This window comes from Streptomyces sp. NPDC005955 (assembly GCF_042871255.1).
Classification (GTDB): Bacteria; Actinomycetota; Actinomycetes; order Streptomycetales; family Streptomycetaceae; genus Streptomyces.
The window spans coordinates 106201-163382 of sequence record NZ_JBIAIF010000016.1 but is presented as its reverse complement, the minus strand read 5'-3'; the positions used below and the strand labels follow the sequence as shown (position 1 = coordinate 163382).

Sequence of the window (57182 nt, the reverse complement as noted above, 5' to 3'; positions counted from 1 at the left end):
GCGGGCAGGTCAGTGGCCTGACGGCTTTGGCGACGCTTTGGCCTCGTGCCCGACGGTGACGGGATGTCACTCCTGGTCCGGCGCTGTCTGGCACGCATCTGGGCGGCGTTGATCGCCTACGGTCACCTCTGGGTCCACATCCCGGAGACCCCACTCGTCCCGGGGCACGCTCCCGCCCCGGGCCACCCGGAACGGCTGTGTCCCTGGCTCCCCGCCACGGAGCAGGAACAGGCCATGTGGGACGACCTCACCCCGCCGTCCCGCTGATCCGGCCGGTGCGACCCGCCGGATGCGGAACGGGCGAGGTCGTCGGTCGTTCAGCCGGCCAGCGGCCGCGCGCCGTCGAGCAGGTGGGACGGCAGGTAGGGGGAGCTCACCCGGACGGCCCAGCCGCGCCTACGGGCGTGGCAGGCCAGGCCCAGCACGTCGAGGTCGAGCGCGGAATCGACGTGCTGGGCACGGTCCGCGACCCGGTAGTGGTCCCGGTGCTGCTCCAGGGCGTCGGCGAGGGCCAGGTTGAAGCTCTCCTCGTCACCGTCGACCAGCTGCGACAACAGCACCGCCGGAGGCATCCGGAACCCCCAGTCCCGGGAGCGTTCCTGGGTCTGCAACGCCTCGTCCGCCGCGGGGCGGGGGTCCTCGGCGTGCAGGTAGTCCAACAGGGCCTTGCGGTAGGCGGCGAAGGCGGAGCCGTCCTGGGCCAGGGCTTCGGCGCCGCCGACCACCAGGGGGGCCAGTTCCTCGCGCCGTCCGCCGATCAGGGCGAGGGCCACCGCGCTCTGCCAGTCCCCGGCTCCCGCCCGGCCCCGTGCCGTGCGCTGCCGGACGTCGTCCAGCAGGTACTCCGCGTGGGACGCGGCTTCACCCGTGGGGTCGGGCCGGTCCACCACCAGGGAGCGCACGGCGAGTTCCGCGACGGCGTCCGGGCGGCGGTCCGCACCGTAGGCGCCGACCCGGGGCCCGGCGCCCTCGAACCCGGTGATCAGGGTGCGGGGCAGGTAGTCCGTGGACAGCGGCGGCCACCACCCCTCCCGCCGGTAGGCGAGCGCCGCCAGCGCCAACGGCTCCAGGGGCAGCAGGGTGTGGGGACCGGCGTAGAGCCCGGACCGGGCGCTCTGCGCCACCAGCAGCGACGTCAGACACGCGTCGAAGCCCGCCCGGTCACCGGCGGCCAGGGCGCGCAGCGCGGCGAGCGCAGTGGTGTGCGGATGCTCCGCCGCCCCCGCCGGAGCCTGGGCGCGGATCCGGGCCAGGGCGTCGTCCAGGGCGGCGAGCTTGTGCTCCGCACCCGGGGGGTAGGGGGCGTCCTCGTCGCCCAGGTCGCCCAGGACGTACACCATCAGACCGTGCATCAACTCGACCGAGGGTTCCCCCTCCCGGCCCTGCTGCGGAACCTCCCGCGCGAAGTGGAACGCCTCGCCGTGGCGCTCGGCCTTGTCGACCAGGACCGCCAGGCAGAAGGCGTCCAGCCACTGTCCGACGCTCACGCTCTCCGACGGGCCCTCGTCCGGGTCGTAGCTCATCCCGAAGTTCACGTAGTCCAGGAAGACGCTGAAGGAGACGTGCGGCCAGTAGGCAGCGAACTGGACGGCACCCGCGGCCGATTCGGCGGCGGCCTCCAGCACGGCCCGCGCTTCCGGCGAGCTCAGCTCCGGGTCCGCCGCGGACAGGGCGCCCAGGTAGTCGAGGAACTCCTCGGCGATGAACGACCACACCCCGGTCGTCATGCGGTCGGCCTTCGAACTGGAAATCACCAGGCGGGTGATGCGGTCGGTCGCGTCCTCCAGCGTCCCCGAGATCCGGCTCTCGCCCACCTGGTGTCGTTCTATCCGCACTGCTCAACACTCCCCGTGTACAGGTCCGATACCTGGCCGTCACCCTATTCCCCGGCACCGACAGTGCTTTGGGGGCTCCCGCGGGGAGGTCGCCCCTGCCGCCACCGGCCGAAGGGCAGCGGTCGGGCCGCCACTCGGGTGACCTTCGACGGCCACACCGGTCGTGTCGCACCGGAGGCACCTCGGCCCTGGTTCTAATGACGATCGTCTTGTCGTATGAACATCGGAGGGCTGTGGCGGTATGTACGGGAACCAACTGGCGCAGACGGGCGCGGCGATCGTCACGATCGGGGGACTGGCGCTGGGAGGCTGGCACCTGCTGGCCCTGGCGGTGCTCCTGGTGTGCACCGGGGCGTTCCTCCTGCGCTTCACCTTCCGCCGGGGACGCCAGGTGTCCGATTCGTGATCCGAGCCGCCCAGCGCGCCCCGCTCTCGGTCCTCGCCGCCTCCGGGGCGGTCCTGGTCTGCGCCGTGGCCGTCACCGCCTACGCCCTGCGGGCCACCGGCCGACTGACCGGCACCGGCGTCGACCCCCTCGCCTGGCTCTGGCTCCCGGTCGCCCTGCTGTTCGTCGGTCAGACGGCCCTCTTCCTCGGAGCCCGACCGCACCGCGCCGAAGGCGCCGCCCGCGAAGCCCTCCGACGGCTCGACGTCGCCGTCCTCGTGCCCGTCTACCAGGAGGACCCCGGCTATCTGAGCGTCGGCCTGGAGACCTTCCTCGCCCAGACCCGCCCGCCGGACTCCGTCCACGTCGTCGACGACGGTTCGACCGTGGACTACACCGCCGTACGGGCCTGGTGGCTGGCCGCCGCCGCGGAGCACGGCATCACCACCACCTGGACCCGCACCGACAACCACGGCAAGCGGCGGGCCCAGTGCACCGCGGCCGCGCACTGCCGGGACGCCGACGTCCTCATCACCGTCGACTCAGACGCCAGGCTCGCCCCGGACGCCCTGGACGAGTTGCTCCTCCCGTTCGCCGACGCACGCGTGCAGGCCGTCGCCGGGCTCGTCCTGGCCGCCAACAACCGCGGCGGGCTGCTCGCCCGCTTCACCGACCTCTGGTACGTCACCCTGCAACTCGTGGACCGCTCCGCCCTGTCGGCGCTCGGCGGCGTCATGGTGACCTCCGGATCGCTGGCCGCGTACCGGGCCCACGTCCTGTGGGACCACACCGACTCCTACCTCCACGAGACGTTCCTCGGCCGGCCCGTCACCTTCTCCGACGACTCCCTGCTCACCCTGTACGCCCTCACCCGGGGCCGGGTGGTGCAGCAGACCTCCGCCGTCGTCTTCACCGCCATGCCCGAACGCGTCGGCCACCACCTGCGGCAGTACCTGCGCTGGATGCGCGGCTCCACCATCCGCTCCCTGTGGCGCGCCCGTCACCTCCCCGTGCGCCACCCCGCGTACGTCGCGCAACTCGCCCGCTGGCTCCAACAGGCCGCGTACACCCTCGCCCTCGGCTGGCTCGCGCTCGCGCACCTGCACGCCGGCCGGTTGCCCTCCCCGTACCTGTGGGCCGTACCCCTGCTCATCGCCGCCAGCCAGACCCTGCGCTACCTCACGGTCCGGCGCAGCGACCAGACGTTCCGCTCCCAACTCGCCACCTGGACCCTCACCCCCGTCGCGCTCCTGTGGTCCTGGGTGGTCCTGCGGCCGACCCGCTGGTACGCCGTCGCCACCTGCGGCCGCACCGGCTGGGGCACCCGCCGCACCGGGCCCGAAGTCGCCCTGTGACCCGTGCCCCGGCGGCCGGACCGCACCCGGGTCCCGTCAGCGCAGGGACTGGACCGCGTACAGGGCGCCCACCGCGGTGACCAGGACGCCGAGCAGGGCGCGCAGCGCCCGTTCGGGCAGTCGGGGGCGGAGCCGGGCTCCGAGGTAGCCGCCGGCGAGCCCGCCCAGCCCGCAGGCCAGTCCGAGGAACCACAGCGGCGCGATGTCGTCGCTCCCCCCGAGGGCCAACAAGCCGAAGGTGGCGGCGCCCACCACGGAGGTGAGGAACGTGGCGGCGAGCGCGGCCGGTGCGACCCTCGCCACGGGCATCCCGCGGCCGACGAGGAACGGGCCGATGAGGGAGCCGCCCCCGATGCCGTAGATCCCGCCGAGCGTGCCCACGACCAGCGCCCCCACGCGGATGGTCCGCGGAGACGGTTCCACCGCGGTGCGCGCGGGTGCCGGCCGCAGCGTCCGGACGGTCAGCCACAGGCCGAGGGGCAGCAGCAGCACGGCCACGAGGAGCCGGAACACGGCGGGGCCGGGCACGGCGAAGACCCGGATGACGGCGCCACAGACCACCCCGGGCAGGGTCCCCGCGACCAGCCATCGGGTGAGCGGGCCGTACAGCAGCCCGTCCTGGTGGTAGCGCACCAGCGCACCGGGACCGGCGACCACGTTGTAGAGGAGGTTCGTCGGAGTGACCGCGGGGCTGGGCACCCCGAGCAGGCTCAACTGCACGGGCAGCAGGAACACCGCACCGGACACCCCCACCGGTGTGGTGACGACCGCTATCACCAGTCCCACCGCGAAACCCGCGACCCCCGTCTGCCACTCCACGCCCTTCCTGCCTCCCTGCTTTGGCGGACCGCCGCGCAACTCACGCCCCTGCGCGCCTTCCTGGTGTACGGGAGAACCGTAGGGCTCCGGCGCGGGGCCTCGCCCGGAGTGAACGCACGGGGCCGAACGGAGCAGCCGCCGGCGCCGCGTTCCGGGCGGACCGGGCGACCGTCTTGGCGTGCGCGGGGTGAACCGACCTCACCTACGCCGCCCTCTCGCCGCCGCCTTGCTCAGCGCACTCTTCGTGGCCACCCCCGCCACCGCCGCACCCCCCGAGGACGGCTGGGTGCGGACCGGGACCGGCATCACCGCGGGCATCAGCGGCATCGCCGTGACCGGTCAGGACGGGGCCGTCATCAACGAGACGGTGGTGGTGCACGACAACAAGCGCACCGGGCAGCCCAGGGTCTCGCGCATCCGACCCGCCCCCGGCGGGGCCCCACGGGTCGACGTGCTGAGCTGGGACGGCGAGCGGGAACCCGTCGACCTGGAGGCGCTGAGCGCCGTCCCGGGGGCCGGGGGAGTTGCTCGCCCTGGAGAGCTCCGGCCGCGGCTACCACCTACGCCTGACGGATGACGCGGTCCGGGTGCTGCGGGAGTTCACCGTTCCCGGCGTCGAAGCCGGCTCCGGCCACAACCACGAGGCGTTCCACCTCACCGGGACACCCGGCCGGCTCACCGCAGTGTGGGCGCACCGCGGCCAGGACGAGGACCCGGCGGTGCTGTACACCGCCGCCCTCGACTGGCGCAGCCTCACCTTCGGCCCCCGCCGCTCCGCCGAGATCCGGGTCTCGTTCCCCCCGACGCACGTGCGGCACATCAGCGACCTGGCGGTGTCCCCGTCGGGACGGGTGACCGTGACCTCGGCGTCCGACCCCGGCGACGACGGCCCCTTCGACTCCGCCGTCCACGAGGTCGGCCGGGTCCGCACCGGTGGGCTCGACGGCCCCCGCCCCGTCCCGCGGGCGCGTCCCCTGCGGCTCGCAGTGTTCCCCGGCCACAAGATCGAGGCACTGGCCTGCGCCTCCGCCGCGCGGGCCGTCCTCGGCACGGACGACGAGAACGCCGGGGGCTCCTGGCGGGTGACACCCGTCTGCCCGCGCTGAACCGCAGGACACGCCGCCGACGGCGACGCGTCAGCTCCCGTCGGCGGCGAGGAAGGCCAGCACCTCACGGGTGAACCGCCGGCCGGCCTCCAGGTGCGGGAGGTGTCCGACACCGGGCAGCTCCACCAACCGGGCACCGGGCACGGCCGCGGCGGCCCGCCTGCCCAGCACCGGGAAGTTCCCGAGCTTCGCTCGGTTCTCCGGCGTCGCGTACGACTTGCCGACCGCCGCCCGGTCCTCCTGCCCGATGACCAACTGCACCGGGAGCCGCAGCCGCGGCAGTTCCTGCACCACGGGCTGGTGGTAGGCCATCTGGTACGTCCGGGCCGATGCCTGCGCCCAGCGCGGGTACTCCGCACTGAGCGTGATCCGGTAGCGCAGCTCCACGTTGCGCTCGTAGGCGCGCCGCCAGGTCACCACGTAGGACGCGTAGAAGGCGCGGATCCCGGCGAGCGAGGTGTTCGCCAACTCGTCGGCGAACAGGCGCTCGGTGCTGTGCGCGGGCACGAGCTCGCGGTAGTCCTCCAGCCCCACCGGGTTGGCCAGGACCAGCTTGCGGACCCTGGTCGGGTGGTCCAGTGCGAAGCGCACGCCCAGCATGCCGCCCATCGAGTGGCCGATGACGTCGACCTCAGCGATGCCGAGGTGGTCGAGGAGGGCCACCGTGTTCTGCGCCAACAGCGTGAAACGGTAGTCCAGGGCGGGCTTCGAGGAGCGGCCGAACCCGATCTGGTCCGGTACGACGACCCGGTGGCCCGCCGCCGCCAAGGCCCGGGCGGTGGGTGTCCAGGCACCGCCGTCGAAGTTCTTCCCGTGGAGCAGCAGCACCGTGCGCCCGGACGCGGCGCCGCCCGCGGGAGCGAGGTCGAGGTAGGCCATGTCGACCGTCTCGCCCTGGTTGACCAGCCGCAGGAAGCGCACCGGAAACGCGCTCGGGTAACCCTCCAGCGCGATGCCCAACGGAACGTCGTAACCCGGTGCGTGCGGTGCGTCGTCCTGCCGACCGGAGGGGGAACCGGCGGAGGCGGCCGCCGCACTCGCCGACCCGGTCGTCCACCCCGTGCCCACCGCCGCCGCGGCCCCTGCCCCCACCGAGAGGAATCCCCTGCGCGTTCCCATGCGTCCCCCTGCTCGTCCCGTACCCCCATGGGCCATCGTGCCCCAACTCCCGGTGATGTCAAAGGAATCACCGAGCCGGGCGGGGCGCAGGGCCGGTGCCTCCACCAGCGGGCCCGGCACGGCCCGACCGCCGGGCTCCGTCAGGGGGGCTGTCCGGGCGAAGGACGGTGGGGCACCCGGCTGATGTTCGTCGCCGGCGCAGGGTGTCCCGCCGTGACGCCCCGCACGACGGGTACCCCTCGTGCTCATGAGCACAGACAGCGGGACCGCCCGCCCCCGTCGCCGAAGAACCCCGAGCCTGGCCGCCGCACTCGTGTTCGGCCTCCTGGGGGGCACCGTCGGGAGCAGCGCCGAGGCGTCACCCCCGTCGGCTCCCCGAGCGCCCCGAGCCGTCTCCACCCCCCTGGTCGAGGAGACCTTCACCGGCGCCGGTGCCGACCCCGGGTTCACCGCGGTGGGATCGGCCTGCCTCACCGGTGCCCCCGCGGCCGCGTCACCGGGGCCGGGGAACCACCCCCTCGGCGGCTGCCCCACCACGCAGACCGGCCCGGTGCCGCCGACGGGCGGCGCCCCCAACGGATACCTCCAGCTCACCGACGCGTCCAACGACCGGGCGGGGGCCGTCCTCTACGACCAGGCCATCCCCGCCGGCCAGGGGCTCGACGTCACCTTCGACCAGTGGCAGTACGGCAGCACGACCCCGGCGACCCCCGCCGACGGGATCTCGTTCTTCCTCGTCGACGGCGCCACCTCGCTCACCCACCCGGGAGCGTTCGGCGGCAGCCTGGGATATGCGCAGAAACTGCCCGACGACAACCCCGTCAACCCCTTCCTGCCCGGTGTCGACCGCGGTTACCTCGGGGTCGGGCTGGACGTCCTGGGCAACTACTTCGGCGACTGGGAGCAGCGCGGCAACGGCTGCGCGCAGCGTTCCCCGGCCGGTACGGAGTTCAGGATCCCGGCACCGGGAGCCAACATGGTGACCGTGCGGGGCCCGGGCGACGGCATCGAGGGCTACTGCTTCCTCACGGCGACCACCAGCAACTTCTCCACCACGGGTCCATGGCCCTCCACCCTGCCCGGAGAGCTCCAGGGGCCGCTGACCTCTTTGCCGCCGGACGCCACGCCCGCCGAGGCGCAGGCCGCGCTGGAGCCGTCCAGGCGTCGGGTCAACGTCCACCTCACCCCCGCGCCGAACCCGGTGCTCACGGTGGCGGTGGACTTCAACGACGGCGCCGGCTTCCAGCAGGTGATCGCGACTCCGGCGCCGACGGCGGTGCCCGACACGTACAAGTTCGGTTTCGCGGCCTCCACCGGTCTGTTCACCGACGTCCATCTGATCCGCAACGTGTCGGTCCACTCGGACCAGCCGCTGCCGGCGCTCAACCTGGTGAAGCAGGTCCACCAGCCGCTGCCCGGCGTCATCGAGGAGGGCACCGAGGTCCCCTACGACTTCGTCGTCACCAACTCCGGCAACGCGTCGATCACCGAACTGGCCGTGACCGACCCGAAGATCGGGGCGGTGACCTGCCCGGTCACCACCCTGGCCGCGGGAGAGACGGTCACCTGCACGGCGACCTACGTGGTCACGGCCCAGGACGTGGCGGCGGGCTCCGTCACCAACACCGCGACCGCCGGCGGCACCTCAGGGGGGACCCCGGTCACCTCGCCGCCGTCCAGCGAGACGCTGCCCCTGGTCCGGCCGCCCGGGATCAGCATCGAGAAGGGCGTCGACACCGAGGGGCCGTACACCGCCGGCACCGAGGTGGACTACGTCTACACGGTGCGCAACACCGGAGGCCAGCAGCTCACCGGGGTGACGGTCACCGACGACCGCGTCACCGGCATCACCTGCGAAGCGACCACCTTGGAGCCGGAGGGCGAGGCGGGCGACAGCACCACCTGCCGGGGTTCCTACACGGTGACAGAGGCCGACGCCGAGGCCGGCTCGGTCACCAACACCGCCACCGCGACGGGCACCGCACCCGACCGGACCGTCACCTCGCCGCCGGCCCGAGCGACCCTGCCGATCACCGGAGGCCCGGCGATCTCCGTCAGCAAGGAGGTGACGAGCCCCGGCCCGTACCAGGTCGGGGACACCGTCGAGTACGCGTACACGGTGACCAACAGCGGCAGCCAACCCCTGACCGGGGTACGGGTGGTCGACGACCACGTCACCTCGATCACCTGCGACGACACCTCCCTGGCCGCCGGTGCGAGCACGGTGTGCCGCGGCAGCCACGTCGTCACCGAAGCGGACGGCGAGGCCGGTGAGGTCACCAACCGCGCCCAGGCCGCGGGCGAGGACCCCGCCGGGAACACCGTCCCCAGCGACCCCGTGACCGTGACCGTCCCGATCACCCCGTCCCGGGGCAGCATCAAGGTCCTCAAGACCGACGAGAAGAACGGCAGGGCCCTCACCGGCGCCGTGTTCGAGCTCTGGGAGGAGACCAACGGGGTCGCCGGCCTGCAGACCACCGCGTCCGGCTCCGTCGCGGCGGACACCCGGCGCGGCCCCGGCTGCTCGACCGACGAGGCGGGCGTGTGCCTCTTCGACGACCTGGCCGTCGGCGCGTACTACCTCCGGGAGACCGACGTCCCCGAGGGTTACGTGCTGCCCGACCAGCCGGTTAGCGGCCCCTACGTCATCACCCCGCAGAACGCGGACGAGACCGTCACCGTCCACATCGCCAACGAACGAGGAGAACGCCCCAAGGACGAGCGCGAGAAGCTGACCATCCACCCGAGCCCCCGACAGCGGGCCTAGCGCACCGCGCACGACCGGGAGGGGCCCGCCCGCCCACCTGCGGGCGGGCCCCTCCCGTACCGCTCCGGGCCACCGGAAGCGGTACGGCGCATCCGTCCGTAGACTCGTCCGTACAGGCAGCACCGGGCGGTGACCGTCCGCACCCCGGCGCACACGGGCCGCAGACCCGCGCGGTGCACCCCACCAGAGCGCTGGAGCGCGCACCATGGCCGGCGACCGACTGACCGAACGCGAACGACGGACCCTCCAGGACATCGAGGACCGCCTGAACGGCGACCGTGCGCTGCGTCACCGGGTGGGGCTGCTCGCGGTACGGCAGCGGCTGGCGGCCCGGCTGGTCCGCGGTCGCGCACTGGCGCTGTGCGCCGTCCTCTCCCTCGCCCTGCTGGTACTCGGCGGTGTCACCGCCAACCCGGTCGCGATCTGGGCGTTCGTGGTGTGCTGGCCGCTCACGGTCGCCGTGGCCGTCCTGATCCTGCGCCGGGCCGTGCGCGACCACCCCGGTCCGCCCCGACCGTTCGTGTGAGGGCCGCCGGCCGCGCGGCGGGGCCCGGACACCGGCAGTAGCCCGAGCCGCCGCGTACCGACGCACCCGGGCGGCCTCGTCGAGGGGTTCGACACCGGCTGACGCGGTGCCCTGGTCGGCCCCGCACCCGGGTGGGGAACGAGCGCGTCACCGAGGTAGCGGACGTCCCCCGCCCAGCCGTGCACCCGGACCTCCTCGGGGTGCGTGACGCGCCCCCACTGCGACGGGGGCGCTGGTCGTGCCGCCGGCCGGGTCGCGAAGCGGCCCTCAGGCCTCCGCGTCATCGGTGAGGTCGACGGTCTCTCCCGTACGGGCGGACAGCACGGCGGCCGCCGCGATCCGGACCGCGGCCACTGCGTCCCGGGCGCTCACCCTGGGGGCCGGTCCGCCCGCGAACGCGGCCGTGAACTCGCGTAGTTGAGTGAGGTAGGGACTCTCCGCCGCCGGTTCGGCGGGCGGTGCAGCCTCCGGTGCCTCCCCGGTACCGGAGGGAGCGCCGAGGTCCGTCGGAGCCGTGGAGTCGTGCGCCACGACCCCGTGGGTCCCCGTGACCTTGAAGGTCGTGCGGAAGGGCACGTCGGCCCGGCCCCAGGTGGCGGACAACCGGCTGACCGCGCCCGACGCATGGGTGAGCACCGCGGTGCCCTCGGCCCGCGCGCCGCCCGGCGCGGTGCTCGGGCTGCTCTGCGCCTCGGCCCGGACGCTCACCACCTCGCCGGCCAACAGCCGGGCGTAGTCCATGTCGTGGATCATCAGGTCCATCAGGATGCCGCCCGACAGCGCCGGGTCGGCGAACCACGGTGACCACACCGGATAGGCCCCGCCCCGGGTGAACCGCAGCTCGGTGGGCTCCCCGAGTTCGCCCCGGGCGACCGATGCGGCGGCGGCCTCGTACGCGGGGAAGTAGCGCACCACGTGCGCCGGGAAGAGCAGTACTCCGGCCGCCTCCGCGGCCCCTGCGATCTCCGCCGCGTCCTGCGGGGTGAGTGCCAACGGCTTCTCGCACACCACGGACCGGCCCTCGGCGATCGCGGCCAGCGCGAGGGCCGGGTGACTCGGGGTCGGGGTGCAGATGTCCACGACCGTGCTGCGACCGATCAGACCGTCCAGGTCCGGCGCCACCGTGACCCCCTCGGCCCGGTACTCCTCGGCGAGTCGGGCGGCACCGCCGCCGGCGGACCACACGGCGACCCGGGCGCCGAGGGCGAGCCAGGCCGGTAGATGGGCGCGGGCCATGGTGCCCGCCCCGACCAGCCCCACGGCGAGCCCCTGCGGCCCCGGCCCGGCAGCCCCCACCGGCTGCGGGTTCCCCGTCACCTTCATCGCGCCCTTCCCGTCCCCGGCCGCCCGGACCGGCATCGACTCCCGCCCGGATGCCCGGTCTTTCACCTCCCCGGCTGACCGGGGATGCCGAGGACTCTCGCACACCTCGCGCCTCCTGAGAACCTTCCGTAGCAGGGAAGAAGCCGAGGTGGCGGCTCCCCGCCCGTGCCCGTGACGGCTCCTCAGAACCTCCCGCACGACACACTTGACCTCAAGGATGATTGAGGTTCTACCGTCAGCGTCATGAACATGGAGACCACCGCATGGACGCAGCTCAACGGCCTCATCCACGCCCAACAGGACCGCCGCCCCTTCCGCCGCGCGACCCTGCGCCGCATCGCCGCCTTCGCCCGCCCCCACCGCAAGCCGATCGTCCGTTTCCTCCTGCTCAGCATCGTCACCTCGCTGCTCGCCGTCGCCACCCCCCTGCTCGCCGGACGGGTGGTGGACGCCATCGTGAGCGGCGGCCCGCCGGGGACGGTGGTGCGGATCGCCCTGCTGATCGCCGTGATCGCCGTGGCCGAGGCCGGACTCGGCCTGATCGAACGCGGCCTGTCCTCCCGGCTCGGCGAGAACCTGATCCTGGACCTGCGGCGCGCCGTCTTCGACCACGTCCAGCAGATGCCCGTCGCCTTCTTCACCCGCACCCGCACCGGTGCCCTGGTCAGCCGCCTCAACAATGACGTCATCGGTGCCCAACGCGCCTTCAGCACCACCCTGTCCGGAGTCGTCGGCCATGTGGTCACCCTGCTGCTCACCCTCGCCGTGATGCTCACCCTGTCCTGGCAGATCACCCTCCTCGCGCTGGCCCTGCTGCCCGTCTTCGTCGTGCCCGCCCGCCGGATGGGCACCCGGATGGCCGGACTCCAACGCGAGGCGACGCAACTCAACGCCGCCATGGGCACCCGGATGACCGAACGCTTCTCCGCACCCGGGGCGACCCTCGTCAAGCTCTTCGGGCGGCCCGCCGAGGAGTCCGCCGAGTTCGCCGTCCGCGCCACCCGGGTCCGGGACATCGGGGTGCGCACGGCGATGTCCCAGTACACGTTCATGACCGCACTGACCCTGGTCTCCGCCCTCGCCCTCGCCCTCGTGTACGGACTCGGCGGCTGGTTCGCCCTGCGCGGCACCCTGGAACCCGGTGCCGTCGTCGCCCTGGCCCTCCTGCTGACCCGGCTCTACGCCCCGCTCACCGCACTCGCCGGAGCCCGCGTCGAGGTGATGAGCGCCCTGGTCAGCTTCGAGCGCGTCTTCGAAGTGCTGGACCTGGAGCCGCTGATCGCCGAGCGGCCGGACGCCCGCGAGGTCCCCGAAGGCCCGGTGGCCGTGGAGTTCACCGACGTGCGCTTCGGCTACCCCGCGGCCGACCGGGTCTCCCTCGCCTCGCTGGAGGAGGTCGCCTCACTCGACACCCGCGAGGGCGGCGACGTGCTCAAGGGCCTGTCGTTCCGCGCCGAACCCGGCCAGACGGTCGCCCTGGTCGGCTCCTCCGGGGCGGGCAAGTCCACGATCGCCTCCCTGTTGCCCCGCCTGTACGACACCGACTCCGGGACGGTGAGCGTGGGCGGCGTCGACGTCCGCGACCTGACGACCGACTCGCTGCGCGCCACCGTCGGCATGGTCACCCAGGACGGCCACCTCTTCCACGAGTCGGTCCGCGCCAACCTGCTGCTCGCCCGCCCCGGCGCCACCGACGAGGAACTGTGGGACGCCCTGCGTCGCGCCCGCCTCGACGGTCTGGTCCGCTCCCTGCCCGACGACCTCGACACGGTCGTCGGTGAACGCGGCTACCGACTGTCCGGCGGGGAGCGCCAGCGGATGACCATCGCCCGACTGCTGCTCGCCCGGCAGCGCGTGGTGATCCTGGACGAGGCCACCGCCCACCTCGACAACACCTCCGAGGCCGCCGTGCAGGAGGCGCTCACCGAGGCGCTGGCGGACCGGACCGCCGTCGTGATCGCCCACCGGCTGTCCACCGTCCGGGCCGCCGACCAGATCCTGGTGGTGGAGGACGGCCGGATCGTCGAACGCGGCACCCACGAGACCCTGCTCGCCCGTGACGGTCGGTACGCGGAACTGCACCGGACCCAGTTCGACGGCGCCGACGAGGACCGTGCACTCCAGCGGGTGTTGCCCGCGGCGCGGATCCTCGGCGAGCGGGCGAAGGAACTGAGGTGACGGTCCCCGCCCGCGCCGACGTCAGGGCCGGGAAGCGGACGGCGGCCCGGGGGACGACCCCCGGGCCGCCGCCGCGTACGACCGCAGTCCGCGGTCGCCGCGCCCCGTCGGTGCAGAGCCGCACCGCCGCGACCTGGCGGACGTCGTCGTCCACTTCCGGTCCCGCTGCCGCTCGCGACGGTCCTGCCGCGCGGCGGCCGGCAGCGGGGCCGTCGTGTGAGCAGACGGCGGCGGTGGCCCTCGGCCACGGCCCGACTCCTTCGCGGGCAGGACTATCCGATCCCCCGATCGACCCGGCCGAGCGCCACGAGGTAGGGAACGTCCATCTGGAGCCTTCCGCCGGTGCCCTGGTCGTGTGCCGTGAACAACTCGCCCAGGGCGTCCCGTGCGACCTCCCAGCGCCCGGCCGCCTCCAGGGCCGTCCGGTACTGCCGCAACGGACCGGGCTTGTCGGCGAAGGCCCGCACCGCCCGGTCGAGGGACGGGTACGTGACGCGGACCTGGCACACCAGGGTCTCCACGGTCACCGGCAGCGGGGCGAACCACCGCCGTACGTGACCGGCTTCGCCCCAGCGGGTGGGGGCGTCGACCGAACTCGGCGGGCGGGGGAGCACCCGGGCGACGGTCGGGGCGATCCGGCCGAACACTCCGTCCGGGGTCCAGGACGCGACGGCCAGCCACCCGCCCGGGCGACAGACCCGGACGAGTTCGGCGGCCGAGCGCCACGGATCGGGCGCGAACATCACCCCGAACGTGGACAGGGCCACGTCGAAGCGTCCCGTGGGGAACGGCAGCGCCCCCGCGTCCCCCACGAGCAACCGGGTCCGACCGCCGAGTCCCGCCGCGGCGGCCCGGGCCGCCGCCACCCGCACCAGGTCGGCCGCCCGGTCCACACCCACCGCGAGGGCACCCGCCCGGGCCGCGGCGAGCAGCGCGGGACCCGACCCGGTGCCCACGTCCAGCACCTCGGGGACCGACCCGCGGCGTTCCCCGTCGGCCCGGGCGAGGGCCAGCGCCACCACGTCGTCCGCCGCGTGCGCCCAGGCGTCCCCGGCCTCCGTGTACCCGTTCCGCCCGCCGCCCGACCAGTCGTCCCTCACGCCGGTCCGTCCGTCAGTCGCAGCACGGTCAGTCCGTCACCGGCCAGCCGCTCGGGCAGGTCCGCCAGCGCGGGCACCTCCTCGATGTGCCGGACCCCGGGCGCCGGCCCGCCGGTCAGCAGGTGTCGGGCGACGTGCGCGGCCACCAGGGCGGTGAACCGGCTCTGCCGCAGTCCCCGGGCGACCCGGGCGACGTGCAGTCCGTCCCGGTACGCGTCGGCGCGCACCACGAAGGCGTCCCCGCCGAGGTGCACCCGCCCCAGGGCGCCGGTCAGCAGCCGCCGGGGCGCCGGGTGGTCGGCGGCCCGCAGCACTCCGGTGTGGCGCAGCCCGAACAGCAGCGCCGTGGCCGCCCGTGAGTCCAGACACAGCCGGGTGGTCACCCGGGGCACGCCGAGGGTGCCGGTCAGCGTGTGCTGGTCGGAGAACGGGAAGGGGTGCGCGGTTCTGAGTCCGTGTCCGGGCAGTTCGACGCGCAGGGGTCGGGCCGCCGTGGGGGCGGCGAGTCCCGCCACGGTCCAGCGCACCGCGTCGACGCCGTGCCGTTCGCCCGATCCGAGCAGCACGGTCAGGTCGATCCGCTGTGCGCCCCCGACCTCCTCGTGGGCGCGCCGGGCGAGCAGATTGCTCAGTCCCGGCGCGACCCCGACGCTGAGCACCGCCGAGGCGCCCGAGTCGAGCGCCGTGTCGTGGAGCGAGGCGACCGCGCCGAGCAGGCGCTCGTCCGCCCCGATGTCGACCAGGTGGACGCCCCGCTCCAGGCATACACGTGCCACCGACGCGTCCGGCGGTTCCACGCACAGCACCACGGCGCCCACGTCGCCGAGCCGGTCGAGGACCGTGCCGAAGTCCTGCGGATCGTTCACGTCCACCCGGACCCCGCCTTGCTGCCGGGCCCGCTCCGCGCTCCGGCCGCCGGGCACCACCCGCCCGGGGAACCACTGCCCGAGGGTCGCGGTCACCGTCGTGCCGACGGCCCCGTAGCCACCGGGAACCAGGATGCGCCCGCCAGCGGCAGGGAATTTCGCTGTAGTCATACTCCAGTGAAACACGCTGTAGTCTCACTACAGTCAAAGGGTCGGTGGCATTCACCCGAGCAGGTCGTGGAGCCGGCGGCACGCAGACCAGCAGCCCGCGCCCGTCGAGGAGTCCGCCCGTGACCCCACCCCTCACCCGTGCCGAGAAGACCCGTCGCACCCGGCACCGGATGCTCGCCGCCGCCGCGGGACTGTTCGTCGAGCGCGGCTGGACGGGCACCACCGTCGAGGACATCGCCCGGTCCGCCGAGGTCGGCGTGCAGACCGTCTACTTCACCTTCGGCACCAAGCGCGCCCTGCTGAAGGAGGTCCTGGACACCGCGATCGCCGGTGACACCGACTCGGCGGCCACCCTCGACCGACCCTGGGCCCGCGCCGTCCTCGCCGTCCCCGACCCCGCCCGGCAACTCGCCCGGCAGGCCGCGGGGGCGCGCGGCGTGTTGCAGCGGGCGACCCCCGTCCTGGAGGTGGTCCGTGCGGCCGCTGCCTCCGATCCCGAACTCGCCACGCTGTGGCGGACCAGCGTGGAGCAACGGCACACCGTGCAGCTGCACTTCGCCCGCGCCCTGCTCGCCAAGGCGGGCGGCACGCTCCGGGACGGGCACGACGCCGAGTCCGCCGCCGACATCGCGTTCACCGTCCTCGGCCCCGAGACGTACGGTCTCCTGGTCACCGTGCGCGGCTGGTCCCCGGCCCGCTGGGAACACTGGGCCGCCGACACCCTGGTCCGTCAACTCCTGCCCTGAGCGCGCCCCCGCGACCGACCGGCCGCGCACCCTCCCCCCGTGCGTACGAAAAGTAGCGAATGGCTACTGAGGGTGATGGATTTGTGAGGGGCGTTTTGGTTGGGTCACGGGCATGCCCACGCACCCGAGGTTGTTCGCGCTCGCCGCAGCCGTCACCGCCCTGCTCTCCACGACGGCGCCCGCCCTCGCCACGTCGACCGCCGCCCCCGACCCGACCGCCGCCCTCACCGGAACCCGTGCCGAGCCCGCGCCGCTGCGCCCCACGCCCGTGCCCGTCGCGGGCCAGTACATCGTCACCGTCGCGAAGGGCGTCTCGCCGGCGACCGTGCTGAAGAAGGCGGCACCGTCAGCGACCGCCCTCTTCACCTACACCTCGGCCCTCAACGGGTTCGCCGCGAAGCTGACCCCCGCGCAACTCACCGCGGTGCGCGCACTGCCCGCGGTCGACGCCGTGGACGAGGACGGCACCGTCACGGCGACCCGCACCCCGGGCCGCGCCGCGCGGGCCGCCGCCCCGAGCTGGGGCCTGGACCGGATCGACCAGCCCTATCTGCCGCTGAACCAGGAGTTCAACGTCCACGGCACCGGTTCCGGAGTGACGGCCTACGTGGTCGACACGGGCATCGACTACCAGCACGCCGAGTTCGGCGGACGGGCCGTGCCCGGCTTCGACGCGATCGGCGACGGCCGCAACGGGGCCGACTGCAACGGACACGGCACCCACGTCGCGGGCACGGTCGGCGGCGCCACCTTCGGGGTGGCCCGCCAGACCTCGTTGGTGAGCGTACGGGTCCTCAACTGCGCGGGACGGGGCGAGTGGTCCGGGATCATCGCGGGCTTCGACTGGGTCGCCCGCAACGCCCGGCAACCCGCCGTACTGAACGGCTCCCTCGGAGGCGACCGCAACGAGGCCGTCAACCAGGCGGTCAACAACCTCACCGCGCGCGACGTGCTGCCGGTGGTCGCGGCGGGCAACGACGGCAAGGACGCCTGCGACGTCTCCCCGGCCAGCGCCAACTGGGCCCTCACCGTCGGCGCCACCGGCCATGACGACATCGAGACCGACTTCAGCAACTTCGGTCCCTGTCTGGCCCTCTACGCACCCGGCCGGGCGATCGTCTCGGCCCGACTGGGCGGCGGCAGCACCGCCCTCGACGGGACCTCGATGGCCAGCCCGCACGTCGCGGGCGTCGCGGCGCTCTACAAGGCCGTGAACCCGACGGCGACCGCGCAGGAGGTCGGCAACTGGATCATCAGCCAGGCGACCAGGGACGCCCTCACCGTCAGCAAGTCGTCCCCCAACCGCCTGCTGTACACCGCCGGCCTCTGAACCGACCGTGCCCGGCACGCCCGGCCTCCGGGCGTGCCGGGTCCACACGGGACCCCGAACCCCCGGGGCCGCCCACCGGTGAACCGGGAACCAGCCGAAGTTGAGCGTCATCCGGCCCTTCGATTGCACCCGCCTCCACGGTGCTGGCAGCGTGCTGCCCGTGCTCCAGGACACCTACCTGCACCAGGGAGGAATCCGCAATGCGCACATCCACGACCCTGGCCGGGCTGCTCCTCGCCGTCGGTCTCGCCCTGCCCACCGTCACCGCGACGGCGACCAGCGTGACCGGGGGAGGCGCCACCGCCTGGTCCCCCGCACGGGGGGACTCCGGGAGGATCGCGGTCAAGGACGGCAGCCGGGACAGCGACCCGGCGAAGGCCGAGTACTTCCGCACCGCCAGCTCGGACCGCAAACGCACGCTGTGGAACCACAACGGCACCCACACGACCGTCTACTCGGGTGACGGCTCCAAGATCTTCAAGTTCAAGGCCTGCGACGAGAACTTCGGGAGCAGGGACGACTGCTCCGGTTGGGCGTACAACTGACCGATCCACCACACCGTCCCGCACCGCGGAACCCCGCATCCCAGAGGAAGAACACCCCGGTGACCCAGGCAGACGCGTCCGGCCTCCGCATCAGCGGCCTCCGCTACGAGGTGGCGGGCCGCGTCCTCCTCGACGACCTCGAACTGAGCGTCCGCCCCGGGGAGTCGACGGCGATCACCGGACCGAGCGGATCGGGGAAGTCCACCCTCCTCATGTGCGTCCTCGGGCTCATCAAGCCGGACGCCGGACGGGTCACCGTGGCCGGACGGGAGATCACCGGACAGCGGCCCGCCCGACTGGCACGCATCCGACGCGACACCCTGGGCATGGTCTTCCAGTTCGGTGAACTGCTCCCCGAGCTGACCCCGGTGGAGAACGTCGCGCTCCCCGTACTCCTCGACGGCGGCGACCACCGCACCGCCTACCGGCGGGCCGCCCGACTCCTCGACGACCTGGGCGTCCCGCACGGCACCACCCCGACCGGCGCGCTGTCCGGCGGCGAACGCCAGCGCACCGCCGTCGCCCGGGCACTGATCACCGACCCGGCCGTACTGCTCGCCGACGAACCCACCGGCGCCCTGGACCCCGACACCAAGGACGGTGTCGCCGACCTGCTGTTCACCGCCGCCCGCAGGCGCGACTGCGCCCTGCTGGTCGTCACCCACGACCCCGCCGTCGCCGCCCGCGCCGACCACCGCCGACGCCTGGACCACGGAACCCTGGCCGGAACCGGAGCGTCCGCATGACACGGGACCGGCGGCTGTGGACCCGACTCCTGCGCATCGGGCTCGCCGCCGGACGGGGCACCCCCGGCGACCGGCTGCGCTGGTGGGCGCTGTTCGCCGCCGCGGCCACGGTCGCCCTCGTCGTCCTCGGCACCGTCGCCGCGGTCGCCACCCACCAGGGCCGCGAACAACGCAACGAGGCACGGGGACCGATCCTCACCGACGCGCGACGCGACGCCGCGCTGATGTACCGCGAAGTCCTCGACACCGTCGATGACGTGCAGCACAGCGTCCTCTACCTGGTTCCGCTCACCGACGACGCCCCGCTGCCCCCGGGGCTGAGCGCCTGGCCCGAACCCGGACAGGCGGTCCTCTCACCCGAACTCGCCGCACGGGGACGACACCTGGGCATCCACGACCGGTACGGCGAGTCCACCGGGACCATCGGCAAGGACGGCCTGGCCGCGCCCTCGGAGCGCCTGGCCTACGTACGTCCCGCACGCACCCCCGGGCGGGACGCCGAAGGCTGGTGGTACGCCGAGGGCTTCGGCAGGGCCCTCCCGATCGGCGAGATGGTGGACCAACGGCCCGTCACCGACCCGCTGCTCACCTTCTGGGCCCTCACCGGGGTCCCGGCCCTGGCGCTGTCCGTGATCGCGGCCCGCGTGGGTTCCCGCACCCGGGACCGGCGCAGCGGTCTGCTGCACGCCCTGGGCGCCGGGCGGCGCCACCGCGCCCTGGTCCAGGTGGGCGAGGCCGCGGCGCCCCTGCTCCTCGGGACCCTCCTCATGGCGCTGCCCCAACTCGCCGCGTCCCGCTGGGACCTGCGGCTGCCCCCGACCGGTTACGTCCTGGACAGCCGGGACATCCGCGCGGCGTGGCCGACCGCGTCCGCCGGCCTGCTGCTGTCCGTCCTGTTGCTGCTCGCCGTCGTGGTCCTCACCCACCGCGCGCCGCGCGACCGCCGTGCCACCCGACCCGGCGCGGCCTCGTCCTCCGTTCCCCCCTGGCGACCGGCGTGCTGCGGTCTCGGCGTGGCCCTGGTGGTCACCAGCCAGTACCTCCCGGAGCGCAACGCCCTCGCCCCCTTCGCCCTCGGCACCGTCCTCATGTGGGGGTTCCTGCCCTCGGTCGCGGCACTGGTCACCCGCCGGGTCGGAGCCGGGCTCGCCGCGCGCGGCGCGCGCACCGGACGGGCCGGCCAACTCATCGGCGGCCGGTGGACAGCCGCCCACCCCGGCGTGGTCGTACGCCTGGCCCTGGCCATGGTCATCGGCCTCGGCATCGTGGCCCAGCTCCAGGTGTGGAACAGCCGACTCGGCGAACAGGCGGAGCTGGCCCGACTCACCCAGGCCCGCATCGGGGACGGCGTGCTCGCCGTACAGGTGACGCCCATGACACCGCGGGCGGTGACCGCGTTCGCGCGCACCCTCCCCGACGGGGCCTTCCTCCTGAAACGGAACACCACGTACGACGACCAGGGCCGGGGCAGCACCTCCTTGCAGGGTTCCTGCCGGGCGCTGCGCTCCCTGGACCTGGGATGCCCCGCGCAACTGAGCCCGGCGACCGGCGGCGACCGGCGGATCGAGGAGATCCGACGCTGGTCGACCCCGGACATCCGGGTCCGGGCGGTGGCGGCCCCCTTCGGGTTGACGGCGCAGGACTCCGCCCTCGTCATCGCCGAACGCGGGCGGCTGTCCGAGGTGAAACGGGCCTCCTTCGCGGTGCTGGCGACGGCCGAGCCGCTGGGGGACACCTGGGCGAGCGGGGCGGCGGGCAAGGCCCGCGCCAACAACTGGGTCCTGCTGTACGGGGTGACGGGCCTGGCCGTCCTCGCGCTCACGGGCGGCCTCGGCGCGGCGGCCGAGTTCGTGCGCATCCGCGGTGTCCTCGCCCCCCTCACGGTCCTCACCGGCACCCGGTCCGTCTTCCGGTCCGTCGCGTTCTGGCACCTGACGCTGCCGTTGCTGGTGGCCACCGTCCTCGCCACGGCCGTCACCGCGTGGCACTCCCTGTTCTTCATCGCCGCCGCGGGGGAGGGCAGCGTCTCCTGGACGGTCCTCGCGGCGGGGGCGTCGGGCTGTGTCCTGGTCGCGCTCCTCGTCGGTGCGTTGGGGGCGCGCTCCGCGATCCGCGCGACCCGCTCGTGGCGCCCCACCGCCGACTAGGTCGCCCCCCCCGCCGGCCGCGGGCCACGGGTTCCGCCGCTGGTGAACGCGGGGCCCGGCGCCGTGAACCGCCGCGTACCCTGCGGCACATGGTCGATCACTGCACGGTGCACGTGGACGGGGTCAAGCTGGCCTACCGGGTGGCGGGCCCCGAGGACGCTCCGCCGCTGGTCCTCCTGCCCGCCTTGGGGGAGACCGCCGGCGACTGGGAACCGGTGGCGTCCCTGCTGGCGCTCCACCGCCGGGTGTACGCGCTCGACCTGCGCGGGCACGGCCGGAGCGACTGGCCCGGGGAGTACGCGGTCGACCGCATGCGGGCCGATGTGCGGGGATTCCTGGACGGGTTGGGCCTGCACCGGGTGGACCTGATCGGGCACTCCCTCGGCGGGATCGTGGCGTACCTGGTCGCCGCCGACCGCCCGGCGCGGGTGCACCGACTGGTCCTGGAGGACGTTCCGGTTCCCCGGCCCCGCGAGCCGACCCATCCGACCCGACCGGACGGCGACCTGTCCTTCGACTGGCAGATGGTCCTCGACGTCAGACGGCAACTCGACCGGCCCGACCCCCGGTGGGGACGACGGCTCGACCGCATCACCGCCGAGACCCTCGTCGTCGCCGGCGGCCCGCGCAGCCACGTGCCCCAGGACGGCGTGGCGGAGTTGGCCCGGCGCATCCCCGGCGGACGTCTGGTGACGATCCCCGTGGGGCACCTGATCCACCGCGGGGCCCCCGCGCAGTTCACGGAGGCGGTGGAGCGGTTCCTCACGGCGGACGACGCCGGGGCCACCGACGACCGGCCGGTCCCCGCGGCGCGCCGCACCCGCACCGGCCGTCCCTGAGGGCGGGCCGACGGCCGACCGCGCCGTCAAGGCGCTGACCGCGCGCCCCCGAACGGGCCCGGGCACTGCACCCCAATGCCGTGTCACCAGGGCATAGTTGGGGTAACGGTACGGGGGCTCGCCGCAGGGGGCGTCATCAAGGGCGGGTCCTCGCGTAGCCGTGGCCCCTGACCCGGCGGCCCCCGACACGTCCGGCACCTCCGAAAGGAACGATCACCGTGAACACCCAGCCCACCGAGGAAAGCAGCCTCTGGGTCCGTAGGTTCCACCCCCGTCCCGACGCCGCCGTCCGGCTGGTGTGCCTGCCGCACGCGGGAGGCTCCGCGAGCTTCTACTTCCCCCTCTCCCGCGACATGCCGGACTTCGCCGACGTGCTGTGCATCCAGTACCCCGGCCGCCAGGACCGTCGCACGGAACCCCTCGTCGACAACGTCGCCGACCTCGCCGACCGGGTGTACAACGCCCTGCTGCCCTGGGTGGACCGCCCGTTGGCCTTCTTCGGGCACAGCATGGGCGCCTCGGTGGCCTTCGAGGTCGCCCGACGCCTGGAGCGCGACAAGGACGTGGTCGCCACCGCCCTGTTCGCGTCCGGTCGCCGCGCCCCGTCCACCCACCGCCACGAGACGGTGCACCTCCTCGACGACGAGGGCATCCTCGCCGAAGTGCGCAGCCTCGACGGAACCAGCAGCCAACTCCTCGGCGACGAGGAAGTGTTGCGCATGGTGCTGCCGGCGATGCGCGCCGACTACCGCGCGGCCGAGACCTACACCTGTGCGGCCGGCGAGTCGGTGCGCTCCCCGATGCTGGCCATGGTGGGCGACAGCGACCCGAAGGTGACGCTGGACGAGGCCGCCGCCTGGGAGCGGCACGCCGGCGGCTCCTTCGAGTTGAAGGTCTTCCCCGGCGGGCACTTCTACCTGGCGGCCCAGCAGAAGGACGTCATCCGGACCATGGCCGACCGGCTGAGGGAACTCGTACGGGTCTAGGGCCCGTCCCGCGGTGCCGCCCCGGGGAGTCCCCGGGGCGGCACGCGCCCTCCGGACTCAGGAGGGGTCGCGTCGCATGCACCACAACTGCGGTCCGCCGTCCGGAAGTTCGACCTCGGCCGTGACGCGGAACCCCAGGCGCTCGTACAGGCGCACGTTCCGCTCCGTCGCCGTCTCCAGGAACGCCGGGTACCCGGCCCGTTCGGCGGCCTCGATGCCCGGGCGGAGCACCGCGCTCCCGAGTCCACGGCCCTGGGCGCTCGGCGCGACGCCGACCGTCGCCAGGAACCAGACCGGCTCCGTCGGCCGGTACGGCTCCACCGCGGCCTCGGCGGCCGTGAAGGCGTCGATGCGGTCCCCGGCCAACTCGGCGATGTGCGGCCCCACCGCGGCGAACCCGGGGGACGGGTCGCGGTCGGGGGTCGTCCAGGCGGCGACGGCCAGACGGTCCTCCGTGACCCAGACCTGCCCGTAGGCCATGCCCACCTCGGTCAGGAACAGTTCCTGGAAGCGGCGGACCCGCTCCTCGTGGTCGTTCTCGGCGACCACGTGCCGGATGTACGGGTAGTCGGAGAAGGCTTGGGCGAGGGTTCCCACCGCACCCGGTACGTCTGCGACCCCTGCCGGCCGTACCTGCGCCCCGGTGTCCATCGTCGCTCCCTTCCTCGCCGGGTCTCCCCGGGCTGCCGCGGTCGGCCGAACCGGCCGCTCCTGTCGGAAGTCCGGCCGGGGGTTCGCCCCCCGAACAGCCGGACGATCCCGTAACGATCAGTCGTGGCGAGTCGTTCCCGTCGATTTCGGCACCGGTGCGGTCGGCCCCGAGCCGAACCGGATCCGGGAGGCGAGCGGCCGACACTCCGGATATTTTGGTGGACACCCAGGTCAGAGAGGTGCCATGGTCCGGTCATGGCTACACATCCCGCATCCCCGACGCCCCTCGCCCTGGCCGACGGGCTCACCCTGCGCACGGCGACCCCCGCGGACCTCGACCAGATCGGCGCCCTCCTGTCCGAGCGCGGTGATCCGAACGACGCCCTGGACCACCGGCTGGTCGTCACGGACCCCGAGGTCGGCTGGTCCGCCTGTGCCGTGGTCGTGGACGGCGATCGGGTGGTGTCCACCGCGACGCTCCTGGACGAGGAGGTGCGCATCGGTGACCTCCGCCTCCCCGCCGGCCAGGTGGAGCTGGTCGCCACCGACCGGGCGTACGAGGGGCGCGGACTGGTGCGGGCGCTCATGCAATGGGCCCACCAGCGCTCCGCCGCCCGGGGCCACGTCCTCCAGACGATGATCGGAATCCCGTACTTCTACCGGCTGTTCGGCTACGAGTACGCCATCGACATCCCCCCGGCGCTGCGCGTGAGCACCCCACCGCCCGGCGGGAGCGACGCCGTGCTCCGCCCGGCCCGGCCCGCCGACGTCCCTGCCCTGACCGCCCTCCAGCACACGGCCCAGACGGGGTTCGACGTGGCGATGGGGCACTCGGCCGAGCGCTGGCGGTGGCTACTGGAGCACGAGGCGAGCACCCTGTGGGTCCTGGAGCGCGACGGCACCGCGGTCGCCACCGGACGCACCACGCCCCCCGGCGGCGGGGTGCTGTTGGCCGAGGCCGCCGCGGTGGACGGGGCGGCGGCGCTGGACCTGCTCCGGACGGTCGCGGCACGGTTCCCCGAGGAGCCGCTCCGCGTCGTCCACCGGGCCGGCACGGTCACCGCACACGCCTGGCGGGACCTGCTGGTCCACGAGCCGCCGGCCGCAGCGGAGCAGTACTACGTCCGCGTCCCGGACGTCGCCCTGCTGCTCGACCGGTTGCGCCCGTTGCTCTGGCAGCGCCTCACCACGGCCGGGATGGAGCGCGGCGGCCGTGACATCGTCCTCTCCACCTTCGGGGCCCACTACCGGATCCCCGTCCGGGCCGACGGCCTCGGCGAGGTCGTCACCGGAGGTGCGATGCAGGGCCCCCGGGCCGTGCAGGGCGCCGGAGTGGCCCCCGACCACCTGCCCGCGCTGCTGTTCGGCCCGCGGGGAATGGAGGGGCTGACCCGGATCCGACCCGATGTCTACTCCGCCGACGAGGAACGGTTCCGAGCGCTCTTCCCGCCCCTCACCGCCGACATCCTCAGCTACTACCTGCCGTACTAGCGCTCCACCCGTCAGGTGTTGGCCCTGAAGTAGGCGGCTGCCGCATCGACGAACCGGTCGTGTGCGTCCCGTGCGACCTCCTGCGCGGCAGTGAGCTCTTCGATGCTCGTGGCGGAATCGACCATGTCATAGGTGGCGACCACCATCGCCTGCGCCGTGGTGTGGACGGCCGGGTCGGGCACGAGGAGCCGCAACGCCACCAGGGGGCGGGTGACGGCGGAGCGGGTGCTGTGGGACCTGGTCCGCAGCTCTTCCAGCTCTGGGCCGCTGGCGCCGCGCAGTCGAGCCTCCCCGCGCATCCACAGGGCCCGACGGTGGTCGGAGCCGGCGGAGGCGAGTGCGGTCACCGCTTCGAGCCGGTCGCGGCGCAACTGCTCGGCGCTGGCCGCACGTTCGGCGCGGCCGGCCGCCAGGTGGTGGAACGTGCCGGTGACGATCGATCCGAGGAGTGTCCCGACGACGGCGAGCACAGCGGTGATCATGACCTGCCTTCTTGGTCGAGCGGCTGGACGCGGATCACAGCGTAGTGCTCGCGCGGGTCGAACCCCGCAGCCGGGCAACGGCGTTGGCCGGGAGCAGCTGCCCTAGCCATGAAGTTCACGGACCACGGACGGAGTCCTGGCCGGGGGCGCCCGCGTCGTACGACTCGCGGGCGTCGAGGAGTTCGTCCCAGTGGTCGTTCGCCCAGGCGCAGGCCACCGCCATCGGACGGAGCAGGCTGCGGCCCAACGGGGTCAACGCGTACTCCACGTGCGGGGTGGTTCCGGCACGGACGGTCCGCGTCACCAGCCCGTCCCGTTCCAGGGACCGCAGGGACTTGGTGAGGACCTTGGGGGTGACCCGACTCAGCGGCACGCGCAGTTCGGAGAACCGGCGCGGTCCGTCCCGGAGGCACCTGATGACGAGCGGCGCCCATTTGTCCCCGAAGCGGAACGGATTGAGCGACGACGGGCACAACTCGTCGAACATGTCGGCGGGCAGAGGTTCCCTCATGACCTCACGGTAGTCGGTATCCGGAGGGAAACCACCCCCGTGGATAGCGTCCACGCAGCGGTGGGAGCGCAAGGGCTCCCACCCTGGTGAGAGGTGGTTCCTCATGAAGATCGTGGTCTTCGGCGCGGGTGGTCGGGCCGGCCGGCGAGCGGTGGCCGAGGCGCAGCGACGCGGTCATCAGGTCACCGCGGTGGTCCGGGACCCCGCGGGCCACGGCGACGCCTCCGGCGCCCGGGTCGTCGCGGGCGACGTCACCGATACGGCGAGCGTCGAGCGGGTGGCCGCCGGACACGACGCGGCCGTCAGCGCCGCCGTCGACCTGTCCGTCCCGCCGCACGAGTTCTTCACCGCGTCCGCCGGTGCCCTGACCACCGGCCTGACCCGGGCCGGTGTGCACCGCCTGGTCGTGGTCGGGCTCGCAGCGGTCCTGCCCGGGGCGTCCGGGGCTCCCCTGATGGACGAACCCGGCTATCCGAACGAGTACCGCGCCTTCTACCTCGGCCACGCGGCGGGCGTCGCCACCCTGCGGGCCGGCGACCTGGACTGGGCGTACGTCGCTCCGGCGGGCGACTTCGACCACGAGGGCACCGGTACGGGGCGGTACCGGATCGCGGAGCACGGCGACCCGGACAGCCGCATCACCTACGCGGACCTCGCGATCGCCCTGCTCGACGAGATCGAGGCCCCCCGTCATCACCGCTCCACCGTCAGCGTCCGGGAGGCCTGACCGCCCTGCGGAGCGAGGGTGATCGCGACCAGACCGGCGACCAGCGGGAAGCCCGCCAGGACACCGAGCGCGGTGGACGGGGACCACACCTGGGCGAGCGCTCCCGCCGCGGCGCTGCCCACGGCGCCACCGACGAAGAACGTCAGGTTGAGCAGCCCCATCGCGCCGCCGCGCAGGGCGGGTTCGACCCGGGTGGACAGCAGTGCGGTGGCGACGACCTGGACGACCGCGAAGGCGCCGAACCCCAGCGACGCCCCGACGATCAGGAGCGCCGGACCGGGCCGGGCGGCGGAAGCCGCCATCGCGACGGCCGTCACCAGGGCGGTCACCGCGAGCAGCCGACTGCCCCCGGCGCCCGGGGGGAGCTTGCCGACGACCCGGGAGAGCCCGGCGCCGACGACCGCGCCGGGCAGCAGCCACAGACCGATCGCGAGGACGTCCCATCCGTGCGCGCGCACCAGGACCTGCGGCACCGCGTACACGGCGGCGAAGAGCCCGGCGTACACGCCGACGCCGACGACGGCGGCCCGGAGGAAGATCCCGTCGGCGATCAACCGGAGGGGAACGAAGGAAGCCGGGACGGCGCGGATGCGCCGGGCGAGGCCGGCGCCGGCGAGGAGCAGCAGGGCGGCGAGGGCGACGACCGCGGTGGCGGGGGTCCGCAACGCAGGGGTCTGGACCAGCAGGAGGAAGGCGGCGGCGGTCACCGTGAGCAGGGCCGCACCGGGCAGGTCCAGGGCCCGGCCACTGCCGCGCCGGGCGGAGGCCGCCCGCAGGCACAGGGGCACGGCGAACAGGGACAGAGCCGGCAGCACCAGGGCGACGCGCCAGGTCAGCCACTGGGTGAGGGCCCCACCCGCCAGGGTGGCGCTGGCGGAGAAGACGGCCATGGTCGCGCCGAACCCCGCCAGCACCCGGGCCCGTTGTGCCGGCGCTGACGAGGCGCTCAGGGCCAGCGCCCCGGACACCATCGCACCGGACCCGGCCGCCAGCACGAACCGCCCGGTGACCAGGGCAGCGAGACCGGGGGCGACCAGGCAGAGCACCGTGCCGACCAGCAGCAGGAACGACCCCGCCAGCAGGGAAGGACGCAGCCCCCGGGAGTCGGCGAGCCGGCCGAAGAGCGCGGTGCCGATGCCGAGCGCGAGGGCGTGTGCGGTCAGGACCCAGGTCGCGGCCGAGGTGGAGGCGCCCAGGTCCGACGCGACCTCGGGCAGGGCGACACCGGCCGCGGTGACGCCGAAGACGGCGGGTCCGAAGAGCAGGCCGTAGCGGAGGCCCGCCGCACGCGGGGCGTCCGCACCGGGGGTCGGGAGGACGGCGGGCCTGATCCGGCCCGCGCGGTTGCTGATCATGAGGTTCCTTCGAAGACGTGGGTGGGTCGGGACCCCGGTACCGGTGTCGGGGACCCCGGCACCGGTACCGGATCAGTTCGCCGGGGGCAGGGCGTGGCCGAGGCGGAACAGGTTGCGCGGGTCGTAGGACGCCTTCACCCGACGCAGCCGGGCCAGCGTGGGCGCGTCGAAGCAGTCCTGCACGGCGTCCACCGTGTCCGGTCCGCCGAGGAAGTTGAGGTACCGTCCCCCGGTGCCCCGGGCCGTCATGCCGGCGAGCACCCGGTCGGGCGAGCCGGGCGGGGACAAGGTGGACAGGGTGAACGCCCCGTCGCGGTTGCCCACCGCGTTCGGCACCGCGGCCGGGCGCGACAGCGCTCCCCCCAACTGCCGCAACTCGACCATGAGATCGGCGCAGTCCGCTCCCGGACCGGCCAGTGCGACGAGCTCCTCCACCGCGGCCCGGTCCAGATCGCGCAACACCAGATTGCGTTCGTGGTAGGGCAGCGGCTCGGTCGGATCCTGGTGGATCTCCGCGACCTCGGTGTAGGGCCGCTCGCGCACCGAGTCGGACAGGGCGGCCCCGATCGCACGCAGCGGCCGGACCAGCCGCTCGCCCACCCGTGGGTCGCCCGCGTGGCAGATCCGCAGGTGCACCACGGCCCTGCCCCGGAGGAACTCCGGTACCGCAGGCGCCGCAGGCAGCCTCAGCAGCGCCAGGGAGGAAGTCATCTCCTCCGGTACGCACCGCACCCACTCCCGCCAGACGTGGAGCACCTCCGGGGCCAGCTCACCGGGGAAGTGGAGCCCACCGCCGTAGATCCGTCGCACCGGCATCAACGCGAACTCCAGGGCGGTGACGATCCCGAAGTTGCCCTTCCCGCCGCGCAGGGCCCAGAACAGATCGGGGTGCCGGGTGGCGGACGCCGTCCGCAACGCCCCGTCGGCGGTGACGAGTTCGATGCGCGTGACGTGATCGGCGGCGTACCCGTACCGACGCCCCAACGGGCCGAGACCACCGCCCAGGGTGTAGCCGACCACCCCCACGGACGGCGACGAACCGTTCAACGGCGCCAGTCCGTGGACCCCCGCCGCGGCGATGACCTGCTGCCACCGTGCCCCCGCCGCCACCCGGGCCGTACGGGCCACCGGGTCGACGCTCACGCCGCTCATCCGCCGGGTGCTGACCAGTACGCCCCCCACCGCCGGAGCGGCGATGCCGTGCCCGGTGGCCTGCACCCCGACCGCAAGGCCCTGCCGGGCGGCGAACTCCACCGCGGCCCGGACGTCGTCCGGGGTCGTCGCGAGGACGATCAACGACGGGCGGTGCCGGGCGATCTCGTTGAAGCCGTGGAGTTCGCGTGCGTAGGCCGTATCGTCCGGCAGCAACACCCCACCCGCGACCCGCAGTACGAGCCGGTCCAACGCTTCGTTCGCGAGCGGGGGGAACCGAGTGTCCGTCATGGTGGCGAGCCCTTCCTGCCGTACAGCCCCGAGGCGCCCACCGAGGCGGCCGGCACCGGCACCAGCCTGTCCCCGCACGGATTCCGGTCCCATCCCCCCGGCAGGGGACGGGGCGGAGCCCACCCCCCTCAGATGAGGGATGGGTCCGGGACGCGCCCTGTGCCAGGCTTGCCCGGTGACGACAACGGTCCCTGCGCCTTCCCCGACCGGCCGCCGAGAACTGCTCGCGCGGGCCGCCGAAGCCGTCGACGCCCTGGGCATGTTCGCCGCGGTGTCCCGACGGTTGCGCCGGCTCCTGCCGTACGACGCCGCCGTGTGGCGGGCCACCGACCCGGTCACCGGCATGATGACAGCTCCCGTTCGGGTGGAGAGCCTCGACGAGGGCGGCTGCGCCGCGTACTGGGAGAGCGAACTGTTCACCGAGAACGTGAACCTCTTCCGCGATCTCGCGCTGGCCCCGGTGCCGGTCGCGGGACTGTGCCGGACCACCGGTGACCTCCCCGCCCGGTCCACCCTCTACCAGGACTTCCTGCGTCCCCGCGGCCTGCGGGACGAACTGCGCGCCGTCCTACGGGTCGGTGGACGTCCGTACGGACACATCAGCCTCTTCCGGGCGGAGGGCCGTGCGGCCTTCGACTCCCGGGACACCACGCTGATCGCCGCACTGAGCACCCCGCTCGCCCGGAAACTGCGCACGTTCTCCGAACCCACCGCGCCCTTGGCACCCGCGGTGTCCCACGGACCGGGGCTGCTGCTGTTCGACGCCTCCGGCGTGCTGCTGTCGGCCAACGACGAGGCCCGCGCGTACCTGGAGGACGTTCCGGAGGGCCCCGCCGTGCCGTCCGCCCTGGGCCTGCGCGTCCCCGCCTGGATCCAGACCACCGCGATGAAGGCGCGCGCCGTCGCCGAGCAACGGGACCGGGGCCGGGCCCGGATACGCGTCCGCACCCGAACCGGCCGTTGGCTGGTCTGCCACGCCTCCTGCCTGCGCGCGGCCGACGGCGGACCGGGGCCCTCCGCCGTGGTGGTCGAACCCGCCCGCGCCTCCGACGTCGTGCCGCTCATCGTGGACGCCTACGAGTTCACCGACCGGGAAGCAGAAGTCACCCAGTGCATCGCGCGCGGGCTCCCGACCGCAGAGATCGCCCGCCGACTGCACCTGTCGCCCCACACGGTCCGCGACCACGTCAAGGCGGTCTTCGAGAAGGCCGCCGTCTCCAGCAGGGGCGAACTCGTCAGCCGGTTGTTCACCGAGTACTACGCGCCCCTCACCGAATCCGGAACGCTGCGGACCACCGTCCCGGACGGGGACTCCTGACCCGGAACGCCTCCGCCCCGCGTCACGCCCTCAACGGCGCGCCAGTTCGTCCCCCAGGGCGGTGCGCGCGTACAGCACGACGTGACCGCGCCGGGCGGTGGTCAGGAGTCCGCAGTCCCGCAGGGCGACCAGGTGCTCGGAGACGGTGCTGGGGGCGAGGTGCAGCGACCGCGCCAGGGCGGCGGTACCCGTCGGCTCCGCCAGGGCGAGCAGCAGTCGGGCCTTGGTGCGCCCGACGACGCGGGCCAGCTCCGTGCCGTCCGAACGCACCGCACCCGGTCCGGCGATACCGCGTGCGGGGTAGATCACCGACGGCCGCCACGGCGCGACGGCGATCACACTGGTCCGTCGCCAGGTGAACACGCTGGGCACCAGCAGCAGCCCGCGCCGGTCCAACGGGACGCGGGCCCGTGCCGGGTTGCGGACCACCACGGCGTCGGCGTCGGCGCGCTCCACCATGCGCACGTCCGGGTGCAACCCGGTGACCGCGGCATCGAGCCCGCCCGAAGCCCACCGGCCCGAGCGGTAGCGGATGTCGGCGTGCAGGACGTCGCGCAGCGCCGGCCAGCGCGGCGCCATCAGCTCCGTCCAGACGGTCTCCAACTGGTCCGCGAGCAGATCGCGAGCGCGTCCCGGATCGGAGCCCCACTCGCCCACGTCGACGTTCAGGGCGTCCAGCTCGGTCCGCACCTGCGCGGCGGGCGTGCGGCGCACTGCGGCGAGTTGCGCCGCCGCGGTGGTGTCGTACCCGGTCGTCGGCGGGCTGAGGAACTCGCAGACGTAGCGCGGATCGCCGAGCACCGACAGCAGCTCGGCGATCGGCAACGCACCCCACGCGTCCACGGCGAGCCGGGGCACCCCGGGCGGATGGTCGCGCAGTCCGATCGCGGCCTGGAGCGCGGCCAGCAGCTCGTCCAACGGCGAGACCGCGAAGCGCACCCGGTGCGCACCCGACGGCGTGAGCATGAACTCGATCATCCCGGCTCCTTAAGGTTCGGCCAGTTCCGAACCAATGGCGGGTGCGGCGGGTCCGGTGCCAGGTTCGCCGGGTGACGACGACCGGTACCGACCGTGCCCGCCCTTCCCTGTTGCGCCACCGACCGTACTGGCGGTGGTCCGCGGCGACCCAGTTCAGCCGTCTGCCCGGCACCATGGCCCCGCTCGCCTTCACGGCGTTGACCACGACCACCACGGGTTCCTACCGGGCGGGCGCGCTGATGATGGTGGCGTTCGTGGTCGGCCAACTGGTCGTGTCGGTCCCGGTGGGACGGCTGCTCGACCGCACCGTCCCGAACCGTGGGCTGCGCCTACTGCTGTGGTGCTCGGCCGGGGCGGCACTCGCCGTCGGTGCCGCCGCCCGGGTCGCCGTGCCCGTCTGGGGGCTGTTGGCGGCGGCCGGGGTGTGCGGCGCCGCCGCCGGCGGCCTGTCCGCCGGGTTCCGCACCCTGCTGGCCCGCACCGTGCCCGAGTCGCTCCTCCTGCGCGCCGTCAGCGTGGACGCCACCCTCCTGGAGGTGGTGATCATCGCGGGGCCGGCGCTGGCCGTGGCCTCGGCCGGTTGGAGCCCGTGGGCTCCCGTGGTCGGCATGGCCGCCGCGTTCGTGATCAGCTCCCTGATCCTGCCGGTCGGAACGCCCTGCACGTCCGGCGCCGCGGGGGAGCCGGCGGCCGCCGCGGAGCCGATCCGCTGGTTGTGCACCCTGGGCTGGCTGGCCTGTCTGTTCACCATCGGACAACTCCTGGCCGCGTTGGAGGTGGGCGCGTTGCCGCTGGCGGCCCGGCTGACCGGGCCCGAGGGCGGTGCGCACCACCACACGGCCGCGTCGCTGATCGCGGTCCTGGCGGTGGCCAGCATCCTCGGGAGCGCGCTGTTCGCCTGGCGCGGCCGGGCCACGACCGCGCTGGGCGTGCTCTGCCTGTCGGGCCTGGCGGTCGGGGGCGCCGTGGTCGCCTTCGGCGACGGCTGGTTCGCGCTGCTCGGGGGCCTGGTGCTGGTGGGGTCGTGCACCGGTCCGCTGCTCGCCGTCAGTTCCGTCAACCTCCAGCGCGTACTGCCGCCGGCGCGCAGGTCCGAGGGGTTCTCCGTCGCCCATGTCGTCCAGACGGTGGGGTTCGCGTCCGGGTCGCTCGGTCTGGGGGCCCTCGACCTGGACACGGCGATCGCCCTGGGTGCGGGCAGCGCGGTCGTCTCCGCGGCCTGTCTGTGGGTGACCTCATCGGGGCCGGCGTCCGCACGTCGGCCCCGATGAGGACGGGCGTTCCCGTCCCCTCGTCAGGAGCGGGATTCCGCGAGCCGCCACCCGCCGGCACGGGAGCGCTCCGACCAGAAGGCCGCGTACCGGCCGCCCGCGGCCAGGAGTTCGTCGTGGGTTCCGGATTCGGCGACGCGTCCTCCGTCCAGGACGGCTATCCGATCGGCCGCGGTGATCGTCTGGAGGCGGTGGGCGATCACCAGCAGCGTACGGTCGCGGGCGAGCGCGGTGAGCGCGTTCTGCACGATGTGTTCGTTCTCCGGGTCGAGGGCGGCGGTCGCCTCGTCGAGCAGCACGATCGGAGCGTCCTTGAGCAGGGCGCGGGCGATCGACACCCGTTGCCGTTCGCCGCCGGACAGGGCCGTGCCGCCCTCGCCGACGCGGCTGTCCCAACCGTCCGGCAGCCGTGCGGCGATCTCGTCCACTCCGGCGAGCCGGGTCGCCCGGCGGAACTCCTCCTCGGTGGCTTCGGGGCGGGCCAGCCGGATGTTCTCGGAGATCGTCGCGTCGAACAGGTAGACGTCCTGGAAGACCAGCGAGATCCGGGACATCAGGGCCTCGGTGCCCAGTTCCCGCACGTCCGTGCCGCCCACCAGGACCCGTCCCGCGTCGGTGTCGAAGAACCGGGCGACGAGCCGGGTGACCGTGGTCTTGCCCGAGCCCGAGGGGCCGACCAGGGCCGTCATGGACCGCGCGGGGACGTGCAGGGAGAAGTCCCGGAGCACCGGGTCCCCGGGGTCGTAGCCGAAGGTGACCCCGGCCAGTTCGACGGAGGTGTCATCCGGGTCCGCGGGAGTGGCCGGCACCTCGGGTTCGGGGAGCGGAGCGGTCTCCAGGACGGCCTGGACCCGGGCGAGTGCGTTGTCCGCGATGCGCACCGCGGCGGCCAGGTCGGCGGCGACCACCAGCGGTTCCACGAACCGGGCGGCCAGGACCAGCAGGGCGATCAACTCCGGGGCACCGACCGATCCGCCGATGGCCAGCACCGTACCGGTCAACAGGACGACGGTGAAGGCCAGTTGGACGGACATCACGAAGGCGGCGAACCCGGGCACCGCGCGCAGCAGCAGTCGCCGTCCGGTGTCGCGTTGGGCGACCAGGGCGTCGTCCAGGGCCCGGTGCCCGTGCACCGTGCGGCCGAAGGCCCGGAGCACCGGCTGGCTGCGGGTGAACTCGATCACCCGGCCGCCGGCCTCGGCGGAGGCCGCGTGGTGGGCGTGCTCGCTGCGGGCCACCACCCGGCCGGTGACCCGGTGGGCGAGCGCGGCCAGTGGCAGACCGACCAGTGCGGCGAGCGCGAGTCGCCAGTCGAAGAGGAACATCAGGGCCACCACGACCAGCGGGGTGACGAACGCGCTGATGACCGGGCGCAGGAGGTGGGCGGGCACCCCCATCACGTCGATGACGCCCTTGGCGGTGAGTTGGGTGAGCCGGTCCGTCCGCTCCGGGGTGAACCAGCCCAGCGGGAGGGCCGCCACGTGGTCGCCGAGACGGCGGTAGAGGGTCCGGGACAGTCCCGCGCCGGCGCGGTAGCCGCACAGGGTGCTGTCCCAGTAGCAGACCGCGTACGCGGCGAAGACCAGCGCCAGGGCTCCGAACCAGCGGGCGGCTCCCGACGGGCCGCCGTCGCCGAGGAGTTCCCGCAACAGCGGGACCAGCAGGGCGAAGGCGATGCCCTGGAGGACCGCGCACAGCACGAGGCCCACGAGCATGCGGCGCAGCAGGGCCGCGCCGGGCGGGTCGAGCACGGTCAGCAGTCGGCGGATCACGAGGTGGCCTCCGTGGGGTCGTCAGCGGGGCGGGGAGCGGGGGCCCGGGCCCCCGTGACGGCGGGGCCCTCCTGGCCGGACCGTTCGTCGATCGCCCAGGAACGGGCGTACCGGTCGCCGAGGGCCAGGAGTTCGGCGTGGGTGCCCCGTTCGACGATCCGGCCGCGTTCGAGTACGGCGATCTGGTCGGCGCCGGAGACGGTGGCGAGCCGGTGCGCGATGACGAGCAGGGTGCGTCCGACGACGAGTCGGGACAGGGCCTCCTGGATGGCGGCCTCGGACTCCGGGTCGGCGAAGGCGGTGGCCTCGTCGAGCACCAGCACCGGGGTGTCGGCCAACAGGGCCCGGGCGATGGAGAGTCGCTGGGCCTCACCGCCGGAGAACAGCGCGCCCTCGCCGACGACGGTGTCGTAGCCGTCGGGCAGTTCGAGGATCCGGTCGTGGATCTGCGCGGCCCGCGCGGCGGAGACGACCTCCTCCTCGGTGGCGTCGGGGCGGGCCAGGGTGAGGTTCTCCCGCACGCTGGCGCGCAGCAGTTGCACGTCCTGGAAGACGAAGGAGACGAGCCGGTAGAGGTGTTCGGCGGGCAGTTCGCGCAGGTCGGCGCCCCCGATGCGGAGGGCTCCGCCGGTGACGTCGTAGAAGCGCGGCAACAGCCGGGCGAGCGTGGTCTTCCCGGAGCCGGAGGGGCCGACGAGGGCGGTGACGCTGCCGGGCCGCAGGGTGAGGGACACCTCGTCGAGGGCGAGGGAGCGGTCGTCGTAGCCGAAGGACACCCGGTCGAACTCGACGGTGGTGCCGTCCGCCGTGGCCCGACGTCCCGGTGCGGGTCCGGGCAGGGCGGGGGTGGCGAGGATCGCGCCGACCCGGTCGGCCGCCTGGCGGGCCTTGCGGACGTCCTCGGCCGAGTAGCCGAGCCCCAGGACCGGGGCGGTCAGCCCGAGTCCGAGGAGGGCGAAGGGCAGCAGGTCCACGGCTTCGACCCAGTCCCGTGCGACGAACAGGACGCCGACGCCGAGGATCCACAACAACAGGAACACCGGCGAGAGGATCAGCTCGACGGTGGCACCCGTGCGCATCATCCCCCGCACCCAGTCGAGGAAGTGGGCGGACAGGGCGTCGGTGGCGTCGGTGAACCGACGGTGGGCGCGGCGGGCCCGGCCGAAGGTCTTCACCACGGTGATGCCGTGCGCGAACTCCACGGAGGCGGAGCCGACCCGGGCCAGCGCCTCGTCGTAGCGGGCGTGGCCGGCCCGGGCGGAGGCGCTGCCCGCCATCCGGCCGTACAGGGCCAGGCCGATGACGACCGGGACCAGGGTGACGAGGGTGAGCCGCCAGTCCATGACGAGGAGGTACGCGACCGAGGCCAGGGGGACGACGGCGGCACGGGTGAGGTCGGTGAGGGTGTGGCCGACGAGGTGGTGCATGGCCGAGACGTCGTCGTGGACCGCCTTGCGGACGAGCCCGGAGTTGCGGTCGGTGAACCAGCCGAGGGGCACGCGTCCCAGGTGCGCGGCCAGCCGCCGGCGCAGCGCGAGGCTGAGGTCGTTGTCGGCGAGGTGGGTGAGGGCACCGGCGGCGAGGGTGAGCGCGAGCCCGGTCAGCATGGCCGCGGCTCCGGTTCCGGCGACCCACCAGGCGCGGTCCCGGTCCACCTCCCCGCCGGGTCCCGGGTCCAGGAGCACCCGGCCGAGTTCCGCCACCGCGACGAACGGGACCACGGAAGCCAGGGCGGCGACGGCCTGGAGCAGCACCGCGAGGGCGAGTCGACCCCGTACGGGGGCCAGGAGCGCGGCCAGGCCGGTGCCGGCGGGGGCCTCCGGGAGCGAGTACGCGACCGGTGCCGGTGCGTCGGCGGAGACGTCGACGGCAGGGGTGGACCCGGGACCGGTCGCGGGATGTGCTCCGGGCGGCCGTGCGTCCGGTCCCGGAGCTGCTGGCCCGCCCCGCCGTCGGTCGTCCTTGGTTCCGGGCATGTCCCGCCTTCCCTTGTGTATACGCCGTATACGTCGGGTTAGGCTGCACTAAGTGCTTCTTGACTGTCAAGCAGGGCGTGCGGGGTCGCCCCGGGGCACGGGCCGGGCGGGAGTCGCGCCCTCAGGGCCGTGCGCGGGGGCCTCGGGGCTCAGTCGACGCCGAGCACCCCGTCGAGGAGGAGTTCCAGGTTCCCGGCGAACCGTTCCCGGTCCCGGACCCCGGGCGGAGCACTGGACGCGATCACTGCGGACAGGTGCGGGTACCGGGCCGGGTCGATCTCCCGCATCATGCTCCGGGCCTGTGAGTCCGCGTGGTCGTGGTGCGCCACCAGGGTCTCGCCGAACACGAAGCTGAACAGCATCGCGTAGGCGTCCCGAGCCCGTACGGGCTCGACACCGGCATCGGCGAAAGCGGTGAACACGGCTTCCAGGACCGGCAGCACACGGGTGCTCGCCAGCCCCTCCGTGGCCAGCACCTGCACCACCCACGGGTCCCGTCGGAAGGTGTCGTACATGTCGTGCATCACGACGGTCAGTCGCTGTCGCGGCGTCCCCCCGGTGGGAGGTGGGGCGAGTCCGTCCGCGACGGCGTCCAGCATCCGGAGCAACAGGTCCGCGCGGTCGGCGACATGGCGGTACAGGGCCATCGGCGAGACCCCCGACTCGTCCGCCAGCCGCCGCATGCTCACGGCCGCGAGCCCTTCGGACCGCGCCAACCCGAGTGCGGTGGCCACCACCGCATCGGCGGAGAGACGGGCCGTGCGCCGGCCGCGGGCGGGGTGTGTCGACATGCGGTCATTGTCTCCCGACGGTGCGCGGCTCGACCGGTGCCGGTCCCGGGTGCCCGGTCCGTGTTCCCGCCCCGGCCCCGGTCGGGCCGTCGGCCGGCCCGTCAGGCGCGTACGACGACCGTCGCACTGGCCCGCTCGTGGAGGAGCCGGTGCCTGGTGCGCTTGCGCAGCAGGAACATCAGGTCGACCAACAGGACGAGGATCAGCCACTGCCCGCCCGCCTGGAGTACCCAGAGGCCCGCCAAGAGCCCCCAGAACACGGAGGCCCGCCCCAGGGCCCTCCATCCGGGGCGGCGATGGGTGGTCCGGTGGACCACCCGCAGCCCCACCAGGCGTTTGCCGATCGTCCTCCCGAACAGGGCGACGCCGAGGAGCTCGTACACGAAGGCGAAGGCGAAGGTCAGTCGCGCGCCGTCGGCCACCGAGGGGTCCGTCGAGGGTCCCAGGGAGCTGTCCAGGATCATGATCACCGGCAGGGCGACCTGTGAGAGGAGCACCAGGTCGATCAACCGGGCTCCGAGTCGCTGCCCGAACCCGGCCGGTCGGACGTGCGGCGGCTCGGGCTCCGCACGGGCGGAGGGGAGATCCACGTAGGTGGTCGGCACCGGTACGGGACCGGTGGGGGCGCCGTGCATCCAGGGCGCGGGGTGCACCGGAGCGGGGCGTGCGGGGGCGGGGTGCGCGGGCGCGGTGACGGAGTGGTGGTCGACCGCCGTCGCCGGACGGGGGAGCGGGGCTGCCGGGGGCTGGGACGGGAACGCGGGCCGGGAGGGGTCCAGGGCGTGGGCGAGCGCCGCGTGCATGGCCGTCGCGTCGGCGAACCGGTCCTCCGGCCTCTTCGCGAGTGCGGTGAGCACCACCGCATTGACCTCCGGGCTGAGGCCCGGGCGCAGTTGCGAGGGCGGCACCGGCGGCTTCTGGATGTGGGCGAGGAGCACCACGAACGGCGAGTCGCCGCGGAACGGGGGGTTCCCGGTCAGCAACTCGTAGAGCAGACAGCCCACCGAGTACAGATCGGAACGCGCGTCCGTGCCGTTGCCGTCGGCCTGTTCCGGCGAGAGGTAGGACGGGGTCCCCACCGAGACCCCCGTGGCCGTCAGCCGGGTGGAGGTGTCCGCGAGCAGTTGGGCGATGCCGAAGTCGAGGACCTTCACCCGGTTCCGGCTGCCCGTGCCCCCGGCGAGCGGTCCGACGACCATCACGTTGGAGGGCTTGACGTCCCGGTGCACCACGCCCTGGGCATGGCTGTGTTCCAGTGCCTCCAGGATCTCCAAGGTGATCCGCACGGCCTGCTCGGTGCTCAACCGCCCCGCGGCCGCGATCTCGGCCAGCGTCCTCCCCCGGACCAACTCCATCACCAGGAACGGTATCGGCGGGTCGTGCGCCTCGTCCTCACCGATGTCGTGCAGGACCGCGATCCCCGGGTGGTTCAGCCGGGCGATCGTCCGGGCCTCCCGGTGGAACCGGGTCCGGAACTGGGACTCCCGCAGGAACTCGGGCGGAAGCACCTTCACCGCGACCTCGCGGCCCAACTCGCGATCGACGGCCGCGTACACCACGCCCATCCCACCCCGCCCGAGCGTCCCCGTGACCTCGTACCTGTCCGACACGCTTTCCACCCGCACCCCCCAGTGCACCTCGCGTCCCCACCGCACTCCCTGCGTGGACGCCCATTATGACGCCCGTGCGACCCCCGCACGCGAAGTCCGGACGACGGCCGGGACAGCGCGGATCAGCAGCTCCGGAACGGACCCTGACGTTCCGTCCACCCGGCCCGGGCACCGGACCGTGCCTTCTGGCCACTACCCGGACGGGCGCCGGAGCCCCCGCGCCCGGCACCCCGGCGCACCGTGCGACGACGTCCGGACCGGTGCCGCTCCCCGGACGTCCACCCCGCACCACACACGGGATACGGCCAAGTCCCCGTGCCCCCACCTGGCGCACGCCCCCCTCCAGTGCCAGGCTTCCCGCGGTGCCACTCCCCGTTCGTGCCCGGCGGTCCCTGAGCCGAAGCACCGCGCCACTCACGCCCAACCGGCGCATGCACCCCATGTCCTCCGGAAGGGAACGACACCACCGCACTGGACGTCCCTGCCCGTTCGGCACACCCCGTCGACGGGTCCTGTTCCGGTCGTGACGCACGGCCGGCGCGCAAGGAGTTGATATGAGACGGATCTCCCGTAGGGCCTCGGCCGCCGGAGCCCTGCTCGCAGGTGTCGCACTGATCGCCGTGGCCGTTCCCTCCGGCACGGCCGGTGCCGCGCCCGTCGGGTCCGCCCCGACGGCCCCGCAGCCACGTGCCGGCGCCCTGCCGGTGAAGCTCGACCCCCAGCGGCAGGCCGCGCTGCTGTCGCGGGCCGAGGCCGACCGGGTCGAGACGGCCGCCGCCCTCGGCCTGGGCCGCAAGGAACGCCTGCTGCCCCGCAACGTGCTCCAGGACGCCGACGGCACGGTGCACACCCGCTACGAACGCACCTACGAGGGCTTACCCGTCCTCGGCGGCGACCTGGTCGTCCACACCACACCGTCCGGAGCCATCGAGGGCGCGACCCGGGCCACCCGCGCCCGGGTGGCCGTTCCCCGCACCACCGCGGCCCGCAGCGCCACCGCCGCCGGCGCCTTCGCCCTGGCCAAGGCCGAGTCGGAGGGCACCGAGCGCGCCGAGCTCCCCCGGAAGCCGCGCGCGGTGATCTGGGCCGCCTCCGGGCGCCCGGTCCTCGCCTGGGAATCCGTGGTGCACGGCACCCAGTCCGACAGCACCCCGAGCGAGTACCACGTCATCACCGACGCCACCACGGGTGCCGAGTTGTACGGCTACGAGGCGGTGAAGCGGCACGACGGCGTCGGCCACAGCCGGCACAGCGGCCAGGTCACCCTCGGCACGTCCCGGTTCGGCTCCTTCTACAACCTGACCGACACCAGCCGCGGCAGCCACCGGACCTACGACCTCACGGGCCTGTCGGCCGGGGACGCGGGCAGAGGGAAGCTGTTCACGGACTCCGACGGGGTCTGGGGCGACGGCACCTCGGCGAGCAGGCAGACCGACGCCGTGGACGCCGCCTACGGTGCCCAGGCCACCTGGGACTACTTCGCCGAGGTGCACGGCCGCTACGGCATCCGCAACGACGGCGACGGCGCCAGCGCCCGGGTCCACTACCTGGGGGACTACCACGGGGCCTACTGGCAGGACTCCTGTTTCTGCGTGACCTACGGCGGTGGCGGCACGACGCCCTACACCTCCATCGACATGACGGCCCACGAACTCGCCCACGGCCTCATCAGCGACACGGCCAAGCTGAACTACTACGGCGAGTCCGGCGGCATCGCCGAGGCGACCGGCGACATCTTCGCCGCCGCCGTGGAGTTCCACGCCGGCAACAGCCACGACGCGGGTGACTACACGACCGGCGAGAAGGTCGACGTCGGTTCCGCGAACCCGCCGCTGCGTCACATGGACCGACCGGCCAAGCGGGACCGGAGCACGAACTACTGGCACCCCCGTTTCGACTCCAGCACCAACATCGGATACATGGCGGGTCCGGCCACCCACTGGTTCTACCTGGTCGCCGAGGGCAGCGGCGCCAAGACCGTCAACGGCGTCTCCTACGACAGCCCCACCCACGACGGTCTGCCGGTCACCGGGATCGGACGGGCCGCCGCCGAGCGGATCTGGTACCGCGCCCTCACCCTCTACATGACGTCCACCACCGACTACCTCGGCGCCCGGGCCGCCACCCTCGCCGCCGCCGCCGACCTCTACGGCGCGGACTCGGCCGTCCGGCGCAACGTGATGGACGCCTGGGGCGCCGTCAACGTCGGTGCTCGACCCGACAACCCCGCCCCCCGGCCGCCCGGCCCCGTCTTCACCAACAACGACGACGTCCCCCTGCCCGCGCTGCCCGCCGCCGCCGAGTCGCCGATCACCGTCACCGGTGTTCCCGGCAAGGCGCCCACCATCCTCCTCGTCGACCTGCACACCGTCGGCGACCCGAGGGCGGCGCTGGAACTGGTGGCACCGGACGGCACCGCCTACCCCCTGGCGAACGGCTTCTGGATGGAGAGCAGTCCCTACATCGCCACGCTCGGCGTCGACGCCTCGGCGGAGACGGCCAACGGCACCTGGAAACTGCGGGCCCGGGCCGGCGCCTACTCCTATCCCGGCGCGTACATCAACAGTTGGACGCTGTCCTTCTGAACACCCCGCTCCGCGCCTGACCGGGGCGGCGGGCACGAGGGTCCTCCCCGCGTGCCCGCCGCCTCCCGTCCGGGGTGCTCTAGCCGAGCCGGGCGCCCACCCGATCGGCGATGTGGGGCGGCACCGCGATGCCGTCGGGGAGGGCCGCGTCGGCCTGCTCCCTGCCGACCGTCGTCACCAGCGGCAGGGTGCCGGCCCAGATCGGCAGTGCGGCGTCGGGGCCGTCGCCGTCGTCGGGACCACCCTGACGGATCTTGACGGAAGCCTCCTCCAGGGACAGGGCGAGCAGCACGGTCGCCGCCAGTTCCTTCCGACTGGGCGGGCGCGCGTAGTCCCACTGTCCGGGTGCGCTCTGCTCGGTGAGGCACCGCAGGCCGGCGAGCTTCTCGGCGGGGTCGGTCACCAGCCGGGGGACGCCGTAGACCATCGCGCTGCGGTAGTTCACCCCGTGCTCGAACACCGATCGGGCGAGCACCAGGCCGTCCACGTGGGTGACCGTCACGCAGACCGTCGCGCCCGGCGCGGCGACCAGGCTCCGGCTGGCCACGGAGCCGTGGAAGTACAGGTGGAGCCCGTCGGCCCCGTACACGGTCGGCACCACCATCGGATGGCCGTCGACCACCACCCCGAAGTGGCACATGAACCCCGCGGCCAGGACGGCGTCCAGCACGGCGCGGTCACCGCTGCCCTGCTCCCGCAGCCGGCGATGACGGGTGCGATCGGTTCCGGGCAGCTCCGGCGACAGCGGGTCGTGCTTCATATCGGCTCTTTCGTCCGTACCGGTCTGAAGGCTTCCGCCGGGCGCACCACGGGGCACGCCCCTCAGCGGAAGACTCTCGCGACACTACCGATTTAGTCATTGCAAGGCCATGAGTATGGCGAAATTAGTTGAACTGAGACGGGTAGGCGACGAAATTCGTCGCGAGTGGGGGAGGGGTGACTCCGTGCCCCCCTGGTCTTCGGGGTCCGGCAGCGGCGGGCGATCGCGTCGATCCCGACGCTGATCACGGCGTCGAGCCCGGGCCGCGCCCCCCTTCGCGCGGCCGGCGCACCACCGTGCGGGAACACAGGTGCGGGGGGCGGTGTCAGAAAGACCCGATCACGAGATATCTTGATGTCGAGACGATGTAGCCGTGAAGCGGAGTACTGGTGACTGACTCGACCATCATCTATACGCACACCGACGAGGCTCCGGCCCTGGCGACGCACTCGTTCCTGCCTGTGGTCCGGGCGTACGCTGCGACGGCCGGGATCAGTGTCGAGAGCCGTGACATTTCCCTGGCCGGGCGGATCATCGCCAGCTTCCCCGAGCACCTCGAAGAGGCCCAGCGCATCGACGACGCGCTCGCCGAGCTCGGTGAACTGGCGAAGCAGCCCCACGCCAACATCATCAAGCTGCCGAACATCTCGGCCTCCATCCCGCAGCTGAAGGCCGCGGTGGCCGAGCTCCAGCAGCAGGGCTACGCGCTGCCGGACTACCCGGACGACCCGAAGACCGACGAGGAGCGGGAGATCCGCGCCCGGTACGACAAGGTCAAGGGCAGCGCCGTCAACCCGGTGCTGCGCGAGGGCAACTCCGACCGTCGCGCCCCCGCGTCGGTGAAGAACTACGCCAAGACCCACCCGCACCGCATGGGCGCCTGGACCTCCGAGTCCAAGACGAACGTCGCGACCATGGGCGAGAACGACTTCCGTTCCACCGAGAAGTCCGCGGTGATCACCACGGCCGGTGCCCTCCGCATCGAGCTGGTGGGCGAGGACGGCTCCACCACCGTGCTGCGCGAGTCGGTGCCCGTCCTGGCGGGCGAGGTCGTCGACGCCTCCGTGCTGCGCGTCGCCGCACTGCGCGAGTTCCTGACGGCGCAGGTGGCCCGTGCCAAGGCCGAGGGCGTGCTGTTCTCGGTGCACCTCAAGGCGACGATGATGAAGGTCTCCGACCCGATCGTCTTCGGCCACGTCGTGCGCGCCTTCTTCCCGAAGACGTTCGCGCAGTACGGCGACACGCTCGCCGCGGCCGGCCTGACCCCGAACGACGGCCTCGGCGGCATCCTCAAGGGCCTGGACGCCCTGCCGGAGGGCGCCGAGATCAAGGCGTCCTTCGACGCCGAGCTCGCCGAGGGCCCGGAGCTGGCGATGGTCGACTCCGACAAGGGCATCACCAACCTGCACGTCCCCTCGGACGTCATCGTCGACGCCTCCATGCCGGCCATGATCCGCACCTCCGGCCACATGTGGGGCCCGGACGGTCAGGAGCACGACACCCTCGCGGTGCTGCCCGACAGCAGCTACTCCGGTGTCTACCAGGTCGTCGTCGACGACTGCCGTGCCAACGGTGCCTTCGACCCGTCCACCATGGGCTCGGTGCCCAACGTCGGTCTGATGGCGCAGAAGGCCGAGGAGTACGGCAGCCACGACAAGACCTTCGAGATCCCGGCCGCGGGCACCGTCCGCCTCGTCGACGAGCAGGGCGACGTCGTCCTGGAGCAGTCCGTCGCCGTCGGTGACGTCTTCCGCGCCTGCCAGACCAAGGACGCCCCCGTCCGGGACTGGGTCAAGCTCGCCGTCACCCGCGCCCGCGCCACCGGGGACCCGGCGGTGTTCTGGCTGGACGAGACCCGCGCCCACGACGCCGTGCTCATCGAGAAGGTCAAGACCTACCTGCTGGAGCACGACACCGACGGACTGGACATCAAGGTCCTGTCCCCGGTCGAGGCGACCAAGCTCTCCGTGGAGCGCATCCGTCGCGGCGAGAACACGATCTCCGTCACCGGCAACGTGCTGCGCGACTACCTGACGGACCTCTTCCCGATCCTGGAGCTGGGCACCAGCGCCAAGATGCTGTCGGTCGTCCCGCTGATGGCGGGCGGCGGCCTCTTCGAGACGGGCGCCGGCGGTTCCGCGCCGAAGCACGTCCAGCAGCTCGTCAAGGAGGACTACCTGCGCTGGGACAGCCTGGGCGAGTTCTTCGCCCTCGCGGCCAGCTTCGAGCACCTCGCGCAGACCACGGGCAACGCGCGTGCCCAGGTCCTCGCCGACACCCTCGACCGTGCCACGGCGACCTTCCTCAACGAGGACAAGTCGCCGACCCGGCGCGTCGGCGGCATCGACAACCGCGGCAGCCACTTCTACCTGTCGCAGTACTGGGCGCAGGAGTTGGCCAAGCAGACCGACGACGCGGAGCTCGCCAAGGCGTTCGGCCCGCTCGCCGAGACGCTGACCGCCAAGGAGCAGACGATCGTCGACGAGCTGATCGCGGTCCAGGGCAAGCCGGTCGACATCGGCGGCTACTACCAGCCCGACCCCGTCAAGGCGGCGGCCGTCATGCGTCCGTCGGCGACCCTCAACGAGGCGATCGCCACCCTCGGCTGATCGACCGCCCCGTGCGTGCCTGCCTGCCCCCGACCGCCCCGGTGCGGTCGGGGGCAGGCCGTCATCGGCCCCGCCGGGTGCGAGCCCGGCGGGGCCGATTGCTGCACCGCGGTCCCGCGTCACATCGACGGCCGACGCCCGGGCCATTGATCCACTGTTATCCCACGGCAAATGGTGAATGAGCTTCAGTCGAATTGACCAATATGCGCAATGACGTGCCCAACTGTCATTGGTGCATCCCGAAATGGCGTGGCGAAGGAGACTCGCCCTTTGCCGACAACGTCGCCGGTGAACGCGTAAACTGCACGGATGAGTCAGCGTCGATCAACGCGGGGTCGCCCGCGAACCAAACCCGCCGAGGAACGGCGTGCCGACCTCCTCGACGCAGCCGAGAGAGTGTTCGCCGAGCGCGGAATTGACGCTGCTCGAATCGACGAGATCACGGAGCGCGCGGACGTCGCCATCGGCACGTTCTATCTACACTTCGGTTCGAAGCGAGACCTCATGCTCGCGCTACAGGCCCGCTTTATCGATCGGCTGGTCGAACGGCAGCACGCAGTGGTGCAACACCTGCCCGCCGACGACTGGATCGGACGCTTGGACGCCTGGCTCAGCGATGCGGTCCGTGTTTACGTGGAGCATGCCGAATTGCACGACGTGCTCTACGGACACACCCCCATCAACGCCAAGACGGATATCCAGGTCAGCCCTGAGAACCCGCACGTCGAAGCGTTTCGACAACTGATTGCAGAGCGCCCGAACCCGCCGTCGGACGCTCCGAACCCCGCCATGGCCGCGAGCCTGATCTACAGCGCCTGGTACGGGGCCACCCATGCGCTGCTGCACCACGAGGCCGAGGACATCGACCGGTTGGCCGACGAGCTCATCGCCGACATCACCGACCTCGCACACCGTTACCTACGCGTCGAGAACTGACCGCTGTGAGCTGCCGACGACCTCGTACGGGGTCGTCGGCAGCGGCTCGGATCAGAGGGCGGCGTTGGCGATGCGCCAGTGTCGCGCCCGCTCGTACTGCTGACTCAGGCGCGCGAACGCCCCGCCCGTGCGCAGCAACTCCGCGGGCGTGCCGGACTCCACCACGCGACCGTCGTCCAGCGAGACCACGTGGTCCGCGGCGGCCAGGGTGGCGGGACGGTGGGCGATGACGATCACCGTACGGTCGGGGCTGTCACCGAGGTTGGCGATGGCCTGGGTGATCGCGGCTTCGTTCTCGGGGTCGAGCGCGGAACTGGCCTCGTCGACGAGCACGATGCGCGCCCGCTTGAGGATCGCCCGGGCGATCGCGACGCGCTGGCGTTCGCCACCCGACAACTGGGCGCCGCCCTCACCCACGCGCGTGTCCCAACCGTCGGGCAGACGCTCGATCACCTCGTCGAGCCGGGCCGCGCTGGCCGCCTCCTTGAGTTCGTCCCAGGTCGCCTCCGGGTGCGCCAGGCGCAGATTGTCCTCGATGGTGTCGTCGAACAGGTAGACGTCCTGGAAGACGATGGCGATCTCGTCGAGCAGGGCCGCCTGGTCGAGTTCGCGCACGTCGACGCCGCCGACGCGCACCTGCCCCGAGTCGACGTCGAAGAACCGGGCGATGAGCCGGGTCACCGTCGTCTTGCCGGAACCCGACGGTCCGACCAGTGCCGTGGTGGTGCCCGGCCGGCAGCGCAGGGACACGTCCTTCATCGCGGGGGCGTCGCCGCCCGGGTACGTGAAGGTGACGTTCGAGAACTCGACGTCGGCCTCCTCGACCCGGTTCACCGGCTCCGCCGGCATCGGGAGGGTGGGCGTGGCCAACAGCTCCTCGATGCGCCCGATCTGGTTCCGCATCGCGCGCAGGGCCCCGATGAGGTCGATCAGATTGCCGAGCGGCTCCAGGAAGCGCGAGGCCAGCACGAGCAACGCGATCGCCTCGGCGACCTCGATGCGCCCGCTCAGCATGAGCTCGGCGGCCAGCGCCAGCACCGCGATGAACCCACCCATGATCACGCCGGTGTAGACGAAGAACGGCCGCCGTGCGCGACGCATGCCGTCCCGGTAGGTCTCGCGGTGGTCCTCCAGCGCGGCCCGCATGCGGGGGGTCCCGTCGGCGTGACCGGCGGCCCGCAGGACCGGCTGCGCCTGGCCCAGCTCGATCGCACGGCTGGCGACCCCGGTGGCCGCCTGCTCCAGCTCGCTCTCGGTGATCTCCGCGATCCGTGCCGCACGCTGGAGCGCCCAGAAGGCGACCAGCGCGATCGCGCACAACAGCAGCGCCATCCGCCAGTCGACCACGAACGTCACGATGACGACCGTCGCGGGCAGCAGCGTCGAGGTGATCGCGGGCCCGGCGACGGTCACGGCCAGGTGCGCGGCGCTGCCCACGTCCGCGGTCACCCCGCGCGCGAGCCGGGCCTTGTGCTCGGCGGTGAACCACCCCAGGGTCAACGTGCTCACGTGGTGCATCAACCGGCGGCGCAGTTGCGCGGCGAGCGCGCCCGACGCCTTGAAGCCCACCGGGGTGGCGATGATGCTCAGCACCGCGTAGGCGATCACGCCGACCGCGCCGGCCACCAGCCACCCGGTGGCCGCGCCGACATCGGGTTCGGGCCGGACGACGGCGTCCAGAATGGGGACGAGCAGGGCGAGGAGCAGTCCCTGGAGGACGGCCTGCCCTGCCGTGAGCAGCCAGAGCCGGGCCAACAACTTCGGCTCCGGCCACAGTCGGTACAGCCGGCGGATCATGCGAGCACTCCTTCTTGTGCGGCCCACATCCGGGCGTAGAGACCCTGGCGGGCGAGCAACTCGTCGTGGACGCCCCGCTCGACGAGCCGTCCGCCTTCGAACACGAGGATCTGGTTCGCGCCGGCGATCGTGTGCAGCCGGTGGGCGATGACGATCACGGTCTTGCCGATCGCCAAGGTGGCCAGCGCCTCCTGCACCGCCGACTCGCTGTCGGCGTCCAGTGCGGCCGTCGCCTCGTCCAGGACGACGATCGGTGCTCCGGACAGGATCGCCCGGGCGATCGTCAACCGCTGGCGCTCACCGCCGGACAGGCCGCCGCCGTTCGCGTCGAGCAGCGTGTCGTACCCGTCGGGCAGCGCCTCGATCACCTCGTGGATCTGCGCGGCGACCGCCGCCCGGCGGACCTCCTCGTCGGTGGCGCCGGGCCGGCCGATGCGGATGTTCTCCACCACGCTGTCGCGGAGCAGCGCGACGTCCTGGAACACCAAGGACATCGAGGCCAACAGATCCGCCGACCGGATCGAGCGCACGTCGACGCCGCCGATCAGGACCGCCCCTTCCGTGACGTCGTAGAAGCGCGGCAGCAGGCTCGTGAGCGTGGTCTTCCCCGCGCCCGACGGCCCTACGATCGCGGTCACCTGGCCCGGCGGACAGGCCGCGCTGACGTCCTCGATCGCGTTCGTCACCCCGTCGTAGGAGAACGAGACGTGATCGAACTCCACCCCGTGACCCGTCGGCGTCTGCGGGTGCTCCGGCTCGGGCAGCGAGGTGCGGGACAACAACTGCTCGATGTTGGCCGCGCCCATCCGGCCCTTGCGCACGCCCTGGGCGGCACTCACGGCCGGCAGGATCGAGTTCGGCAGTCCGACCGCGACGACCAGGAACGCCACCAGGTCGGCGACGCCGAGCGACCCCCGGTCGACCAGGACCAGCCCGACGGCCGTCACGGCGGCGAGCACGGCCATCTCCGAGCCGAACAGCCGGGACGCCGCGGAGCTGTAGCGCACCTCGGCGACCCAGGCGGCGAACGCATCGGTGTGCTCGTCCACGGCGTCGTCGAAGCGGCGCAGGACGCGGCCCCCGGTGCCGAACGTCTTGACCACCTGGATGCCGTCGGCGTACTCGACGCTGGCGGCGCTGATCCGTGCGTCGGCGGCGATCAGCCGGTTCATATGGGTCGTCATGGAGCGCATCGAGATGCGGTAGAAGACGCCCATCACGCCGAGGACGCCGAGGACGACCAGCGCCATCTTGACGTCGACGAAGAACAGGTAGCCGGCGCCGACGGTCACCACCGTGACCGCTCCGGTCAGTTGACCCAGCGCGTGGGCGATGACCTCGTGCATCTCCTCCAGGTCGCCCGTCATCGCCCGCTTGACCTTGCCCGAGCCCGCGGCGCGGAACCAGCCGAGCGGCAGCGTGCCGAGGTGGCGCACGATCCGCACGCGCACGTCGTGCAGGATCGCCGCGTCCGCGAAGTGCCCCACGCGAGCGGACTGTACGAAGAGGAACAACCACAGGCTGGCGCCCGCGGCGCCGATCCCGACCCAGGTCCAGATGGCCGAGTCCGAGCCTGAGGGATCGTCAAGCATCAGTCGTGCGATTTCGGCGACGGCGATGTAGGGCACGATGCCCGCCGCCGCGCTCAGGGCCGACAGGACCGCGCAGACCACGAGATGGGTCCGGATCGGAGCCAACATGCGAAACAAAGCGCCCGGGCCGGCCAGCCCGGGCGTCGATGATGTTGATGATTTCATTAGGGTACCCTAACATGGCGACTGAGTCTCATTCAATAATGTGCGCACCGCCTCTCCACGCCTTTTCCGTTGAAGGGAACGCCACTTCATGCTCCATCCGCACCGTGACCATCGGTCACGAAGCCGTAGACCGCGCGTCGTTCCGAACCGGCTTCGGGCCGCCCTGCTCAGCGCCCTCGTCACGCTCGCGGCCGTGGGGTGCGCCGACACCGACGACGGCTCCGGCGAGGGAGGCGGCGCGGGCGCGATCACCTTCACGTCCTGCGGCAAGACCTTCGAACTCGACCGTGCCCCGAAGCGCGTGGTGATCACCACGGACGCCCTCGCCGACACCCTGTTCGCGCTCGGGGTCGGAGACCGGATCGTGGCCAAGACGCGCGGCGAGTCCGCACCCGCCCCCGAGCTGAAGGAGCGTCTGGCCGCCCTCCCCAGCCTCGGAACGCGCAATCCGAGCACCGAGGCACTGGTCGCCGCCAAGCCCGACCTCCTGATCACCGATCAGATCGAGAAGGTCTCCGGCAACCAGGGCAGCCCGACCATCGCCGAGCTGAAGGAACTGGGCATAGCCACCTACGTGGTCGGCGGCGGCTGCGCCAAGGACCTGGCCGCGGACACCTCCGGACTCGATGCGTTGGACGCGGACCTCGAACAGCTCGGCGCCGTCTTCGCGGTGGAGAAGCGCGCGGATGCGCTGACCGACCGCTTGCACCGCAAGCTCGACGACGTGCGCAAGCGCATCGCCGAGCAGCCCGAGCGCAAGGTCGCCGAGATCTCCCGCGTCGCCGGCCAGCTCTACGTCACCTCGGGCGGCCTCTCGAACGACGTGCTCAAGCGGGCGGGCGGCACCAACGTCTTCGCCGACCTGCCGGGACAGTTCGCACCGATCAGCGCCGAACAGATCATCGCGCGCAACCCCGGGGCCATCATCGTCGACGACTTCACCGCGTCGACAAAGGGCCAGCAGGAGTCGATCACGTTCCTGAAGCGGACGTTCCCCCACACCGACGCCGTGAAGAAGGGCCGCATCCTCGCGATCGACTCGGCCAAGACCGGCGCACGCGGCAGCACCAGGCCGGTGGACGGTGTCGTCGACGTCGCACGCTTCCTGCACCCCAGCGCGTTCCGCTCGCAGTAGGGGTCCGCGATGTCACAGCACACACCGGCTCCGACGACGGCCACCGAAGTCGAGGGGCACGCGAAGAGCGCCGCTCGGGGGACGCCCGGCCGCAGCGGCTGGCGCACCTCCCTCCCCGTCGTCGTGCCGGCCCTGCTCCTCGTCCTCGTCGTCATGGTCTGCGTGGCCGTGTCGATCGGCTCCGTCGGCGTGCCGCTCAAGACCGTCACCACGGTCATCGCCGATCACCTGCTCGGCGCCAAGGCGTCCGCCACCGTCATGGACGATCAGATCGTGTGGAACCTGCGGCTCCCGCGCGTCCTCCTGGCCGCGGTCGTCGGCGCGGGCCTGGCCGCCGTCGGCGTCACGCTCCAGGCGACCGTCCGCAACCCGCTCGCCGACCCGTACGTGCTCGGCGTCTCCGCGGGCGCCGGGTTGATGGCCGCCGTAGTGATCACGCTCGGTTCGGTGGCGGTGGCCGGCCTGTCGACCTCGGCCGCGGCCTTCGTCGGAGCCCTCGTGGCCACCATCGCGGTCCTCGGGCTGTCGCGCCGGGCCGGACGGGTCGTCCCGAGCCGTCTGATCCTCGCCGGGGTGACGCTGTCCTACCTGTTCAGCGGCGCCACCAGCTTCGTGATCTTCCGCAGCGCCAACGCGGACGCGGCGCACTCGGTGCTCTTCTGGTTGCTGGGGTCGCTGACGGCGTCATCGTGGTCGAACCTGTCACTGCCGGCGGCGGCCGTACTGATCGCCGGGATCTATCTGATCCTCCAGACCCGGACGCTCAACGCGCTCGCCGCCGGTGACGACGCCGCGCTCTCCCTCGGCGTCCCGGTGCACCGCGCCCGCATCCAGCTCCTGATCGTGGCCTCGCTCCTGACCGGTGTGCTCGTCGCCGTGTCCGGTGGCATCGGCTTCGTCGGGCTCATCGTTCCGCACCTGGTGCGCCTGGTCGTCGGCCCCGACCATCGACGCCTGCTCCCGATCGCCATGCTCCTCGGAGCGATCTACCTCGTCGCCGTCGACCTGCTCTGCCGCATCGTCGTCCGCCCGGAGGAACTCCCCATCGGCATCGTCACCGCCCTGCTCGGCGCACCGGTCTTCCTCTGGCTACTGCGGCGCTCGGAGGCGTCATGAGACTCTCGTTGGCCGGCGTCAGCGTCCGGCTCGGCTCCACCCCGATCGTCGCCGACTGCGACCTCACCGTCGACGACGGCGAACGCGTGGGCCTCGTCGGGCCCAACGGCAGCGGCAAGACCTCGTTGCTGCGCACGATCTACCGGGCGCTCGACCCCGTCGCCGGCACCGTCGAACTCGCCGGCGACGACGTGCGGGGGCTCAGCCAGCGGGAGGTCGCACGCCGCGCCGCCCTGGTCGCCCAGGAGAGCACCCCGGACTTCGACTTCACCGTCGAGGAACTCGTGGCCATGGGCCGCGGACCCTGGCTCCGGGCGTTCGAAAGCACCACCGGCCGCGACCACGCACGGATCATCAGCGCACTGGAGCGCGTCCGGTTGGCCGACCACCGCACCCGGCGGCTGTCGACCCTGTCCGGCGGCGAACGACAACGGGCGCTGGTGGCCCGGTCCCTCGCGCAGGAGAGCCCGCTGCTGCTCCTCGACGAGCCGACCAACCACCTCGACGTGTACGCCGCACTCGAACTCCTCGAACTCGTGCGCGACCTGAACCGAGCCACCCTGTGCGTCCTGCACGACCTCAACCTCGCGGCCACCTACTGCGACCGGCTCTACGTGTTGCACCAAGGACGCATCGTCGCGGACGGCCCGCCCGCCGAAGTGCTCAACCCGGAGCTCGTCCTGAAGGTCTTCGGGGTCACCTGCACCCATCTGACCCATCCGGTCACCGGCGGCCTGCTCCTCGCGTTCTCACCGCAGCGCGTCGCCCCGCTACCCGCACGCGCGGAGGGAGTGAAGAACCGATGAGTGCTCCGCCGACCCGTGACCGTTGACCGCGGCACCCGAGCAGGGCGGCGCCGGGCACCTGGGGCTGTTCCGCGATCCGTGGGGGAGCGGCACGCGACGTGGGACACGGGTGCGCCACGAGGTGAAGGAGCGTCAACAGAGGGGTCACACCCGGACGTTCCGGCCGGGCGGCGGGCAGCCGTGACGGTGGTCGCGCGCTCGCCGGGGATTGCGGGACGGCCCCCCGACTGATAGGAAGGTGCAATGTGCATGGGTTTCTTGATAGGTATAGGCAATGAACTATGGCCCCTCGGGAAAATGCTGAACGCGACGGCCCGCGGCGCCGGTCGCGTGCTCGGCGCGGAGGTGATCTGAGCGTCGCCGGGACGACCGTGCCGCGCCGAGCGCTCTTCACCGCGTGCGGCACCGTCGCGGAAGCGGCAGCCGGTACCCCGAGGAGACCGGAGCGCTAGCGAACGGCCACCGGAAGAACGGCATCACCGGGCCCGGGTCCCGGTGATCGACCAGACGAAAGGAGGCGAGCATGCTGCCGAAGAACGTCCCCACAACGAGGAACTCGACGGATTTCCAGGACCCATGATGGGGATCTCGGCCACTGGGGACGCGATATCCGCGGAACGTCGGCGCCATCGATAGAGCGGGGCATTGGCCTCCGCCACGACGGCCAGGACCGACGGCCGCCGCGACATCGTTTCGCCCGTTGACGACAGCCGTGACCGCGGCCACAATCGCATCCGGGTCCCGGACTCGTACGTCGATGAATTTCACCACATTGACCTTCGGATCATCGCCAGAATTCTTCGTTCCACTGGCATCGCGAAGTGACCCCCGAAGTCCGAAGTGCTCGTCACAATGACTCGTCCAAACGAAAGGCGAATCACCCGGTGATTGATCGTGCGAACGTCATACCGTTGACGGAACGCCAGGACGAAGACGAAGCCCAGGCGGCCATCGCCCAGATCGACGAAGTGTTGACGCTTTTACAGGAGCTCGGTGACATCGCTCGCCGCGCACGGAAGAACCTGGTCGCCCCCCGGCACCGGGACCGGGCCGTCCGCGGAAACCAGAACCAGGTGACGGCCGCCGGAGCGTCCAGAACCCTAGTGCGGCCCCAGGACGAGACCTGTAGTGATTCCCTCGGAGGGGGAACACGGTCCGGCATCCCCCAGAAGCCGCCCCTGCCCCTCACCCGGCGCCAGAAGGAAGTGCTCAACCTGCTGGCCCAGGGTCTGTCCAACCGCCGGATCGGCCGCTCCCTGCACATCACCGAGCAGACGGTGAAGGCCCACCTGCACATGGTCTACCACAAGCTGGGTGTCGCGGACCGAACGGAAGCGGTGGTCATCGCCATGCGCCAGGGGCTCGTCCCGTACCAGTGCCGGGAGGACTCGCCCTCCTGACCCCGCCGCTCCTCCTCACCGGGAACGGGGTTCCGGACGATGACGACGGACCGCCGCTGAACCGCCCGGTCCTCTGTGGCTGACCCCCAGGACCACAGGGCACCCGTGTCGTCGTCGTACCGGATGGTGGCAGTGGTGGTGGGTCGACCCCACTGCCACCACCCGGGACTCAGGGGGCGGTGTCGGGCACGGCCTCGATCAGCGATGCGTTGAGCTCCTGCTCCAGCGGCACGACCCCGGTGACACGCAGCCTGGCCCGGGCGCAGAGCGCGGTGTACTCCGCCCGGGTGCGCTCCCGGCCGCCGATGGTGACCAGCATGTGCAGGTCCGTCAGGTACGGGTTCTCGATGGCCGCGTGGTTGAGGGTGTCCAGGTTGGCGGTGTCGGGCAACACCGGCTCGGCGATGAGCAGCCTCCCGTGGTCGGGCATGGCCGCCCTGACCCGGCGCAGGATCACCCGGGCCCGCTCGTCGTCCCAGTTGAGGATGACGTTCTTGATGAAGTACAGGTCGGAGCCGCCCGGCACCTCGGTGAAGAAGTCACCCGCGACCGCCCGGCACCGCTCCTCCAACCCGGCCTTGGTGATGGTGGTCCGTGCCTGCACCACCCCCGCCTCGGTTTCGAGCACGGTGCCCGTCAGATGCGGGAACCGGTCGAGCCAGGTGGCGAGCAGGGTGCCGTCACCGCCGCCGACATCGGTGACCGTGCTGAAGCGGCCCAGGTCGTAGGCCGAGGAGATCGCCGAGGCCATCTCCTCGGGGAGGTGGCGCTTGCTCATGGCCGCGTGGAACAGGGCGGCCAGCTCCGGCTTGCCCGACATGTAGTCGTAGACCGGCTCGCCGAACTCCGTGTCGAAGGCGGCCCGACCGGTGCGCAACGACTCCTCCAGGTTCAGCCAGTTGCGCTGGAAGACGTGGTGCGTCAGGAATTTGGCGAAGGCCAGCAGGGAGGCCGGGTGGTCGTGGCGGAGCAGGGCTCCCGCCTCGGTGAGCGCGAACCGACCGGGCGTGCGCTCGGCACACAGGCCGAGCGAGGCCAGGGAACGCAGCAGCCGCTCCAACTGCTCCGGGGGCAGACCGCAGGCCGCGGCCAGCTCGACGGACGCGGCCTCGCCGTCGCCGATGCGGTCGGCCAGGTCCAGGCGCGCGGCGGCGCCGATCGCCTGGGTGGCCAGTGTTCCGAAGATCCCCGCGACCACGGTGCGGCGGGCGTCGGCTTCGACCGTCATGACGTCACCGGTCCTTCCCCGTCGGTGTACTGGGGTTCGTCTGCGTACGGTGTCATGCGTGTTCCTTCCTGGAGGCGGGTGCCGCGGGGAGGCTGACGGTCCTGGTCCGCATGAGGAATCCGCCGGGATGCCCGTCGGGTGACGGCTCCGGGGGTCCACCGGTGGCCCTGCGGCCCCGAGTGCTCGGGTGGTGCGTCGCGCGATACGTCCCGGGTGGTCCGTGCGGGGCCGAGGGGGTTCCATCGCCGCCCGGCCCGTGTCTCAAGCCGCTCCGGTGACGGACAGGGCGTGGTGGAAGATGTTCAACGGATCCCACTTCGCCTTGACTTCCTGCAACCGGGGATAGTTCTCGCCGTAGTACAGCGCGTGCCAGGGCGTGGGGGACGTGTTCCATTCCGGATCCGCCAGGTCGACGTCCGCGTAGTTGACGTAGGCGCCGGTGTTGATCTCGTTCGGCACCGGAACTCCGCCCGTCGAGGCGTGCACGTCGCGGTAGAACTCCCGGATCCACCGCAGGTGCTGCTCGTCGGCGGCCGGGTCCTGCCACGTCACCATGTAGAACGTCTTCAGCAGGGCGCCCCGCGGGATGGCGGTGGCACCGGAGGGCACGGTGTTGACCTTGCCGCCGTACGCGATGTACTCCAGCGCCGCATAGGTGCCCCGGTAGTCGTCCCGGGTGAGGTGCCGGTAGATGGTGGCGAGCTGCTCCGTACCGTGCGGAGCGCGCAGATCCGCCGATTTGACCTTGCAGCGCAGGGCGAGGGCGGTCGGTCCGGTATCGGGAACCGCCAGGTACTGGGTCGCGGCCAGCCACGGCAGGGACTGCCGTCTGACCGTCGGGGCGACCCCGACGCCGGCACGGAGCCCTTCGAGGAAACGGTCCATGCGGGCCTGCGCGTTCGGCGCGTCCGCCGGGATCTGCGCGTTCATCGCGATGTTCCCCGCGGACCGGTGCAGGCAGTTGACGAGGGCGTACAGATCGATGTCCGGCGAGTCCGCGGCGCTGTTCGCCAGTTGCCAGTCCGTGAAGTTGCCGATCAACCGGACGAAGTCCGCCTCGGTGAGCCGCTCCCACGGCCAGCTGACCTCTGCGATGTGCAGGGCGCTCGGCGGGCGGGGCAGCAACTCGGCCGGATCGGTGCCGGACGCTTCGGGGGAGCGCATCCAGTACCGGGTGATCACCCCGAAGTTTCCTCCGCCGCCACCGGTGTGCGCCCACCAGAGGTCCCGGTTCGGGTCGTCCTCCTCACGGGTGGCCACCACCGTCGACACCTCGCCGTCCCCGTCCACGACCACCACTTCGACCGCGTACAGGTGGTCGACGCTGAGCCCCATCAGCCTGGAGAGGGGCCCGTAACCACCACCGCTGATGTGGCCGCCCGCTCCCACCCCCATGCAGAAACCACAGGGGACGGTCACCCCCCAGTGGTGGAAGAGATCATTGATCATCTTCCCCACGCGCGTGCCCGCCTCGATGACGAAGGCACGGCGTTCCGGGTCGAAGCCGACATGGGACATCGGCGAGAGGTCCAGGATCACTTCAACATCGGGTGCGGCGACGAAGTCTTCGCCGCAGTGGCCGCCCGACCGCACCGTGATCCGCTTTCTTGCGGTGACCGCCTCGCGAACCGCCTCCTCGACCTGCTGAGGAGAATGAACCAGCCGGAAGTAGTCCGGCTTTGCGGCGAACCGGTAGTTGTACGCGCGACGCAGATTCTCGTAACGGATGTCTTCGGGTGTGACCTTGGTGGAACTTGGCGTTAAATAGGCCGGCCCATTTCCCTCTTC

47 protein-coding genes (1 of these 47 running past the window's edge) are annotated in these 57182 nt (G+C 72.7%); 26 read left to right on the top strand and 21 right to left on the bottom strand.

Features of this window, described 5'->3' with window-relative positions:
* Positions 1 to 63 precede the first annotated feature (63 nt).
* On the top strand, positions 64 to 267 hold the full coding sequence (locus ACFYOU_RS29780) for a DUF6059 family protein (protein WP_391309935.1): 204 nt from the start codon (positions 64 to 66) through the stop codon (positions 265 to 267).
* A gap of 50 nt (positions 268 to 317) precedes the next feature.
* On the opposite strand, the gene ACFYOU_RS29775 is transcribed toward ACFYOU_RS29780, so the two are convergent.
* Positions 318 to 1835 (bottom strand): Imm49 family immunity protein, encoded by a 1518-nt coding sequence (locus ACFYOU_RS29775; RefSeq protein WP_391309933.1) that lies wholly within the window; start codon positions 1833 to 1835, stop codon positions 318 to 320.
* A 241-nt stretch (positions 1836 to 2076) separates the two neighbouring features.
* Between ACFYOU_RS29775 and ACFYOU_RS29770 the strand changes: the two genes are divergently transcribed.
* Both ACFYOU_RS29770 and ACFYOU_RS29765 read left to right on the top strand, forming a co-directional pair.
* Positions 2077 to 2241: a hypothetical protein gene (locus ACFYOU_RS29770; protein ID WP_385492491.1), complete on the top strand. Its 165-nt coding sequence runs from the start codon at positions 2077 to 2079 to the stop codon at positions 2239 to 2241.
* A complete protein-coding gene (locus ACFYOU_RS29765) occupies positions 2238 to 3575 on the top strand; it encodes a glycosyltransferase (RefSeq protein ID WP_391309931.1) in 1338 nt (445 codons plus the stop codon). The genes ACFYOU_RS29770 and ACFYOU_RS29765 overlap by 4 nt, the downstream gene beginning before the upstream one ends.
* Before the next feature lie 36 nt (positions 3576 to 3611).
* Here ACFYOU_RS29765 and ACFYOU_RS29760 read toward each other — a convergent pair whose 3' ends face one another.
* Positions 3612 to 4394 (bottom strand): TSUP family transporter, encoded by a 783-nt coding sequence (locus ACFYOU_RS29760; RefSeq protein ID WP_391309929.1) that lies wholly within the window; start codon positions 4392 to 4394, stop codon positions 3612 to 3614.
* Positions 4395 to 4620: 226 nt separating this feature from the next.
* Here ACFYOU_RS29760 and ACFYOU_RS29755 point away from each other — a divergent pair, with 226 nt between their 5' ends.
* Together ACFYOU_RS29755 and ACFYOU_RS29750 are read left to right on the top strand one after the other, a co-directional pair.
* The gene (locus tag ACFYOU_RS29755; protein WP_391309927.1) at positions 4621 to 4971 is read left to right on the top strand and encodes a hypothetical protein; all 351 of its coding nucleotides are present in this window, start codon (positions 4621 to 4623) and stop codon (positions 4969 to 4971) included.
* Positions 4919 to 5500, top strand: coding sequence for a hypothetical protein (locus tag ACFYOU_RS29750; RefSeq protein ID WP_391309925.1), 582 nt, complete (start codon positions 4919 to 4921; stop codon positions 5498 to 5500). Before ACFYOU_RS29755 ends, ACFYOU_RS29750 begins: the two co-directional genes overlap by 53 nt.
* Positions 5501 to 5530: 30 nt before the next feature.
* Here the strand turns inward: ACFYOU_RS29750 and ACFYOU_RS29745 are convergent, their stop codons facing one another.
* Positions 5531 to 6619: an alpha/beta fold hydrolase gene (locus ACFYOU_RS29745; RefSeq protein WP_391309923.1), complete on the bottom strand. Its 1089-nt coding sequence runs from the start codon at positions 6617 to 6619 to the stop codon at positions 5531 to 5533.
* Positions 6620 to 6866: 247 nt separating this feature from the next.
* Between ACFYOU_RS29745 and ACFYOU_RS29740 the strand changes: the two genes are divergently transcribed.
* Together ACFYOU_RS29740 and ACFYOU_RS29735 are read left to right on the top strand one after the other, a co-directional pair.
* A complete protein-coding gene (locus ACFYOU_RS29740) occupies positions 6867 to 9386 on the top strand; it encodes a SpaA isopeptide-forming pilin-related protein (protein WP_391309922.1) in 2520 nt (839 codons plus the stop codon).
* Between the two features lie 205 nt (positions 9387 to 9591).
* A complete protein-coding gene (locus tag ACFYOU_RS29735) occupies positions 9592 to 9912 on the top strand; it encodes a DUF3040 domain-containing protein (RefSeq protein WP_389764340.1) in 321 nt (106 codons plus the stop codon).
* A gap of 267 nt (positions 9913 to 10179) precedes the next feature.
* Here ACFYOU_RS29735 and ACFYOU_RS29730 read toward each other — a convergent pair whose 3' ends face one another.
* Entirely contained in the window at positions 10180 to 11235 is a 1056-nt protein-coding gene (locus ACFYOU_RS29730) for a Gfo/Idh/MocA family oxidoreductase (RefSeq protein ID WP_391309920.1), read from the bottom strand.
* 243 nt (positions 11236 to 11478) lie between these two features.
* Between ACFYOU_RS29730 and ACFYOU_RS29725 the strand changes: the two genes are divergently transcribed.
* Positions 11479 to 13413, top strand: a complete 1935-nt coding sequence (locus ACFYOU_RS29725) for an ABC transporter transmembrane domain-containing protein (RefSeq protein ID WP_391309918.1) — start codon at positions 11479 to 11481, stop codon at positions 13411 to 13413.
* Positions 13414 to 13685: 272 nt separating this feature from the next.
* Here ACFYOU_RS29725 and ACFYOU_RS29720 read toward each other — a convergent pair whose 3' ends face one another.
* Positions 13686 to 14513, bottom strand: coding sequence for a methyltransferase domain-containing protein (locus ACFYOU_RS29720; RefSeq protein ID WP_391309916.1), 828 nt, complete (start codon positions 14511 to 14513; stop codon positions 13686 to 13688).
* Positions 14510 to 15550 carry a saccharopine dehydrogenase gene (locus ACFYOU_RS29715; RefSeq protein ID WP_391309914.1) on the bottom strand — a complete coding sequence of 347 codons (1041 nt, stop codon included), beginning with the start codon at positions 15548 to 15550 and terminating at the stop codon, positions 14510 to 14512. Before ACFYOU_RS29715 ends, ACFYOU_RS29720 begins: the two co-directional genes overlap by 4 nt.
* Before the next feature lie 119 nt (positions 15551 to 15669).
* On the opposite strand from ACFYOU_RS29715, the gene ACFYOU_RS29710 reads away from it, so the two are divergent.
* From ACFYOU_RS29710 to ACFYOU_RS29680, 7 genes are all read left to right on the top strand, one after another.
* Positions 15670 to 16296 carry a TetR family transcriptional regulator gene (locus ACFYOU_RS29710; RefSeq protein WP_391309912.1) on the top strand — a complete coding sequence of 209 codons (627 nt, stop codon included), beginning with the start codon at positions 15670 to 15672 and terminating at the stop codon, positions 16294 to 16296.
* Between the two features lie 112 nt (positions 16297 to 16408).
* Positions 16409 to 17626: a S8 family serine peptidase gene (locus tag ACFYOU_RS29705; protein WP_391309910.1), complete on the top strand. Its 1218-nt coding sequence runs from the start codon at positions 16409 to 16411 to the stop codon at positions 17624 to 17626.
* A 200-nt stretch (positions 17627 to 17826) separates the two neighbouring features.
* On the top strand, positions 17827 to 18171 hold the full coding sequence (locus ACFYOU_RS29700) for a hypothetical protein (protein ID WP_391309908.1): 345 nt from the start codon (positions 17827 to 17829) through the stop codon (positions 18169 to 18171).
* Between the two features lie 59 nt (positions 18172 to 18230).
* Entirely contained in the window at positions 18231 to 18917 is a 687-nt protein-coding gene (locus tag ACFYOU_RS29695; protein ID WP_391309907.1) for an ATP-binding cassette domain-containing protein, read from the top strand.
* Entirely contained in the window at positions 18914 to 21064 is a 2151-nt protein-coding gene (locus ACFYOU_RS29690) for a permease (protein ID WP_391309905.1), read from the top strand. Before ACFYOU_RS29695 ends, ACFYOU_RS29690 begins: the two co-directional genes overlap by 4 nt.
* An 89-nt stretch (positions 21065 to 21153) precedes the next feature.
* Positions 21154 to 21903: an alpha/beta fold hydrolase gene (locus tag ACFYOU_RS29685; protein ID WP_391309903.1), complete on the top strand. Its 750-nt coding sequence runs from the start codon at positions 21154 to 21156 to the stop codon at positions 21901 to 21903.
* A gap of 218 nt (positions 21904 to 22121) precedes the next feature.
* The gene (locus ACFYOU_RS29680; protein WP_391309901.1) at positions 22122 to 22889 is read left to right on the top strand and encodes an alpha/beta fold hydrolase; all 768 of its coding nucleotides are present in this window, start codon (positions 22122 to 22124) and stop codon (positions 22887 to 22889) included.
* Between the two features lie 57 nt (positions 22890 to 22946).
* Here ACFYOU_RS29680 and ACFYOU_RS29675 read toward each other — a convergent pair whose 3' ends face one another.
* A complete protein-coding gene (locus ACFYOU_RS29675; protein ID WP_389764363.1) occupies positions 22947 to 23540 on the bottom strand; it encodes a GNAT family N-acetyltransferase in 594 nt (197 codons plus the stop codon).
* Between the two features lie 255 nt (positions 23541 to 23795).
* Between ACFYOU_RS29675 and ACFYOU_RS29670 the strand changes: the two genes are divergently transcribed.
* Entirely contained in the window at positions 23796 to 25031 is a 1236-nt protein-coding gene (locus tag ACFYOU_RS29670) for a GNAT family N-acetyltransferase (RefSeq protein ID WP_391309898.1), read from the top strand.
* An 11-nt stretch (positions 25032 to 25042) separates the two neighbouring features.
* On the opposite strand, the gene ACFYOU_RS29665 is transcribed toward ACFYOU_RS29670, so the two are convergent.
* Positions 25043 to 25513, bottom strand: coding sequence for a hypothetical protein (locus tag ACFYOU_RS29665; RefSeq protein WP_391309896.1), 471 nt, complete (start codon positions 25511 to 25513; stop codon positions 25043 to 25045).
* A 115-nt stretch (positions 25514 to 25628) separates the two neighbouring features.
* Positions 25629 to 26024, bottom strand: coding sequence for a winged helix-turn-helix transcriptional regulator (locus ACFYOU_RS29660; RefSeq protein WP_391309894.1), 396 nt, complete (start codon positions 26022 to 26024; stop codon positions 25629 to 25631).
* A 103-nt stretch (positions 26025 to 26127) separates the two neighbouring features.
* Here ACFYOU_RS29660 and ACFYOU_RS29655 point away from each other — a divergent pair, with 103 nt between their 5' ends.
* Positions 26128 to 26751: an NAD(P)H-binding protein gene (locus ACFYOU_RS29655; protein ID WP_391309892.1), complete on the top strand. Its 624-nt coding sequence runs from the start codon at positions 26128 to 26130 to the stop codon at positions 26749 to 26751.
* Here ACFYOU_RS29655 and ACFYOU_RS29650 read toward each other — a convergent pair.
* Together ACFYOU_RS29650 and ACFYOU_RS29645 are read right to left on the bottom strand one after the other, a co-directional pair.
* Positions 26718 to 28106: an MFS transporter gene (locus tag ACFYOU_RS29650; RefSeq protein ID WP_391309889.1), complete on the bottom strand. Its 1389-nt coding sequence runs from the start codon at positions 28104 to 28106 to the stop codon at positions 26718 to 26720. The two genes, ACFYOU_RS29655 and ACFYOU_RS29650, sit on opposite strands and share 34 nt — an antisense overlap.
* Before the next feature lie 72 nt (positions 28107 to 28178).
* Positions 28179 to 29549 carry an FAD-binding protein gene (locus ACFYOU_RS29645; protein ID WP_391309887.1) on the bottom strand — a complete coding sequence of 457 codons (1371 nt, stop codon included), beginning with the start codon at positions 29547 to 29549 and terminating at the stop codon, positions 28179 to 28181.
* Between the two features lie 175 nt (positions 29550 to 29724).
* On the opposite strand from ACFYOU_RS29645, the gene ACFYOU_RS29640 reads away from it, so the two are divergent.
* Positions 29725 to 30867 (top strand): LuxR C-terminal-related transcriptional regulator, encoded by a 1143-nt coding sequence (locus ACFYOU_RS29640; RefSeq protein WP_391309885.1) that lies wholly within the window; start codon positions 29725 to 29727, stop codon positions 30865 to 30867.
* 30 nt (positions 30868 to 30897) lie between these two features.
* Here ACFYOU_RS29640 and ACFYOU_RS29635 read toward each other — a convergent pair whose 3' ends face one another.
* The gene (locus tag ACFYOU_RS29635) at positions 30898 to 31845 is read right to left on the bottom strand and encodes a DUF5937 family protein (RefSeq protein WP_391309883.1); all 948 of its coding nucleotides are present in this window, start codon (positions 31843 to 31845) and stop codon (positions 30898 to 30900) included.
* A 71-nt stretch (positions 31846 to 31916) separates the two neighbouring features.
* Here ACFYOU_RS29635 and ACFYOU_RS29630 point away from each other — a divergent pair, with 71 nt between their 5' ends.
* Positions 31917 to 33116 (top strand): hypothetical protein, encoded by a 1200-nt coding sequence (locus ACFYOU_RS29630; protein ID WP_391309881.1) that lies wholly within the window; start codon positions 31917 to 31919, stop codon positions 33114 to 33116.
* A 23-nt stretch (positions 33117 to 33139) separates the two neighbouring features.
* On the opposite strand, the gene ACFYOU_RS29625 is transcribed toward ACFYOU_RS29630, so the two are convergent.
* The 4 genes from ACFYOU_RS29625 to ACFYOU_RS29610 all read right to left on the bottom strand — a co-directional run bounded on the left by ACFYOU_RS29625 (position 33140) and on the right by ACFYOU_RS29610 (position 39265).
* On the bottom strand, positions 33140 to 34888 hold the full coding sequence (locus ACFYOU_RS29625) for an ATP-binding cassette domain-containing protein (protein WP_391309879.1): 1749 nt from the start codon (positions 34886 to 34888) through the stop codon (positions 33140 to 33142).
* On the bottom strand, positions 34885 to 36864 hold the full coding sequence (locus ACFYOU_RS29620) for an ATP-binding cassette domain-containing protein (RefSeq protein ID WP_391309876.1): 1980 nt from the start codon (positions 36862 to 36864) through the stop codon (positions 34885 to 34887). The genes ACFYOU_RS29625 and ACFYOU_RS29620 overlap by 4 nt, the downstream gene beginning before the upstream one ends.
* Positions 36865 to 37013: 149 nt before the next feature.
* On the bottom strand, positions 37014 to 37655 hold the full coding sequence (locus ACFYOU_RS29615) for a TetR/AcrR family transcriptional regulator C-terminal domain-containing protein (RefSeq protein WP_391309874.1): 642 nt from the start codon (positions 37653 to 37655) through the stop codon (positions 37014 to 37016).
* Positions 37656 to 37756: 101 nt separating this feature from the next.
* On the bottom strand, positions 37757 to 39265 hold the full coding sequence (locus tag ACFYOU_RS29610) for a protein kinase (RefSeq protein ID WP_391309872.1): 1509 nt from the start codon (positions 39263 to 39265) through the stop codon (positions 37757 to 37759).
* 554 nt (positions 39266 to 39819) lie between these two features.
* Here ACFYOU_RS29610 and ACFYOU_RS29605 point away from each other — a divergent pair.
* On the top strand, positions 39820 to 41850 hold the full coding sequence (locus tag ACFYOU_RS29605) for a M4 family metallopeptidase (protein ID WP_391309870.1): 2031 nt from the start codon (positions 39820 to 39822) through the stop codon (positions 41848 to 41850).
* Between the two features lie 79 nt (positions 41851 to 41929).
* Here ACFYOU_RS29605 and ACFYOU_RS29600 read toward each other — a convergent pair whose 3' ends face one another.
* Positions 41930 to 42610: a pyridoxamine 5'-phosphate oxidase family protein gene (locus tag ACFYOU_RS29600; protein WP_391309867.1), complete on the bottom strand. Its 681-nt coding sequence runs from the start codon at positions 42608 to 42610 to the stop codon at positions 41930 to 41932.
* A gap of 389 nt (positions 42611 to 42999) precedes the next feature.
* Here ACFYOU_RS29600 and ACFYOU_RS29595 point away from each other — a divergent pair, with 389 nt between their 5' ends.
* A complete protein-coding gene (locus ACFYOU_RS29595) occupies positions 43000 to 45219 on the top strand; it encodes an NADP-dependent isocitrate dehydrogenase (RefSeq protein ID WP_391309866.1) in 2220 nt (739 codons plus the stop codon).
* A gap of 309 nt (positions 45220 to 45528) precedes the next feature.
* Positions 45529 to 46155 (top strand): TetR/AcrR family transcriptional regulator, encoded by a 627-nt coding sequence (locus tag ACFYOU_RS29590; RefSeq protein ID WP_385492578.1) that lies wholly within the window; start codon positions 45529 to 45531, stop codon positions 46153 to 46155.
* 51 nt (positions 46156 to 46206) lie between these two features.
* Here the strand turns inward: ACFYOU_RS29590 and ACFYOU_RS29585 are convergent, their stop codons facing one another.
* Positions 46207 to 47952 carry an ABC transporter ATP-binding protein gene (locus tag ACFYOU_RS29585; RefSeq protein WP_389764401.1) on the bottom strand — a complete coding sequence of 582 codons (1746 nt, stop codon included), beginning with the start codon at positions 47950 to 47952 and terminating at the stop codon, positions 46207 to 46209.
* Positions 47949 to 49652 (bottom strand): ATP-binding cassette domain-containing protein, encoded by a 1704-nt coding sequence (locus ACFYOU_RS29580; protein WP_391309855.1) that lies wholly within the window; start codon positions 49650 to 49652, stop codon positions 47949 to 47951. The genes ACFYOU_RS29585 and ACFYOU_RS29580 overlap by 4 nt, the downstream gene beginning before the upstream one ends.
* 250 nt (positions 49653 to 49902) lie before the next feature.
* Here ACFYOU_RS29580 and ACFYOU_RS29575 point away from each other — a divergent pair, with 250 nt between their 5' ends.
* The 4 genes from ACFYOU_RS29575 (at position 49903) to ACFYOU_RS29560 (ending at position 54166) form a co-directional block, all read left to right on the top strand.
* Positions 49903 to 50844, top strand: coding sequence for an ABC transporter substrate-binding protein (locus tag ACFYOU_RS29575; protein ID WP_391309846.1), 942 nt, complete (start codon positions 49903 to 49905; stop codon positions 50842 to 50844).
* A gap of 9 nt (positions 50845 to 50853) precedes the next feature.
* Positions 50854 to 51960, top strand: a complete 1107-nt coding sequence (locus ACFYOU_RS29570; protein WP_391309844.1) for an iron chelate uptake ABC transporter family permease subunit — start codon at positions 50854 to 50856, stop codon at positions 51958 to 51960.
* Complete coding sequence (locus ACFYOU_RS29565; protein WP_389764410.1) at positions 51957 to 52766, top strand: ABC transporter ATP-binding protein; 810 nt, start codon at positions 51957 to 51959, stop codon at positions 52764 to 52766. The genes ACFYOU_RS29570 and ACFYOU_RS29565 overlap by 4 nt, the downstream gene beginning before the upstream one ends.
* A gap of 911 nt (positions 52767 to 53677) precedes the next feature.
* Positions 53678 to 54166, top strand: coding sequence for a LuxR C-terminal-related transcriptional regulator (locus ACFYOU_RS29560; RefSeq protein ID WP_391309841.1), 489 nt, complete (start codon positions 53678 to 53680; stop codon positions 54164 to 54166).
* Positions 54167 to 54335: 169 nt separating this feature from the next.
* On the opposite strand, the gene ACFYOU_RS29555 is transcribed toward ACFYOU_RS29560, so the two are convergent.
* The gene (locus tag ACFYOU_RS29555) at positions 54336 to 55394 is read right to left on the bottom strand and encodes a methyltransferase (protein ID WP_391309840.1); all 1059 of its coding nucleotides are present in this window, start codon (positions 55392 to 55394) and stop codon (positions 54336 to 54338) included.
* Positions 55395 to 55655: 261 nt separating this feature from the next.
* Positions 55656 to 57182, bottom strand: the 3' portion of a protein-coding gene (locus ACFYOU_RS29550; protein WP_391309838.1) for a BBE domain-containing protein. It continues 24 nt past the right edge of the window; 1527 of the gene's 1551 nt are visible here — the last part of the coding sequence; its start codon lies off the right edge, out of view; it ends in the stop codon at positions 55656 to 55658.

What these genes read in the sequence shown, in the direction of transcription:
- ACFYOU_RS29780 (WP_391309935.1), top strand. Translation starts at nt 64, where the DNA reads ATGTCACTCCTGGTCCGGCGCTGTCTGGCACGCATCTGGGCGGCGTTG.
- ACFYOU_RS29770 (WP_385492491.1), top strand. Translation starts at nt 2,077, where the DNA reads ATGTACGGGAACCAACTGGCGCAGACGGGCGCGGCGATCGTCACGATC.
- ACFYOU_RS29745 (WP_391309923.1), bottom strand. Translation starts at nt 6,619, where the DNA reads ATGGGAACGCGCAGGGGATTCCTCTCGGTGGGGGCAGGGGCCGCGGCG.
- ACFYOU_RS29740 (WP_391309922.1), top strand. Translation starts at nt 6,867, where the DNA reads ATGAGCACAGACAGCGGGACCGCCCGCCCCCGTCGCCGAAGAACCCCG.
- ACFYOU_RS29735 (WP_389764340.1), top strand. Translation starts at nt 9,592, where the DNA reads ATGGCCGGCGACCGACTGACCGAACGCGAACGACGGACCCTCCAGGAC.
- ACFYOU_RS29730 (WP_391309920.1), bottom strand. Translation starts at nt 11,235, where the DNA reads ATGAAGGTGACGGGGAACCCGCAGCCGGTGGGGGCTGCCGGGCCGGGG.
- ACFYOU_RS29725 (WP_391309918.1), top strand. Translation starts at nt 11,479, where the DNA reads ATGAACATGGAGACCACCGCATGGACGCAGCTCAACGGCCTCATCCAC.
- ACFYOU_RS29715 (WP_391309914.1), bottom strand. Translation starts at nt 15,550, where the DNA reads ATGACTACAGCGAAATTCCCTGCCGCTGGCGGGCGCATCCTGGTTCCC.
- ACFYOU_RS29705 (WP_391309910.1), top strand. Translation starts at nt 16,409, where the DNA reads ATGCCCACGCACCCGAGGTTGTTCGCGCTCGCCGCAGCCGTCACCGCC.
- ACFYOU_RS29700 (WP_391309908.1), top strand. Translation starts at nt 17,827, where the DNA reads ATGCGCACATCCACGACCCTGGCCGGGCTGCTCCTCGCCGTCGGTCTC.
- ACFYOU_RS29690 (WP_391309905.1), top strand. Translation starts at nt 18,914, where the DNA reads ATGACACGGGACCGGCGGCTGTGGACCCGACTCCTGCGCATCGGGCTC.
- ACFYOU_RS29685 (WP_391309903.1), top strand. Translation starts at nt 21,154, where the DNA reads ATGGTCGATCACTGCACGGTGCACGTGGACGGGGTCAAGCTGGCCTAC.
- ACFYOU_RS29675 (WP_389764363.1), bottom strand. Translation starts at nt 23,540, where the DNA reads ATGGACACCGGGGCGCAGGTACGGCCGGCAGGGGTCGCAGACGTACCG.
- ACFYOU_RS29670 (WP_391309898.1), top strand. Translation starts at nt 23,796, where the DNA reads ATGGCTACACATCCCGCATCCCCGACGCCCCTCGCCCTGGCCGACGGG.
- ACFYOU_RS29665 (WP_391309896.1), bottom strand. Translation starts at nt 25,513, where the DNA reads ATGATCACCGCTGTGCTCGCCGTCGTCGGGACACTCCTCGGATCGATC.
- ACFYOU_RS29660 (WP_391309894.1), bottom strand. Translation starts at nt 26,024, where the DNA reads ATGAGGGAACCTCTGCCCGCCGACATGTTCGACGAGTTGTGCCCGTCG.
- ACFYOU_RS29655 (WP_391309892.1), top strand. Translation starts at nt 26,128, where the DNA reads ATGAAGATCGTGGTCTTCGGCGCGGGTGGTCGGGCCGGCCGGCGAGCG.
- ACFYOU_RS29650 (WP_391309889.1), bottom strand. Translation starts at nt 28,106, where the DNA reads ATGATCAGCAACCGCGCGGGCCGGATCAGGCCCGCCGTCCTCCCGACC.
- ACFYOU_RS29645 (WP_391309887.1), bottom strand. Translation starts at nt 29,549, where the DNA reads ATGACGGACACTCGGTTCCCCCCGCTCGCGAACGAAGCGTTGGACCGG.
- ACFYOU_RS29635 (WP_391309883.1), bottom strand. Translation starts at nt 31,845, where the DNA reads ATGATCGAGTTCATGCTCACGCCGTCGGGTGCGCACCGGGTGCGCTTC.
- ACFYOU_RS29620 (WP_391309876.1), bottom strand. Translation starts at nt 36,864, where the DNA reads ATGCCCGGAACCAAGGACGACCGACGGCGGGGCGGGCCAGCAGCTCCG.
- ACFYOU_RS29615 (WP_391309874.1), bottom strand. Translation starts at nt 37,655, where the DNA reads ATGTCGACACACCCCGCCCGCGGCCGGCGCACGGCCCGTCTCTCCGCC.
- ACFYOU_RS29605 (WP_391309870.1), top strand. Translation starts at nt 39,820, where the DNA reads ATGAGACGGATCTCCCGTAGGGCCTCGGCCGCCGGAGCCCTGCTCGCA.
- ACFYOU_RS29600 (WP_391309867.1), bottom strand. Translation starts at nt 42,610, where the DNA reads ATGAAGCACGACCCGCTGTCGCCGGAGCTGCCCGGAACCGATCGCACC.
- ACFYOU_RS29590 (WP_385492578.1), top strand. Translation starts at nt 45,529, where the DNA reads ATGAGTCAGCGTCGATCAACGCGGGGTCGCCCGCGAACCAAACCCGCC.
- ACFYOU_RS29585 (WP_389764401.1), bottom strand. Translation starts at nt 47,952, where the DNA reads ATGATCCGCCGGCTGTACCGACTGTGGCCGGAGCCGAAGTTGTTGGCC.
- ACFYOU_RS29580 (WP_391309855.1), bottom strand. Translation starts at nt 49,652, where the DNA reads ATGTTGGCTCCGATCCGGACCCATCTCGTGGTCTGCGCGGTCCTGTCG.
- ACFYOU_RS29570 (WP_391309844.1), top strand. Translation starts at nt 50,854, where the DNA reads ATGTCACAGCACACACCGGCTCCGACGACGGCCACCGAAGTCGAGGGG.
- ACFYOU_RS29565 (WP_389764410.1), top strand. Translation starts at nt 51,957, where the DNA reads ATGAGACTCTCGTTGGCCGGCGTCAGCGTCCGGCTCGGCTCCACCCCG.
- ACFYOU_RS29555 (WP_391309840.1), bottom strand. Translation starts at nt 55,394, where the DNA reads ATGACGGTCGAAGCCGACGCCCGCCGCACCGTGGTCGCGGGGATCTTC.